This window comes from Pseudomonas sp. AU11447, assembly GCF_001672555.2.
In the GTDB taxonomy this organism is placed as follows: Bacteria; Pseudomonadota; Gammaproteobacteria; order Pseudomonadales; family Pseudomonadaceae; genus Pseudomonas; species Pseudomonas nitroreducens.
In genome coordinates, this window is the sequence record NZ_LZDG02000053.1 from 1 (window position 1) to 46,787 (window position 46,787).

Genomic DNA, 46,787 nt, shown 5'->3' on the forward strand with positions numbered 1-46,787 from the left:
ATCTTTCGGTCGGCTWCGGTGGTCGCCGCCCTCGCCGAAGCCGACCGAAGTGACGAAGGCCAGCTTGTCGACGAAGGTGCGGTGCGACTGTTTGAGGATGATCAGCACCTCCTTGGCGGAACCGGCAATCTCCGGCGCCCCGCCGGCGCCCGGCAGGCGCACCTTCGGCTTGTTGTAGTCGCCGATGACGGTGGTGTTGATATTGCCGAAGCGGTCGACCTGGGCCGCGCCGAGGAAGCCGACGTCGATGCGCCCGCCCTGCAGCCAGTAGCGGAAGATTTCGCCGGTGGGCACCACGGTGTCGGCGGTCTCGGCCAGTTCGCCGTCGCCGATGGACAGCGGCAGCACGCTGGGCTTGGCGCCGATGGGGCCGGATTCGTAGATCAGGACCACGTCAGGGGACGCGGTCAGGCGCGCGAGGTTGGCGGCCTTGGACGGCAGGCCGATGCCGACGAAGCAGACAGCGCCGTTCTTCAGGCGGCGGGCGGCGGCCACGGTCATCATTTCATTGGTGCTGTAGGCGCTCATTACTTGGCCTCCGCGAGCTTGGTCTGGAACTCGGCAAAATCCTTGGTGCCGCGGATGTAGGTATCGATCCAGGCGTTGAAGGTGTCGCGGTCACGGGCGATCGGGTCCCAGGCCTGGTAGAAGCGGTTGTCACGCTCGGAGTAGCCGTGGGCGTAGGACGGGTGCGAGCCGCCGGGCACGTGGCAGACGGCGGACAGTGCCCAGGTCGGCAATACGCAGGAGTTCATCGGCGCGTTCAGGTCGTCGACGATTTCTTCCACGGTGACAATGCAGCGCTTGGCGGCCAGGGCGGCTTCCTTCTGCACGCCGAGGATGCCCCACAGCAGCACGTTGCCCTTGCGGTCGGCCTTCTGCGCGTGGATCACGGTGACATCCGGGCGAACCGAAGGCACGGCGGCCAGTTGCTCGCCGGTGAACGGGCAGTTGATGAACTTGATGTTCGGGTTGACCTTCGGCAGGTCGGAACCGGCGTAAGCGCGCAGCACGGCGAACGGCAGGCCCGAGGCGCCGGCGACGTAGGAGTTGGCCAGATCAGCGTGGCTGTGCTCGTCGATCTCCAGCTCGCGCGGCCAGCCCTTCTCCACCGCGTCACGCAGGCGGTGCAGCGAACCGACGCCGGGGTTGCCACCCCAGGAGAAAGTCAGCTTGCGCACGCAGCCGGCGCCGATCAGCAGGTCGTAGACCAGGTCGGGCGTCATGCGTACCAGGTGCAGGTCTTTCTTGCCCTGGCGGATCAGCTCGTGGGAAGCGGCGGTCGGGATCAGGTGGGTGAAGCCTTCGAGCGCGACGGTATCACCGTCGTTGACGAAGCGCTCGACCGCTTCGCGGAGAGTCAGGAGTTCAGCCATGGTCGGTCTCGTTGTAAGGGTGGTGCGGGTGGGAAAAAGGTACCGCCGGGGGGATGGACGAACAATGCGATAATCGACTATTGGTGCGAATATCGAACACTTCTCTTAGGGGGCTAACGGCTGCTCTGGGAGTAAGGATTGCCACTTGAGCGAGTCTGCGGGAGGCGCGGTCTTTTGTAGGAGCGAGCTTGCTCGCGAACCCGCCCAGCGCTGGAGCGGCCGGGGAATCCGTTCGCGAGCAAGCTCGCTCCTACAGGTTTCAGGCTTGTTGCAGCGCGCGGGGGCGGTTGCTGCGATCTTCGGCATCGGCGGAAACCGCCKGCTGCAGCTGGAAATCGAACTCGATCTCGGCGAAGCGCCCTTCYACKCCGCGYGCCTTGGCRGCGGCTGCGTCCTCGACGAAACGCACCTCGCCGATCAGCCCRTCGCGRGTGGCRTAGGCGAAGTCGTCCCACAGGTACTGRTCRCCGGCSAGGTTGATCTGCGTGGTCAGGTGGCGATGCCCCGGCGCGGAGATGAAGAAGTGGATGTGCGCCGGGCGCTGGCCRTGGCGGCCSAGYTGRTTMAGCAGCTCCTGGGTCGGGCCGTCCGGCGGGCAGCCGTAGCCGCTGGGCACGATGCTGCGGGCTTGGTAGCGGCCTTCGGCGTCGGTGACGATGCGGCGGCGCAGGTTGTACTCGGACTGGGTGCTGTCGAAGTACGARTAGGTGCCGTTGGTGTTGGCGTGCCAGAGGTCGACCACGGCSCCGGCCAGCGGCTTGCCGTCGAGGTCGAACACGCGGCCGGAGAGGAACATCACGGTGCCGGCATCTTTTCCGTCATCCATCCGCGCTTCGCCTTCGGACAWCGGYGCACCGGCCACGTAGAGCGGGCCTTCGATGGTRCGCGGGGTSCCGCCTTCGATGCCGACRGCGGCGTCCTGSGCGTCCAGCAGCAGGTCGAGRTAATGCTCGATRCCCAGGCCKGCGACCACCAGGCCGGCTTCCTGGCGAGCGCCGAGGCGGTTGAGGTAGTCCACGGCTTTCCAGAAYTCGTCGGGGGTGACGYTCATGTCTTCGATGAGCTTCGCGGTGTCCTGCAGRATGCGCAGGACGAGGTTCTTCACGCGCGGGTTGCCGGCATCGTTCAGGGCGCCGCTGGCTTCTTCGAAGAAGGTCTGGATATCGGCAGTCTGGGAAATCTTCAGGGTCACGTTGATCACCTCGTTCTTGTTGTTTTCGGAGTCAGCAGGGAATCAGCTGGCGCAGCGCACGGCCTCGCGGTCGACACGGTGGAAGACCCGGTTGAAGTACACCAGGCTGTCCTGGCGCTCGCGCACGGCGACCTTTTCCAGTTCGACGAACATCACGGTGTGCGAGCCGACTTCCTTGCAGTCGCTGATACGTCCCTCCAGGCTGACCAGCGCCTGGCGCAGCACCGGCAGGCCGGCGTAGCCGTCGTCCCAGAGGTCCCAGGCGAAGCGCTCTTCCATGGACACCTTGGTCATCCCGGCGAAGTGCTTGGCCAGTTCCTCCTGCTCGCCACAGAGCACGTTGACGCACAGGTGGCCGTTGCTGCGGAACACATCGTGGGTGGCGCTGCCGCGATTGACGCAGACCAGCACCGTGGGCGGCGAGTCGGTGACCGAGCAGACCGCGCTGGCGGTGATGCCGCAGCGGCCTTCCGGGCCGTTGGTGGTGATGATGTTCACCGCCGCCGGCAGTTGCGCCATGGCGTTGCGGAAATCGATCTGGGTCTGGCTGAGGGTGTTGGCCATGTCTTCGCCCCTTGTGCTGGAGTGGCCGGCACGCCCGGCCTTTCTTGTATGGGGCCAGCGTAGGGCAGCGCCAGGGCGCGAAACATTCAGACGATTACCACGCCAGAGGGTGGTGGCCGCTAGTCATGTAGGTGGTTTCTTTATCGTCAGCATCGCCGACTATGGGTATGCTCCGGGGCATGCCATTGCGGCGACCGGGCCAAAGCCCGGCGTACGCGGCCTACGTGCAGCTCTACAACGATAAAAAAGAAAGTGGCAACGCCTGATGGATGCTAGAAAACCCGTGGTCTACATCGTCGACGACGACAAGGACCTGCGCACCTCCCTCGCCTGGCTGCTCGAATCGGTCAGCATCGAATCGCTGTGCTACGGCGGCGCCGAGGAGTTCCTGCGCGAATACGACCCCAAGCTCCCCGCCTGCCTGGTGCTCGACGTGCGTATGCCCGAGACCAGTGGGTTCCAGTTGCAGGAAATGCTCAACGACAAGGGCATCGCCCTGCCGACCATCTTCGTCACCGCCCATGGCGACATCCCCATGTCGGTGAAGGCGATGAAGAACGGCGCGCTGGATTTCGTCGAGAAACCCTACAACCCGCAGCAGATGCTCGATCGCATCCAGGCCGCACTGAAAAGCGCGGTACAGGTACACGCCGGGCAGGAGCAGAAGCAGGTCCTGCAGCACAAGCTCGACCTGCTGACCGGGCGGGAACGGGAAATCCTGATGATGGTGGTGGACGGCAAGGCCAGCAAGGTCATCGCCCGCGAGCTGAACATCAGCGTCAAGACCGTCGATGTGCACCGCACCAAGATCAAGGAAAAGATGGGCGTGAGCAGCATCGCCATGCTGGTGCGCGAAGTGCTCAACGTGCCGCTGGAAGAATCGCGCCCCTGACCGGGGCGCTCTCCCTTAATTCGTTTCGACGCGCTCGCCGCACAGGTCGAGGGCGAACAGGCGCTCCGTCTCGGCCGGCGCCAGGCCGCTGCCGATCAGGCTGAACAACTTGCCCAGCGCCGCTTCGCGGGTCATGCCTCCGCCGGAAACCAGCCCCGCATCGCGCAGGCGACTGCCCGCGGCATAGACATCGAACGCCACGTGCCCCTGCGGGCATTGGCTGATCGCAGCCAGCACCACGCCGCGAGCATGAGCCTCGCGCAATACCGCGAGCAGCTCCTCGTTATCCGACGGACCAGTACCGCTGCCGTAGCACTCCAGCAGCAACGCCTGTACCCCACTGCCGAGCAGCGCGCGCAGGTGCTCGGCACGCAGGCCGGGGAACAGCGGCAGCACGGCGAGGTTCACCGGTTGGCGCGGCTGGCGATAGCTCAGTTCGGCAGGAAGCGATTCCGCGCGTTCACCTTTGCGCTCACGCGGCAACACGGCAAAGGCATCGAACGCCTCGCTGCGCAGCTTGGTGACACGGGCGCCGTGCATCATCTCGCCATTGAAATACAACCAGACACCCGGCTCGACACCGGCTTCCAGTGCATTCAGCGCGCCCAGCAGGTTCGCCGGCGCATCGCTGCCCGGCGCGCCCATCGGCTGCATGGAGCCGGTAAACACCACGGGAACATCCAGCCCCAGGAGCAGGAAGGACAGTGCCGCAGCGCTGTAAGCCAGGGTGTCGGTGCCGTGCAGGACCAGCACGCCGTCATGGTCGCCCTGCTCCACCGCGCCGACGATGGCGTCGCGCATGGCCAGCCAGTTGGCCTGGGTCATGTTGGCGCTGTCGAGCAGCGGTTGCAGTTCGCTGAAGGACCAGTCGAGGTGAATCTCGCCGTGGCCTTGCAGTTGTTCGCGCATGCGCGCTTCGAAACCGCCAGCCGGCGCCAGGCCTTCGGCAGTCTGCAGCATGCCGATGGTGCCGCCGGTATAGAGGACGAAGAGGTTCTTCACGCAACGCATGCCAGTGCTCTTGTAGGAAAGTTCACAGGATAAACCGCAAGGCCGGGAGAAGTCCCGGCCTTGCGTATCAGACCAAAGTCAGCGGATCAGCCCTGGGCGGGCAGGCTGCCGTGGGCCGGAGCGGTCGAATTGATCTTGTGCGCGTCGCGCCAGGCGTCGTGGTCGATGTCCAGGTCGGAGAACTTGCTGGCATCGAACACAGGGCGCTCGATACCGGCGCGGCGCTGATCGTCGTAGTCACGCATCACGCGCAGGCCAGTCTTGATCAGCATCGCCAGGGCCACCAGGTTGACGAAGGCCAGGCAGGTCATGGTGATGTCGGCGAAGGCGAACACGGTGCCCAGGTTCTGCATCGAGCCCCAGAGGATCAGGCCCAGCACCAGCACACGGAAGGCGATCAGCGCGGTGCGACTGCGGCCGACGATGAACTGCAGGGCGTTTTCGCCGAGGTAGTAGTTGTAGGTGATGCAGGTGAACACGAACAGCGACAGCGCGACGCTGACGAAGATGCGGCCCCAGTCACCGACCACGGCGGCCAGCGAGTTCTGGGTCAGGGTGATGCCGTCGCCTTCGAAGCCCGGGGTGTAGAAGCCCGAGAGCAGGATCAGCAGCGCGGTGCAGGTGCAGATGACGAAGGTGTCGAGGAACACGCTGAACGCCTGGACCACACCCTGGGACGCCGGGTGGCGCACGGCGGCGACTGCGGCCACGTTCGGCGCACTGCCCAGGCCCGCTTCGTTGGCGAACACGCCACGCTTCACGCCCATCACGATGGCACTGCCCAGCAGGCCGGCGAAGGCCGGCTCCAGGCCGAAGGCGCTCTTGACGATGGTGGTCAGCATGCCCGGCACCAGTTCGATCTGGGTGGCGATCACGTACAGGGTCACGGCGATGTAGGCGAGGGTCTTGACCGGCACCAGCAGGTCGGAAACCGCGGCGATGCGCTGGATGCCGCCGAAGAACACGATGGCCAGCAGCACGGCCAGGGCGATGCCCGAGTACAGGACCGGGATGTCGAAGGCATTCTGCAGCGAGTGGGTCACGGTGAAGGCTTGCAGGCCGTTGAACGCGAAGCCGTAGGTCACCAGCAGCAGGACCGCGAAGGTCATGGCCATCCAGCGCAGCTTCAAGCCGTGCTGGATGTAGTAGGCCGGGCCGCCGCGGTACAGGCCATTGCCGTCGCTACGCTTGTAGACCTGGGCCAGGGTGCACTCGAAGAAGCTGCTGGACATGCCCACCAGCGCGGTGACCCACATCCAGAACACAGCGCCGGGGCCACCGAGGGTCACGGCGATGCCGACACCCGCGATATTGCCGGCACCCACGCGGCCGGCGAGGCTCAGCATCAGTGCCTGGAACGAGCTCAGCTGGCCGGATTGGCCCCGGATCGACTCCTTGAACACGCCGAACATGTGGCCGAAGTGGCGGAACTGGACGAAACGGGAGCGGATGGTGAAATACGCGCCGAGTCCTACGATGAGGACGATGAGGACTTTCCCGGAGAGGAAATCGTTGATCGCGTCGAGCATGTGCTGGGGCCTCGATTGTTATTGTGGGAGCACGGACCTGGGGCTGGTCCGCTCACTGGGGACGCATGGTTGCGCCCGAAGCTTTGCGAAACAATTTCGCGGCTTGCTACGAATTGATGCTACCTGACGCTATAATTGCGCCAGTCGCATCACCTGGACCTGGCACGAATGTCCGAAAACCTCGGCACCAATCTCAAGCTGCTTTGCGCGCACTACCGCTCTATTTCGGAGGTTTGCCGCAAGCTTTCGATCAACCGCGCACAGTTCAACAAGTACCTCGGCGGGCAGAGCCAGCCCACCGCGTACAACCTCAAGCGGATTGGCGACTTCTTCGGCGTCGAGGTCTACGAGCTGCAATTGCCGCCCGAGCAATTCGCCCGGCTGATTGGTGCGCGCGGCACCTCGCAGGCCAACGTGCAACGCGACGATCCATTGCTGGAAATGCTCCGCCCGCTGCGCGACCACGCGGGCAACCTGTCGCGCTACTGCGGCTACTACTTCGAATATTCCAACTGCATGTCGGTCCCCGGCTCGATCCTGCTCTCGCTGGTGCACCTGTACGAAGAGGACGGCAACTTCCTCTTCGAACGCCAGGAGCGCCAGGAGCGCTCCAGCAGCACCGACGTGCAGGCCGAGGACTGGGTGCGTTGCCGCTACCTGGGCGCAGCGTTCCAGCTGCAGGACCGGGTGTTCCTGATGGACTACGAGTCGCTCACCGTCAACGAAATGAGCCAGACCATCCTCATCCCCAGCTTCAAGAGCCGCATCACACGACTGAACGGCCTGAAGACCGGCGTCTCCAGCGGCGACCGGCGCACCCCGGCCTGCACTCGCGTGGTCTGGGAGTACCTGGGGCCGGAGATCAACCGCATCAGCGCCTATCGCCAGGTGAAGCTGTACCAGCCGGACGACCCGCGCATCGACGATGACGTGCGCCAGCGCCTGCAGGTCGGGCCGATCCGCCATGGGTTGTTCGAGATCGAGTAAGCCTGCTCGGCGCTATTGCTTTCTGTAGGAGCGAGCTTGCTCGCGAACGGATTCACCGGTTGCTCCGACGCTGGGCTGTTCGCGAGCAAGCTCGCTCCTACAGCAACGGTGTCGCCCTACCCCTTGCGGCTCTGTAGCCAGGCCGCCGCCAGCCCGCTGCCGCAGATCACCGCAATCCCCAGCAGCGCCGACGGCTCCGGCGTATGACCGAAGATCACGAACCCCAGCAACCCGGCGAAGACGATCTGGCAATAGCTGAACGGTGCCAGCAGAGCCGGCGCGGCATGCTTGAAAGCCTGGGTCAGGAACAGGTGCGCGGTCATCCCACAGGTACCCAGGGCCAGCATCATCAGTCCGTGGACCAGTCCCGGCCATTGCCAGAAGAACGGCACCAGTGCGCTGACGATCAGGGTGTTGCACAACCCGGCGAAGAAGTTGCTGGTGGTCGGGCTATCCACCTGGCTGAGCTTGCGGGTCAGCAACTGGTAGAAGCTGAAACACAGCGCCGAACCGAAGGGCAGCAGGACTGCCGGGGTAAACAGGTCGCCACCGGGGTGGACGATGACCAGCACGCCGGCGAAGCCCACCAGCACTGCGGCCCACTGGCCGAAACTGACCCGCTCGCCCAGCAGCGGTACCGACAATGCCGTCACCAGCAGCGGCGCGAGGAAGTTCACCGAAGTTGCCTCGGCCAGCGGGATGTACTGCAGCCCCGTGGTGAACAGGAAGCTGGTGCCCAGCAGGCACAGCGCCCGTAGCGTCTGCAGGAACGGATGGCGGGTCCGCAGCACCGCGAGGCCGGCGCGCGGCAGGAAGATGCCCGCCATCAGCAGCGTGTGCACCACATAGCGCGCCCACACCACCATGACGATGGGGTAGATGCTCGCCAGGTACTTGGACAACGCGTCGTGGCTGGAGAACAGGAAGGTCGCCAGGACGATGAGCAGGATGCCCTTGAAGGGCTGGTGGACGCCGGACAACGGCGATTGGCTGGTACTCATCGACTCACGGATTCAATAGGCAGATGCGGCCGGCACGGGGGCCAACATGGAGAGCAGGACAGCCTAGCAGGAGGCTCTGCAGAAAGAATCCGCCGCGCCGCTGCCCGAGCACCTCGCGGGTCCGCTGAAAGGCCGGGCGATACAAGTCCTGCTCGGCGTTGTGCCAGGCATCCTACGCGCAATGCCGGCGGAAGAATGTTCCATTTGGTTAATTCATGTTCGAACAGCGAACGCTTACGCCTCAGGCGAATTGCGGCGCGTCGCTGCGGAGCACCACTATGGACCCAGCCGCCGCCTCGATGCGGCGCCAACAACTATAAGAAAGGTCCGTTCACATGCTCATGTTCACCCTGGCACGCCTGCGCGCGTGCATCGCCCGTACCGCCCCTCCGCACATTCCTGTCGCGCCTGGCTGATCCGCGTCCTGACCGCCTTTGTCCTCCATCCGCCGCCCTCCGAAAGGGCCGCGCGGAGGTCTCTGCTCGCCTCAACAATGACAAGAATGCCGAGGGAATACCCCATGCTCCGCCACCTGCCGCATCTCACCATCAGCGTCTGCCTCTTACCCGCCCTGCCCGTCCTGGCCAGTGCCGAGGAAGGCGGCTTTCTCGATGACGCCAAGGCCAGCCTGCTGCTGCGCAACTTCTACATGAACCGCAATTACGTCGGCGAAGCCCGCCAGGACAAGGCGGAGGAATGGACCCAGAGCTTCATCCTCGACGCCCGCTCCGGCTACACCCAGGGCACCGTCGGGCTCGGCCTGGACGTGCTCGGGCTCTACAGCCTGAAGCTCGATGGCGGCAAGGGCACGGCCGGCACCCAGTTGCTACCGACCCACGACGATGGCCGCCCGGCCGACGATTTCGGTCGCCTGGCGGTGGCCGGCAAGGCCAAGGTGTCGAACACCGAACTCAAGGCCGGTGAATGGATGGTGGTGTTGCCGATCCTGCGCTCGGACGACGGCCGCTCGCTGCCGCAGACCTTCCAGGGCGCCCAGGTCACCTCGAAGGAAATCGACGGCCTGACGCTCTACGGCGGCCAGTTCCGCCAGAATAGCCCGCGCAACGACGCCAGCATGGAGGACATGTCACTGTTCAACCGCCCCGCCTACACCTCGGACCGCTTCAACTTCGCCGGTGGCGAATACCGCTTCAACGGCGACCGCACGCTGGTCGGCCTGTGGAATGCGCAACTGAAGGACATCTACCAGCAGCAATACCTGCAACTGCAGCACAGCCAGCCGCTGGGCAATTGGGTACTTGGTGCGAATATCGGCTACTTCTGGGGCAAGGAGGATGGGAGTGCCAAGGCCGGAGACCTCGACAACCGGACATTCTCCGGGATGTTCTCGGCCAAGTACGGTACAAGCACCTTCTACCTCGGTCTGCAGAAGGTCATGGGCGATGACGAATGGTTCCGCGTCAATGGCACCAGCGGTGGCACCCTCGCCAACGACAGCTACAACGCCAGCTACGAGAGCGCGAAGGAGCGATCCTGGCAACTGCGTCATGACTACGACTTCGCCGCCTTCGGCATTCCCGGCCTGACCCTGATGAACCGCTACATCCACGGCGACAACGTGCACAACGCCAGCACCACCGATGGCAGCGAATGGGGCCGCGAGAGTGAACTGGCGTACACGGTGCAAAGCGGCACCTTCAGGACGCTGAACGTGAAGTGGCGCAACTCGACCATGCGCCGGGACTGGGGCAGCACCAACAGCTTCGACGAGAATCGGCTGATCATCAGCTATCCGCTGTCGCTGCTCTGACACCGCGCTCAGCATTTCGCGTGGGAGCGGACTCCGGCCGCGATGGCTTGGCCCAGCAACTTGGTTGACCGTGCGGCGACGAGTCGATCGCGGATAGAGTCCGCCCCTGCTACAGCTCGAATTCAGGAGTGGAGAATCGGCGTCACGCGGGCCAATCCGCTCCTACAGATGAGCCCTTCTTATGAAAAAGCCCCGGCATGCCGGGGCTTTTTCTTCGTTCAGCTGGCGGTTTACTGCCCGGCCGGCTTCTCGGCGTCTTCCGCCTCGATCTCTTCCAGCGCCAGTTCCAGCCCCCAGCTCGAAGCCTCGACAGGCTGGGCGGCCGGCGGCGGAGCAACCGGCGCCGGGGCGGCTGGCTTGGCAGCCGCAGGTGTGGCAGTGCTGCCGACGCTGCCCGGGTTGTCCTTGTACAGTTTGAGCTTCAACCGCAGGTTGTTCGCCGAGTCGGCGTTCTTCACTGCCTCTTCCTCGGTGATCGCCCCTTCCACCGCCAGGTCGAACAGTGCCTGGTCGAAGGTCTGCATGCCCAGGGCACGGGACTTGTCCATGATCTCCTTGATCGAACTGAAGTCGCCACGCTTGATGATGTCGCTGATGGTCGCCGTGCCCAGCAGCACTTCCACTGCTGCACGGCGCTTGCCGTCCTGGGTGCGTACCAGGCGCTGGGAAACGAAGGCCTTGAGGTTGTTGCCCAGGTCGTTGAGCAACTGCGGCCGGCGCTCCTCGGGGAAGAAGTTGATGATGCGGTCCAGCGCCTGGTTGGCGTTGTTCGCGTGCAGCGTGGAGATCGCCAGGTGGCCGGTGTCGGCGAAGGCCAGGGCGTGCTCCATGGTCTCGCGGTCACGGATCTCGCCGATCAGGATCACGTCCGGCGCCTGGCGCAGGGTGTTCTTCAGTGCGGCATGGAAGCTGCGGGTGTCCACGCCCACTTCGCGCTGGTTGATGATCGACTTGCGGTGCCGGTGCACGTATTCGATGGGGTCTTCGATGGTGATGATGTGGCCGCCGCTGTTGCGGTTGCGGTGGTCGATCAGCGCCGCCAGGGAGGTGGACTTGCCCGAGCCGGTACCGCCGACGAAGAGCACCAGGCCGCGCTTCTCCATGACCACCTTGAGCAGCACTTCGGGCAGCTTCAAGTCGTCGAACAGCGGAATGTCCAGCTTGATGTTGCGCGCCACGATGGACACTTCATTGCGCTGCTTGAACAGGTTGATCCGGAAACGGCCTACACCGGGCACTGAAATCGCCAGGTTCATCTCCAGCTCGCGGTCGAACTCCGCACGCTGCTCCTCGTCCATCAGCCCATAGCCGATGCGGGCGACATCGCCTGCCTTCATCGGCTCGTTGGACAGGGGCTTGAGCACCCCGTTGAACTTGGCGCAGGGCGGCGCGCCGGTGGAGAGGTAAAGATCCGAACCATCCTGGGTGGCCAGGATCTTGAGCATCGCTTGGATATCCATTGAACTGCATCCGTACGCAAGGTGGCGGCGGACGCCGTCTGTAAGCGGCGCCCTATAAATAAGAATTTGCTTATTGACTCTATGGAGCGCCCCCAGGCCAGACAATGCAACCCATCGCGAAATGCGACCTGCATCACTGCTGCCGTACAATCGCGCCCAGACGCTTTCATTTAAGGACACGAAACAATGCCCGTCGCCATGGCCCGCCACATCCTGGTCAAGACCGCCGCCGAAGCCGAGCAGATCAAGCAGCGCCTGGCCAAGGGCGAGGATTTCGCCGCCCTGGCGCGCAAGCACTCCACCTGCGCTTCCGGCAAGCGCGGCGGTGATCTGGGCGAGGTTCGCCCCGGCCAGATGGTGAAGTCCATCGACCAGGTAATCTTCAAGAAGCCGGTCGGCGTGGTCCACGGCCCGGTGAAAAGCCAGTTCGGCTACCATCTGGTCGAGGTCTATTTCCGGGACTGAGGGAACCGAGTCATGACGCCGCAACAGATCGCCCGCTTCTGCCTGGAACTGCCCGGCGCCCGCGAAGACATCAAGTGGGGCAGCAACCGGGTGTTCTCGGTGGCGGGCAACAAGATGTTCGCCATCCTCGATTTCCTCGACAGCGGCAATGGCGGCCTGGCGTTCAAGGTCGGCCCGGAGCTGTTCCTGGGCTATGTCGACCGCCCCGGCATCCGCCCTGCGCCCTACCTGGCGCGGGCCTTCTGGATTTCCATGCAGCGCCCCTACCCCATGGGCGATGCCGAACTTCGCGAGGCCCTGACCCGTTCGCACCAACTGGTGGTCGCCCGCCTGCCCAAGCGGCAGCGCCTGGGCCTCGTGCTGGAGACGCCCTGATGCGCACGCTGAATTGGGAAGGCCTGTGGCACGCGCCGACTTCCAGCTGGGAGTCCCTGCAATTGGGCGACGGCCGCGCGGAAAGCCAACTGCGCGCCATCGACGAGGCTGGCGGGCCGCCCTATCAGTTGGAGTATCAACTGGAGTGGGACAGCCAATGGCGCCTGCGCGAGGCGCATTTCTCCGTCGAGAGCGAGCGCACTGCGCATCAGCTTCACCTGCTGACCGATGGCGAAGGCCATTGGCGAAGCGGCAGCGGCGAGTTGCTGAGCGAGCTGGAAGGATGCCTGGATATCGACATCTGGCCGTCGCCCTTCACCAATACCTTCCCGATCCGCCGCCTGCAACTGGCTGACGGCGATCGCCGCGAACTGGCGGTGGTGTATCTGGAAGCGCCGAAACTCAAGCCGGTGCGGATGCGCCAGGGTTATACACGCATCGACGCCTCTCACTACCTGTACGAAAACCTGGAAGGCACGGACTTTCAGGCGTTGCTGGCAGTGGATGCCGAAGGCCTGGTGATCGATTACCCGACACTCTTCCGCCGGGTGTGACAGGCATTACGGTAGGAGCGAGCTTGTTCCTGCGGATGACACCCCTGGCTGGCGCCTACGCAAAACCATATCCAGGTAGTTCGTTAGCTAGCTTTCCTACATGCCCACTGCGGTCCATCATGTAGCACCCACCTGCCGTACCGAACTGCTGCTCATGCCTGCCCAGACCCGCTCCACCGCGTCCACCCTGCAAGTGGTGTCCGTCGTCCTGTTCACCTTCATCGCCTACCTGACCATCGGCATCCCGCTGGCCGTGCTCCCCGGCTATGTGCACACCGACCTCGGCTTCGGTTCGGTCATGGCGGGCCTGGTCATCAGCATCCAGTACCTGGCTACCCTGCTGACGCGCCCTTACGCCGGCAAGGTCATCGATACTCTCGGCCCCAAGCGCGCCGTGCTCTACGGCATGCTCGGCTGCGCCGGCAGTGGCGCGCTGATGCTCGGTTCCTGGGCGATGCAGGGCCTGCCGTGGATCAGCCTCGGCCTGCTGATGGCTGCACGCCTGGTACTGGGCACCTCGGAAAGCCTGGTCGGCAGTGCCTCGATCGCCTGGGGCATCGACCGCGTCGGCGCGGCGAACACTGCCAAGGTGATTTCCTGGAATGGCATCGCCAGCTACGGCGCCCTGGCCATTGGCGCGCCGTTGGGCGTGCTGATGGTCGGCCAACTCGGGCTGGCCAGCCTGGGAGGCAGCGTAGTCCTGCTGGCGGCGCTCGGCTTCGCCCTGGCCTGGCCCAAGCGCGCCGCGGCATTGGTGCATGGCGAGCGCATGCCCTTCCACCACGTACTCGGCCGGGTATTCCCCCACGGCATGGGCCTGGCACTGGGCGGTATAGGTTTCGGCACCATCGCCACGTTCATCACGCTCTACTACGCCAGCCTCGGCTGGAAAGACGCCGTCTACTGCCTGACCGCCTTCGGTGGCTGCTTCATCGGCGCGCGGCTGCTGTTCGCCAACGCCATCAACCGCCACGGCGGTTTCCGCGTCGCCATTGCCTGCCTGTCGGTGGAAAGCCTCGGCCTGCTCCTGCTGTGGAGCGCTCCGACACCATGGATCGCCCTCGCCGGCGCGGCGCTGACCGGCTTCGGCTTCTCCCTGGTGTTCCCCGCGCTGGGCGTGGAAGCCGTCGGCCTGGTGCCTGCTTCCAATCGCGGCGCCGCGCTGGGCGCCTATTCGCTGTTCATCGACGTGTCGCTGGGGGTTACCGGGCCGCTGATGGGCGCCATCGCCAACGGCTTCGGCTTTGGCTCGATCTTCCTCTGCGCCGCGCTCGCAGCATTCAGCGGGCTGATGCTCAGTTTGTGGCTCTATCAACATTCCTATCAGCAGCCCTGATTGACACGGCGCAGCATTAGAACCGTAACAGCGCTGATTGCCTTCGAGCGCCCGTGATCCGGGAGCCATCACCGTTGATCAGGTCATCATGACATCCGCATGACAGAGCCTGGACGAAAAAGTTCGATCCTCTGTTATCATCCCGCGGCGCCGGGGCGACCACGCCCCGAATACAACCAAAAGAACATGCCAGCACAGGACTCCACCTACCCCGTTCACGCACTACGGGGCGGAGAGCTTTTTTCTTTCTGTTCGCTGGCGCTGCACCATTAAGGAAATCAAGATGCTGAACCACCGGATCAGTCTGCTCGCACTGGGGATCCTCGCGTCGACCGCCGCCATGGCCGAAGACCAGTCCACCGCCAAGGGCTTCGTCGAAGACAGCCACCTGGACCTGTTCTTCCGCAACGCCTACATGAATCGTGACTACAAGCACGGCCGCGACGACAAGGCCGAGTGGGGCCAGGCTGCTACCGCCACCTTCACCTCCGGCTTCACCCAGGGCACCGTGGGCTTCGGCGTTGACGCCTTCGGCATGTACGCCCTGCGTCTGGATGGCGGCCAAGGCAAGAGCGGCGCTGCCGGCATCGACTTCTTCAAGCAGGGCGACAGCGGCGAAGCCGCCAACGACCTGGCCCGCGCCGGTGGTGCGGTGAAGGCTCGCTTCTCCAACACCGTGATCAAGTACGGTGACCAGATGCCGGCCCTGCCGGTGCTGAGCTACGACAACTCCCGCCTGCTGCCGGAAAGCTTCACCGGCACCCTGATCACCTCCAAGGAGATCGAAGGCCTGGAACTGAACGTCGGCCGCTTCACCTCGGAAACCCGCAAGAGCGCCGAAGGGCGTGACAGCGGCGGCCTGAAGCGCATCGACGTGTTCGGCGGCAGCTACAAGTTCACCGACAACTTCAGCGGCTCGCTGTACGGCTACGAGAGCGAAGACGTCGCTCGCAAGCAGTACATGAACCTGAACTACGTCATCCCGGTGGCCGACAAGCAGTCCCTGACCCTGGACTTCAACGGCTATCGCACCCGCGTGAACGAAGACTTCGCTGCCGACCACGGCATCGACGGCACCAAGAACACCATCTGGAGCCTGTCGGCCGCCTACAACATCGGCGCCCACACCTTCATGGTCGCGCACCAGCGCAACAACGGCGACTCCGGCTACCAGTACGGCTGGTACCAGAACGAAGGCGGCCTGGGTGATGGCGGCACCACCATCTGGCTGGCCAACTCCTACTGGTCGGACTTCAACGGCGAGGACGAGCGCTCCTGGCAGGGCAGCTACAGCCTGGACCTCACCGAGTACGGCGTTCCGGGCCTGAGCTACACCGTGGCCTACGTCTACGGCGACAACATCAAGACCGCCGAGACCAGCAATGGCAAAGAGCGCGAAATCTTCAACCAGCTGAAATACGTCGTCCAGGACGGCCCGGCCAAGGACCTGTCGGTCAAGCTGCGCGGTTCCTGGCTGCGCGTGTCCAACGACGCCCGCTCCTACAACGACGACGGCAACGAAGTGCGCGTCTTCGTCGAGTACCCGGTCAACATCTTCTGATGATCTGATCAGGCTCGAAGTAAAACGCCCCGTGGCAGCGATGCCACGGGGCGTTTTTCATTCCGGCGTCTATTCCACGCCGCGCCGCCTTGGCAACCAGGGCATCGGCGGCAAGGCCATGCGCAGGATATGCAGGCACAGCAGCAGAATCAGCCCGCCAGCGCACAGCGAGCCGATTCGCTGGGCGGGCTCCAGGGTCTCGTTGAGCGTATTGAGGAATAGCATCGCGCTGCCGCCCAGCATGCAGGCGAGCAGGAATACCGACAGGATGTAGATCTTCAGCGTCAACAGCCGCCAGTGCCAGCGCATGCGCCGGCGAACGGGGACTTCATCGGGGGGAAGTTGCGGCATGATCCTTTGCCTCCTGACAGGTTTCTGACGGGCTCACGCAACAGCAGCATGCGACGTCGAGATACTGGCAGGATGCTAGTCCGCACGGCGGAAAATGCCAAGGCGCGCAGGGTTCTACCCGTCGATAGGCCGGCTGCGCGCCGATGAATGGCGAGGCGTCAGCGCACCACGCTGTTGATGTCGTGGCGATTGAGGGAAGTGCGCATTTCCTCGTACCAGTCCGGGATCACGTCCTTCAGGCGCTCCTTGGCGTCCTCCAGCTTGAACGGCTGGGTATAGCGCTTCTTGCGATAGGAGTAGATGAAGTAGGTGCCGTTGCGGTAGAGGATGCGGTCGAAGGTGTAGAAACCGATGTGCGTGCCATTGCAGCGCGCGGTCAGCACCATGTCGCCCTCTTCGTAGGGCAGTACACCCTCGGCGCATTCGTAGGTGAAGAACTCGCGCACGTCGTCCCAGTCCACGCCATCGCTGCTGGCGTGCAGGAAGGCCTCGGCCTGCTCCTCGGATTCGTCGGAGTGGTCGCTGTACCAGATGAACAGCGGGATGCTCTGGTTGGTCTCGTCACCCAGCCAGCTCTCGCCGTCCAGGTACTGCGCGCTGCGCGCCAGGCTCGCCTGCACGCGGCGATGGCTCTGGCGGTACTCTTCCAGCTGCTCGTCGAACGTGGGAATGTCTTCGCCCAGCACCACGCCATCCATGCCCTTGATCTCGGTCACGCGCGCCAGGTAATCGGCATACAGCGCCGCATCCTGGATCACGGTGCAGGTATCACGGGTCAGGCTCAGGCCGATCTCGGTGAAGTTGGCGCTGCCCAGGATCACCACGTCCGGCTCGATGAGCAGCAGCTTCCAGTGCACGCTGTTCTGCGCGCGAAAATCCACATGCAGGGTCACGCCCTTGCCGGCGTCGCGGACGCAGAAGTCGATGAAGTCCGGCGAGGTGAAGGAATTGATGGTGCCCACCAGCAGGTCCAGGCGATTGCCCTTCTCCACCAGGGTTTCGATCAGTCCCTCGGTTTCACTGGCGGAGGCCGAGACGACCGTGATCAGCTTGCCGCTGACCTGCTCCAGGTACTGCTTGAGCGAATGTTGAGCGTTTAGGATTTTCATACAGCCCCCACCAGAATTCTGAACACCGAATTCTGATGCAGGACAATGGGGGGTTTCAACTGTCGGATGCCGACCTATGCCCGCAAATCGGGCGCTGCAGCGGCAAAGCATGCAGCCCGTCCCTGGTCATGGCATAATGAGCGGCTTTGCCAGGCGCCTGTCGGTCTCGTTCGACGACCGCGCCTTCCCTGCCCGCCCGCGCCGTCAGCGCCCGGCGCGCACCATGTCCAGCCAAGGGTCAGTCAGTTGATTTCCACCGCCAATATCACCATGCAGTTTGGCGCCAAGCCGCTGTTCGAAAACGTTTCCGTCAAGTTCGGCAACGGCAACCGCTACGGCCTGATCGGCGCCAACGGTTGCGGCAAGTCCACCTTCATGAAGATCCTTGGCGGCGAACTGGAGCCCTCGGGTGGCCAGGTCATGCTGGAAAACGGCGTGCGCCTGGGCAAACTGCGCCAGGACCAGTTCGCCTATGAAGACTTCAGCGTGATCGACACCGTGATCATGGGCCACGAGGAACTGTGGAAGGTCAAGGCCGAGCGTGATCGCATCTACTCCCTGCCGGAGATGAGCGAGGAAGACGGCATGGCCGTGGCCGAGCTGGAAGTCCAGTTCGCCGAGTTCGACGGCTACACCGCCGAATCCCGCGCCGGCGAGCTGCTGCTGGGCCTGGGCATTCCGCTGGACCAGCACTTCGGCCCGATGAGCGCCGTCGCTCCGGGCTGGAAGCTGCGCGTGCTGCTGGCCCAGGCACTGTTCTCCGATCCGGACCTGCTGCTGCTCGACGAGCCGACCAACCACCTGGACATCAACACCATCCGCTGGCTGGAAAACATCATCACGGCGCGTAACAGCACCATGATCATCATTTCCCACGACCGTCACTTCCTCAACAGCGTCTGCACCCACATGGCGGACCTGGACTACGGCGAGCTGCGCCTGTTCCCGGGCAACTACGACGAGTACATGACCGCGGCCGAACAGGCCCGCGAGCGCCTGCTGTCGGACAACGCCAAGAAGAAAGCGCAGATCGCCGAGCTGCAGACCTTCGTCAGCCGCTTCTCGGCCAACGCCTCCAAGGCCAAGCAGGCCACCAGCCGTGCACGCCAGATCGACAAGATCCAGCTGGAAGAGGTCAAGCCGTCCAGCCGCGTCAGCCCGTTCATCCGCTTCGAGCAGCACAAGAAGCTGCACCGCCAGGCGGTCACGCTGGAAAAGGTCAGCCAGGGCTTCGACGGCACCGCGCTGTTCAAGAACCTGAGCATGCAGGTGGAAGCCGGCGAGCGCATCGCCATCATTGGCCCCAACGGTATCGGGAAGACCACCCTGCTGCGCACCCTGGTCGGCGAAATGGCGCCGACTGCCGGCGAAGTGAAGTGGACCGACAGCGCGGACGTGGGCTACTTCGCCCAGGACCACGCCGAGGACTTCGAGGACGATTACAACCTGTTCGACTGGATGGCCCAGTGGACCCAGGGCGGCGAGCAACTGGTGCGCGGCACCCTCGGCCGCATGCTGTTCTCCAACGACGACATCAAGAAGTCGGTGAAGGTCATCTCCGGTGGCGAACAGGGTCGCATGCTGTTCGGCAAGCTGATCCTCAAGCGCCCGAACGTGCTGGTGATGGACGAACCGACCAACCACCTGGACATGGAGTCCATCGAGTCGCTCAACCTGGCGCTGGAAAACTATCCGGGCACCCTGATCTTCGTCAGCCATGACCGCGAGTTCGTCTCCTCCCTGGCGACCCGCATCATCGAGCTGTCGGAAAACGGCGTGACCGACTTCAGCGGCACCTACGATGACTACCTGCGCAGCCAGGGTGTGATCGTCTGATCACGCCCCTGCCCAGATGAAAAAGCCCCGCTCTGTGCGGGGCTTTTTCTTGGGTGCCTTCTGGTCGGGATTCCTTGAATCAGCGTCCCGACGTCTGCATCGTTGCGCTACCCAGGCTGACGTCGAAGAACTCCGCCGCCGAAGCGGCCAGGTCACGGTGGATGGCCTGGCGGTCGACGCCCTGGGTGTCGGTGCACAGGTCCGGCGTGGCTTCCTTCTCTTCTTCCGAACAGGGCGACATGAAGACAAAGTGCCCTGCCCCATCCAGCACCCGCAGGTCCGCCTGCTGAGGCAGCTTGCGAGCCAGCGCGCCGGCATTCTTCTTCCAGTCGAGGATCTGGTCGTCGTTGCCGGTGTAGAGCAGGACGGGCACCTGCACGTCCTCCAGCTCATGGGCACCGTACATCAGACTCAGCGGCGCGAGCAGCAGCAAGGCGCCAACGCGTGGGTCGGCCATGGGCACCAGGTCGCTGCGGTCGGCGCGCACTTCCCCTTTCTCGCTGCAGGCATCACGGTCGTCCGGGTGCTGTTGGCAATACTTGATCAGCCGCTCCAGGCGCGGCTGGGCGCCGGCCAGGATCAGAGCGGTCTCACCGCCGGCGGAATAGCCGATCACACCGACCTTGCGCGGGTCGACGATGGCCGCGATCTGCGGATCGAGCAGCGCGGCGCTGATGGTTTCGGAAACCTGCAGCGGCCGCCCGTAGAGATTGCTCAGCGCGCCCAGGCGGCTGTGGTCATGCAGGTTGTCGCCGGGATGCAGCAGCGTCACCACCACGAAGCCCTTGCGCACCAGCGCCTCGATCAGGTCGCGATGGGCCAGCGGCGTGCCGTAGTTGCCGTGGGACATCACCAGCAGCGGGAAGCGCCCGTTGGCGGTCTTGCCTTCATAGGCGACGTCGAGGATGAAATTGCCCAGGTGCAAGGGCTGTTCGGCGGCACGCGTCGGGTAGAAGGCGATGGCCTTCATCGGCTGCTGATCCAGCGGGTCGCTCACCTGAAGGCGATGGAATCCGACGCCCCAACCGGAAGAGGCCCAGCTGGAGGTACTGACCGCGGTACCGAAAGTAACGAGCAGAAGAACCCAGAGCAGGCGCCTCGCCATGGTGCACACCGTCCTGAAACGTATCCAGATCAGGCGCCACGGGGCATATCGCAGGAAAAAAAGCCGCCGGGCACCGCCAAACGGAAATATCTGCATAGTACGCGCCAGTTTTCAGCGCCCTGAAACGGCAGACGGACGGCAAAAGAAAAAGCCCCGCAGTGCGGGGCTTTTTTCAGCGGCGTGACTCAGGCAGCGGCGAACTGGCTGGCAATGCTCGCCTGGGCGCCGGCAATGGCGTTGCGGCGCGGCTCGTCACCGTAGGCCAGTCCTTCGGCACGCACGACCTCGATGTCAGTGATGCCAAGGAAGTTCAGCACCAGCTCGAGGTAGTTTTCGTGGGCGACACCGCTCGGTTGGCCGGCATGGATGCCGCCGGCGGTGGAGACGATGATGACCTTCTTGCCGCCAGCCAGGCCTTCGGGGCCGCTCTCGGTGTAGCGGAAGGTCTTGCCGGCAACGGCGATGCGATCGATCCAGGCCTTCAGCTGGCTGGGGATCGAGAAGTTGTACATCGGCGCACCAATCACGATGGCGTCGGCAGCCAGGAACTCTTCGATGCTCTGCTCGCCCAGGGCGGCTTCGTGCTTCTGCGCGGCGTCGCGCAGTTCTGCCGGAGTACCGGCGGCAACCAGGCTGGCGGCAGATAGGTGGCTGATGGCGTCGGCAGCGAGGTCACGGTAGGTGACGTCGACACCCGGCTCGGCGGCGGCCCAGGCAGCGACCAGCTCGGCGCTCAGCTGGCGGGAGGTGGAGTTGTCGCCGAGGATGCTGGAATCGATGTGCAGCAGTTTCATGTCTTTCTCTCCGGGGAAGGTGGCCAGGGAGTCTGGCGGAGCAATTCGTCGTTGAAGGCAAGACTACGCATGTGGCCAATCTTCGATAAGTCCGCAAAAATGCAATGATTCGTCTCACCAGCAGGACAATCCCATGCAGGACCTCAATGACCTCTTCTATTTCGCCAAGGTGGTGGAGGCTGGTGGATTCGCCGCCGCCGGACGCCTGCTGGGCTTGCCGAAGTCGCGCCTGTCGCGACGAGTAGCAGAGCTGGAAGCGCGCTTGAATGTGCGGCTGCTGCAACGCACTACCCGCAAGCTGGCGCTCACCGACCTGGGCGAGCGCTATTACCGGCACTGCCAGGCGATGCTGGTGGAAGCCGAGATGGCGGACGAGGTGGCCGCACAACTGAGCGCAGAACCCCGCGGGCGGGTGAGGCTGTCGTGCCCGGTGGCGCTGGCGGAAACCTCGCTGAACGAGATGCTGCCGGGCTTTCTCGCCGCCTATCCGCAGGTGAACCTGGAGCTGATGCTGACCAACCGCCGCGTCGACCTGCTCAACGAAAGCATCGATGTCGCCCTGCGGGTACGGGCGCCGGGCGATGAGGACCTGTCGCTGATCTCGCGGCGCCTGCGCATGGCGAAGACCGCGCTGGTGGCTGCGCCTTCGCTGCTCAAAGGCGTCAAGCTGCGCGTGCCGGAAGACCTGGCCACCCTGCCCGTCCTCGGCGCCATCGACAACGACCGCCGCGTGCACATGAAGCTGACCGGCCCGCAGGGTGAAATCAAGGAAGTCGCGCTGGAGGCACGGCTGGCAGTGGAGGACTTCAACCTGCGCAAGAACGTGGCGCTGGCGGGGCTGGGAGTGACGTTACTGCCGCTGCATTACTGCACCGAGGAACTGGAGGACGGTCGCCTGGTGCGCGTACTGCCTGCCTGGAGCGAACCGGAGGCATACCTGCAGGCGGTATACCCGCACCGGCGAGGCATCCTGCCGGCGGTGCGGGCCTTGCTCGATTATCTCGAGGAGGGTTTCTCGAAGGACGATTGGCCGGTCTGAGCGGGGCGATTACGCCGGGTTCGTCCCGAGCCCCATCAGCGCGCCTATCCAGCCCAGCAACCGGCCGCCGCTGAGCCAGTCGATCCAGAACACCTGGTGCAGCACGACGATGGCCCAGAACACCGCCTGGAAGGACAGTTTGCGGGTCTTGTGGCGGAATACCTGCTGGGCCAGGAAGGCCCCCGGCCAACCACCCAGCAGCTCCAGCAGGTGCAGGCTCTGCTCGGGAGTGCGCCAGTCGTTGCGCTCGGCACTGCGCTTGTCGCGCCAGTAGGCGAGGAAGGCCAGCACGCTGAAGGCGGGATAGAGCAGCAGGAACCAGACGAAATAGCCGTCCTTCAGCCAGAGCAGCGAGCCGATGACGGGCAGCGCCAGCAGTGCTGCAAGAACCGCCAGTGCCCGCCCCAGCGAACGCTTCGGCGTGCTGGGGAATGCCACTTCGCGTCCGCTGCGTGCGCGCTCGCGGGTCGCTGCCGCGGCGGGCTTGCGGCGAATCGCCGGGGTATTGATGGCCAGCCCGGCAAGGCGGGCGTGATCGGCGCGGGGGCGGCCGTCCTTGCCTGCGCCTTCGATGTAACACACCTGGTCGCCCGCTTCCGGGCGGCGATCGCCACGGAAGTCGGAAATATGCAGGAAGACTTCCTTGCCGCCGGCCTGGGGACGGATGAAGCCGAAGCCCTTGTCATCGTCCCAGCGGCTGATGGTGCCGTTCTTTTCCACGTTCACTCGCTATCGGATCAGGGTTTGGCGCTGCTCCAGTCGATCAGGGCGAACTGCCAGGTTGCCAGGATCAGCAGGCCAAACACGATACGGTACCAGGCGAAAGCCGCATAGCTGTGGTTGGCGATGAACTTGAGCAGGGCGCGCACGGCGATCATCGCGAAGATGAACGAGGTGACGAAGCCTACGGCGAACACCGGCAGATCCGCCGGCTGGAAGACATCGCGGTACTTGTAGCCGGAGTAGACCGCGGCGCCGACCATGGTGGGCATGGCGAGGAAGAAGGAGAACTCGGTGGCGGCCTTGCGCGACAGGCCGAACAGCAGGCCGCCGATGATGGTGGCGCCGGAGCGCGAGGTGCCCGGGATCAGCGCCAGGCACTGGCAGCAACCGACCTTCAGGGCTTCCTTCCAGGTCATGTCGTCGACGGTTTCGGCGTGGATCACGTGCTGGCGCTTTTCTGCCCAGAGCATGATCACGCCGCCTATCACGAGCGCCACGGCCACGGTGATCGGGTTGAACAGGTAATGGTGGATGTAATCGGCGAATGCCACGCCCAGGACAACGGCCGGGAAGAAGGCAATCAGCAGGTTGACGGTGAAGCGTTGTGCCTTGGGCTGGCTGGGCAGGCCCATGACGATGTCGAGGATCTTGCGGCGGAACTCCCAGACCACGGCAAGGATGGCGGCGAGCTGGATGATGATGTTGAAGGCCTCGGCGCGTTCGCCGCCAAAGCCGATGAGGTCCGCCACGATGATCTGGTGGCCGGTGCTGGAGATCGGCAGGAACTCGGTAAGCCCCTCGACCACGCCAAGAATGAAGGCCTGAAAGGCGCTCCACAGATCCATACTACTTCCCCCGCGAGGCACGCTGGCTCGCACGTTTCTAATGGTTTTGTTCCGCTGCCTGCTCCAGGCGCGCAAGCGCCGCAACGGCGTCGCATGCTAATGCATTGGCCGTCGGGCGCTATGAAATTCACAAAAATTTCTCTTGCGCAGCTCCGGTAGAGGAAGCGTTGGCACTTTCGCAAGGAATCTCTTCCCACCGTTGCCAGGAAGATGCAGACAACCACGATCCGGGCCGGTTCGCGCCATCATGCAAAATGCCTAATTCATTGAAAAGACAGCAGTACTCAAGTACCAGAAAGCCTACAAATCAGCCCATTGTGTTAGCGCGCTGAAACACCGGAATTGCCGCAAACGCCTGCGGGCTACGCCTCGCCCCTCCCCACCCAAAGTTGTGTATCAACGCCGCAACACAATCCGCTTCATCGGTGATCAAGGCCCCGTTCCAAGGCCTCTGGAGGGCTTTGGTACGACGGTCCTGTATCAGCACCGAGACATTCGCCTCGCAACGGTTCATGGTGCTTTCGGCTATGTCATTGATTCTCAATGACAGATCAAAAGCGGCACGGCATCTGCTCCACCTTGGTACCGCTGGTTAGGGCTCAGCGCACCAAGAAGGAACCGCCATCATGGGGAACATCGACTCAAGGATCGTCGGTCTGTTTGTCACGCTCGCTTGCGGAGTGGCCAGCACTGCACTGTGCCCCACCGTCCAGGCTGGTGACGGCACCATCGTTCTGCAACGTACCGTGCAGCCACGCGTCGCGACACGTCCCACCGATATTCCCGATCCGAATCCGATCACCGTCAATCCCAACATCTCCAGCCAGGTCGTGCGCCAGACCGGTAATGCCGAACTGAGCGACAGCGATTTCGCCGGCGTCACCAGCGGCTCCACCCTGGAGCGCCACATCCTTCCCGGCGGCACGCTGGTAGGCATGGACAACGGCAGCAACCAGAGCCTCAACAACGGCACGCTCGGCGGAGGCATGGGCGCCGGGGGCGGCATCTCCAATTCGGTGAACCGCACAGTGCAGCAAGGCCTCTCACCGCTACGCATGCTGACGGGAGATCGCTGAGATGAAAGCCCGCCTGCTCGCCCTGCCCCTGCTCTTCTGCGCCGCCTCATCCTTCGCCGCCGATCCCTCGACGGTCAACAACGCCAACATCGACAGCGCCGTGCGCAATTACAACGGCGTGGCCAGCGTTAACCAGGCCGCCGGCGATGCGCAGCAACAAGCCAACGGCCGGAGCATTGCGATCGGCACCAACGGCCCCGCCACCACCCAGTTCCGGCAAACGGTCAACGCCTTCGTCGACCCCAGCCAGGCGGCGTCAGCCAGCATCACCGGCAACGCCTTCACCAACGGCAACGGCGCACTGGGCGTGAACCAGGCTGCTGGCGCCGCCAACCAGCAAGTGAACGCCATGCGGATCAGCGTCAGCGCCGTACCGCAGAGCGTCGATGACAGCGTGCTTTCCCAGCAGAACGTCGCGCTGCCAGTGAACTCAGGCCCAGCTAACTCCTCCGCGGGTAACCGGCAGGTCGTCACCAGCGACCAGGCCTTTGCCGGCAGTCGTGGCGTAGTTCAGGTGAGCCAGAGCGCCGGGGTCGGCAATCGCATTGCCAACACCCTGAGCATCCGGGTCGCGGATTGACCCAAGCCAACTCCTATAACACTAAACACGCCAAACAAAGCAAAGGAGATACACCATGAAACCCACAATGGCTCTCAAGCCCTTGGTATTCGCTGTCGCAGCGATCATGGCTGTAGCGGTGCAAGCGGATAACCGTAACAACAACGGGCACAACAATGGCCACAACAATGGTCATGAGCAGCATCAACCGCAGACCCCGTACGATCCCTACAAGGATCCGCGGATTCCGGCGGGCTCGAGCGCAACGGTCCAGGATACCCAGGAAAGCAGCGAAAACACCGTCGTCAACATGGGTACCAAGAACACCGCGACGGTCGACAGCTCCCTGGGGACCGCGTCGGGCAACGTGGGCGTCAACGTGGCTGCCGGCGACATGAACCAACAGGCCAACGCCGCCGCACTCGCCACCGCTGACGAGCACTTCATCTTCGGTAGCGCCTATGCGTCCACCGATGTGACCCAGAACAACACCGGCAACCAGGCCTGGAACTTCTCCACCACCAACAAGGCCTCGCTGAACAACTCCGGCAGCAACTCCTCGGGGAACATCGGCATCAACATCACCTCCGGCAACTACAACCAACAGAAAAACGACATGGCCGCCGCCGTGTCCGGTGGTCGTACTGCCGAGTCCAACAGTGGCGCCACCCAGACTTCCAGTGGCAATACCGTGGGTAACGTCGCCTTCCTGACCTACGACAAGGAAACCCTGAAGTCCGAGTTCAGCGCCAAGGGCACCTACAAGGGCGCTGGCACTGGCTACGTCGTGGACGAAAGCAGCCGTGGCGGCAAAGACGACCGTCACAGCAGCGGCGGCAGCAAGGAAGACAAGGACCCGCTGTTCTTCGTAGAAGCCGGCACGGTCGACCTGAAAGGCCAGGCCACCTATCAGGTGCTGGTGCCCACCGGCTGGAAGGACCCGGTCAAGAACGACGCCACCATCAGCAACTCGCTCAACAATGTGTCGGGCAACCTGGGTGCGAACGTTGCAGCTGGCGTAGGCAACCAGCAGAGCAACTCGCTGTCCATCGCCGCAGGTTGCAAAGCCTGCATGTAAGCGACACAGCGCTGTACCTGGAGGCTCCGGCAACGGAGCCTCCTTTCTCCTGAGCTGACCCCCAGGCGTCACGATCATGCGTACGTCCGCCCTGCTTTTGCTCGCCCTCTTCTCGCTCACGACGCAGGCCGCGCAACTCCCCTTCGCCATTCTTCCCGGCGGCTCCATGGCCTACAAACACGTCGAGAGCATCCGCGAGCGCAAGTTCAGCAACCTGGTCCAGCAGAAGACCGACTTCAGCTGCGGCGCCGCTGCGCTGGCGACGATCCTCCGCCAGGCCTATGCGCTGGACGTGGACGAGGAGTTCGTGATCAAGGGGATGCTGGTCCGGGCCGACCCGGACCTGGTGCGCACCCAGGGCTTCTCCATGCTCGACATGAAGACCTACCTGGAAGGCATCGGCATGCGGGCTCGCGGGTATCGAATCCCCGCTGCCTCGCTGGAGAAGCTGACGATCCCGGTGATAGTGCTGATGGATATCCGTGGCTACAAGCATTTCGTCGTGATGCAGCGGGCCTACAAGGGCTACGTCTACATCGGCGATCCGGTGCTGGGCCACAAGCGCTTCACTCAGGAAGATTTTCTCAAAGGCTGGAACGGCATCATCTTCGCCGTCATCGGTCCGGGCTACGAACAGGCCAACGCCCTGATGAGCCCACCGGACCCGCTGACAGCCAAGGACCGACTCAATGCCTTCCGCCCGGTCAAGGATGCCGAACTCATGGAATTCGGCTTCCTCCAGAGCGACTTCCTCTGACCGAACCAGAACGGAAGGCAGGAATCCTTCCGGGGAGAACAACATGAAACTGATCCCGCTGCTTGCCGCCACCTGTTTCGTGGCCTGCCTGCCGGTCCAGGCGGAGAGCGTATTCAAGCCGATCGAGCTGAAAGACCAGGAGCTGGCCCAACTTCGCGGCAAGTACGTGATGCCTGGCCGGGTCATCAGCTTTGGCATCGTCATGAGCAGTACCTGGAAGAATGCCGTGGGCGACAACATCGGCGCCAAGGTCAGCATGCAGATCCAGGAATCGACCATCAAACCGCAGTTCTACGTCTCCACCATCGATGAGAAAGGCAATGGTGCCGCACCGGCTACCGGTACGGGCAGCGTCACCGGTGGCGCCGGCCTCAACCAGACCCAGGGCGTCACCCAGAGCGTGCGCGCCGCAGGCGACTACAACACTGCCTCCAACAACGTCAGCATCGACGTGAAGGAAGCCAACCAGGCACCGGTCGTGGCCCAGGAAGGCACCCCGCTGAACAATTCGCCAATCAGCGCCAGCAACGGCGCCGGCACCGTCAGCGTGACACCGGGCAATGGCGGCATTCAGTTGGCAATCAATGCCAACGGACAAGGCGCCGCGATGCAGCAACTGGCCGCCGGTGGCCTGCTGCAGGCCGCGCAGATGGTCGGCGGAAATAACGCCGTCAACAACCTGGCACAGCTCAGCGTAGTGCTGAAAAACAACCTTCCGTCGTCTGGAGCGCTCGACTGCAATCTCGACCAACTCAAAGGGCTTCGCACTATGGGTATGTGATCTACGCTCCAGTGCGACTGTGAAGTCCAACCTAATAAGAAGGACAGCGCGCCATGCACCGATCGCTAACGCTAGGAACTGCAATCTGTGTATCCGCATTACTCCCCTCGACCTACGCCGCTGCAGCGACGGAAGCCGAGGTGGAGGCTTTGAAACAGGAACTTCTCGAACTCAAGCAACGCTATGAGGCTCAGCAGAAAGCCCTGATGGTGCTCGAGCAGCGGGTCAGGCAGGTGGAAGAAGCACCAGCCGCGCCGGCCCAGCCCAAGCGCCTGGTCACCTCTACCGGCAAGCCCACACCTCCCGGAACCGGCAACACCGTTGCCGCCAGCGGCAGCTCCTACGGCGAGTCGCTCAAGGATGACGCCAGCCCGCCCAAGAGCGTGGAAAACCTCTACGACGAAGCCAGTGGCTTCTTCGGCAATGGCGCGTTCAGCTTCGAGACGGGCCTGACCTATACCCACTACGACACCAAGCAGCTGATCCTCAACGGCTTCCTGGCGCTAGACACCATCTTCCTGGGCAACATCGGCGTGGACAACATCAACGCCGACAACTGGACCCTGGACCTCACTGGCCGCTACAACTGGAACAACCGTTGGCAGTTCGACATCAACGCCCCGGTGGTTTATCGCGAGAGCACCTATCAGTCGGCAGGCGCCGGCAACTCGACCGCGCAATCCACCGACGAGACAGTCACCCGCGACCCGACCCTGGGCGACGTCAACTTCGGCATCGCCTACAAGTTCATGGACGAAACCGAGTCGCGCCCCGACGCGGTGGTCAGCCTGCGGGTCAAGGCGCCCACCGGCAAGGACCCGTACGGCATCAAGCTCAAGCGCGCCTCGGACAACGACAACCTCAACGTGCCCGAGTCGCTGCCCACCGGCAACGGCGTCTGGTCGCTCACCCCCGGCATCTCGCTGGTCAAGACCGTGGACCCCGCCGTGCTGTTCGGCAGCCTCTCCTACACCTACAACCTCGAGGAATCGTTCGACGACATCAGCCCCACCGAGGGGGTGAAACAGAAAGGCAAGGTCGACCTCGGCGACTGGTTCCAGATCGGTGCGGGCGTGGCATTCGCCCTCAACGAGAAGACCAGCATGTCGTTCTCCTTCTCCGACCTGATCGCCCAGAAGAGCAAGATCAAGGCCGACGGCGGCGACTGGACCACCGTCACCGGCAGCGACGCCAACGCGGCGTACTTCAACTGGGGCCTGACCTACGCCTGGAGCCCCAACCTCACCATCGTGCCGAACCTGTCCATCGGCATCTCGCCGGATGCGCCGGATTTCAGCTTCAGCGTGAAATTCCCGTATTACTTCTGACGGCTCGGCAGTCCGAACGCAAAGGCCCCTTTTCGGGGCCTTTGTCTTTTCCAGAGATCGTCACCTGTACGTAGGAGCAACTGTCTTCTTCCGGTGAATCCGTGCCGATACTTTCCCCTCACCCCAAGCGCAGAAGCATCTCGTAGGAGCGGACTCCGTCCGCGATAGGCTGCAATTGCGCCGGACAGCATCGCGGACAGAGTCCGCTCCTACGCCAGCACGAAACGCCCTATCCGAGTCCACCGAATCGCGGCGGGCAACGGATCCGCGTCCGCTCCCGCCCCGACCGGTATCCCCGCCCTAGCGCAACTGGTGCTTGTGCAACAAGCGATAGAAGGTCGGCCGCGAGATGCCCAGCATCCGCGCCGCCACGCTGAGATTGTCGCCGTGCCTGGCCAGCGCATCGCACATGGCCTGGCGCTCGGCGCCGAGCTTGTATTCCTCCAGGGTCACCAGCGGCAGGTGCACCGAGCGTCCCTTCTCCCGCTCCAGGCCCAGGTCGCGGGCCTCGATCTGCCGCCCCTCGGCCAGTACCAGCCCACGCCGCACCCGGTTGGCCAGCTCACGCACGTTGCCCGGCCAGCCGTGCTCGGCCATCGCCGCCAGGGCATCATCGGAGAAGCGGCGCGGCCGCCGCCCGGTTTCGACGCTGTAGAGGTGGGCGAAGTGATTGGCCAGCAATGCCAGGTCACCGTTGCGCTCGCGCAGCGGCGAAGTCGACACCTGCAGGACATTGAGCCGGTAGTAGAGGTCCTCGCGGAACTGGCCGGCGCGGATCGCCTGCTCCAGGTCCACGTGGGTCGCTGCCAGCACCCGCACATCGACGTCGATCGGCTGGCTGCCACCGACCCTTTCGATCTGTTTCTCCTGCAGCACGCGCAACAGGTTGGCCTGCAGCTCCAGCGGCAGGTCGCCCACCTCGTCGAGGAACAGCGTGCCGCCGTTGGCCTGTTCGAAGCGGCCAATCTTGCGCTGGTGCGCGCCGGTGAACGACCCCTTCTCGTGGCCGAAGAGTTCCGACTGGATCAGGTTATCCGGCATCGCCCCGCAGTTGATCGCCACGAAGGGGCGGATCGCCCGCCGCGACTGACGATGCAGCGTGCGCGCCACCAGTTCCTTGCCGGTACCGCTTTCGCCGCGGATCAACACGGGAGACTCGGTCGGCGCGAATTTCGCCAACAGCTTGCGCAGCTCCCGGACATCACGGCTTTCGCCCAGCAGTTCGTGCTCATGCTCATCGCTGTGCACGCTGCCGCGCCCACGCAGGCGCGCCATGCCGAACGCACGGCCGAGGGTGACCTGCACGCGCGCCACATCGAAGGGCAAGGTATGGAAATCGAAGAACCACTCACTGACGAAATCGCCCACCTCATTCAGGGGCAGGACCTCCGGGCTGAGCACGGCTATCCACTCCGTGCCACTGCGGCTGATGAGTTCCTTGACGGACTCCCGGCGTTCAAGATGCCGGGGTTGCAGACGCAGCAGGCCGACGTCACAGCCGCGATTGCTGGCGCTATCCAGCTCGCAACTGTCTACCTCCCACCCTGCTGCCCGTAGTCCGGGTAATAACCTGCGGCAGTCGTCGCATGGATCGACCACCAGCAGGCGACGAGTATTCGCGGCTGCCTCGAGCATGCTCCCTTCCTTGGCGCCATTATTTTGAAAAACTTTAAAAAACAGTTGGTTGGCGCTCCAGTTTGTAAAGCTAGCAATATATTGACGCCGTCCATTGACCGTTTTCCTATAAGGTCAATGTCGAATCGATCTCACCAACCCTGCCCTCGCCGCTTGACTTCCAGGCGCCGCACGAACTCCTCCAGCACCAGCTTGTAGAGGTCGTCCCCCAGGTACACATCCTCCACCCCACAATCGATGTTCGGGTTGTCGTTCACCTCGATCACCACCACCCGCTCCCCGGACTGTTTCAGGTCCACGCCGTAGAGCCCGTCGCCGATCAGGTTCGCGGTTTTCACCGCCAGCTCCACCACTTTGCGCGGTGCCTCGTGCACGGCCATGGTGCGGAAATCGCCGCTCACTTCCTGCGCGCCAGGGCTGTGATCGTAGATCTGCCAGTGCCCCTTGGACATGAAGTACTGGCAGGCGAATATGGGCTTCTGGTTGAGGACGCCGATCCGCCAGTCGTATTCGGTATAAAAGAACTCCTGCGCCAGCAGCAGCACCGAGCGCTCGAACAATTCGGCGCTGGCCTTGAGCAGCTCCTCCTGGTTGCCCACCTTGATCACCCCGCGCGAGAAGCTGCCATCGGGAATCTTCAGCACCAGCGGGAAGCCCAGGCGCTCGCCGACTTTTTCCAGCTCCTGCGGGTTGTCCTTGTAGAGGATTTCGGTGGCCGGCATGCCCAGCTTGTGGCTGCGCAGCAGGTCGGCCAGGTAGACCTTGTTGGTGCAGCGCAGGATCGACACCGGGTCGTCCATCACCACCATCCCCTCGCTCTCGGCCTTCTTGGCGAAGCGATAGGTATGGTCGCTGACGCTGGTGGTCTCGCGAATCAGCAGCGCGTCGTATTCGGCCAGGCGCGAGTAGTCCTTCTTCTCGATCAGTTCGACGTCGATGCCCAGGGTCTTTCCGACGCGGATGAAATTCTTCAGCGCCTTGCGATCGGACGGCGGGAAGGCCTCCTCCGGATCGTGCAGGATCGCCAGGTCATAGCGGTACTGCTTGCGCGAGCGCGGTTTGCGCCATATCTGCCGGCTGAAGCCATCCAGCGCATTGGCGAATTGCTCCTCCTGGTCCTCGCGCAACTTGTGGATGTTCCCCGGCTTCACGCCTTCGATATGCCAGCCCCGGTTCTTGCGGAACTCCACCAGCAGCATCGGGCACGGCAGCGCCTCGAACAGCTGGCGCGCCAGGTCCTGCAGCGGCTCGATGTCGGTGCGGCCGAAGTACAGCGTCAGGGTGAAACCATCGGTGCTACCGTAGGGATGATCGGCCAGCGCCTTGTCGAGGGTTTTCTCCAGGTCTTCCAGGGCCAGGCTGTAGAGCGACTTCTTCGCCAGCTCGCTGATGCTGCGCACCGACGGAATCACCTTGTGCCCGCGCGCCTCGGCCAGCAGCGAGCAGTAATAGCCATGGCCCAGGTACTTGTAGTTGCGGCACAGGTTGATCACCTGCACACGTTTGCTGTTGTCGTCGTCGATGGGCATCTCCAGGTATTCCTGGGCGCTGACCACATCTTCACTGGGATAGTAGGAGGCCCAGTCTTCCTTGCGCTCCACGATGATGAACAGCTTGCTCACGACACCTCCGAAGTTGCCCCGCGCTTGCCGCGCCGATAGGCCAGGACAATACTGGTTGCTGCTTCGACCGCATTGAACCGCGCCCGTTCGCAGCCAGCACCGACACGGTGCGCCCCGCAGATTAACGAATGCTTACTCTATGAAACTCCAGTTCCGCGCCGCCTCCGCCGACGACCTGCACGCCCTGGTCGAGATGGAAAACCGTTGTTTCGAACACGACCGCCTGTCCCGCCGCAACTTCCAGTGGATGATCACCCGCGCCCACGCCAGCCTCACCGTCGCCGAATCTGACGGCGTTCTGCTCGGCTACGCGCTGGTGCTGTTCCACCAGGGCACGTCACTGGCACGCCTGTACTCCATTGCCGTGGACGAGCGTGCGCGCGGCATCGGCCTGGGCCAGAAGCTGCTGGACCGCGCCGAGGCCGAGGCGCTGGAGAACGACTGCGCCTACCTGCGCCTGGAAGTACGGCCGGACAACCGCGGTGCCATCGCTCTCTATGAGCGTAACGGCTACCGTCCGTTTGCCACGGTACGCGACTACTACGAAGACCACAGCGAAGCGCTGCGCTTCGAGAAGCGTATCCGCCAGATCAACGAGCGCACGCACCGTCATGTGCCCTACTACCGGCAAACCACCGAGTTCACGTGCGGCCCTTCGGCCCTGATGATGGCCATGGGCGCGCTGGAACCCCAGCGCCGCCTGGAGCGCACCGAGGAGCTGCGCCTGTGGCGCGAGGCGACCACCATCTACATGACCGCCGGCCACGGCGGCTGCAGCCCGCAGGGCCTGGCGCTGGCAGCGCACCGACGGGGATTCCGTGTGCAATTGCAGCTGTCAGAAGATGGCCCGTTGTTCCTCGATGGCGTGCGCAGCGAGGAAAAGCGCGAGGTGATGCGCCTGGTCCACGAGGACTTCGCCGCCGAACTGGCTCGCAGCGACGTGGAGCAACTGCTGCTCAACCAGTTGGATATCGACAGCGCGCTGGAGGCAGGCGGCCAGCCGATGGTGCTGATCAGCAGCTACCGCCTGACCCGCTCCAAGGCGCCGCACTGGGTGACGGTCACCGACTGCGACGAGGACTTCGTCTACCTGCACGACCCCGACGTCGACCACAGCCAGCACCGCGAGCCGCTGGACTGCCAGCACATCCCGGTGAGCCACGCGGAGTTCGAGCAGATGAGCCGCTTCGGCCGCAGCAAGCTGCGCGCGGCGGTGATCCTCTACCAGCGCTGACGCTAGCCGGCGATGGCTTCGCCACCGACCCGCAGCACGCCGGTATCGATCGCCAGGTGCACCAGTTCGGCGTGGGACACCACCTGCAGCTTCTGCTTGAGCAGGGTGACGTGGTTTGACACCGTCTTGGCGCTGATGCACAGGTGTTCCGCCACCTGCCGCACCGGCAGGCCGCGGGCGAGCATCACGAAGATCTCGAACTCGCGCTGGGTCATGCCCTGCAGGCGCGGGTCCTGGCCGTCGGCGCCCTGGGGCTGGCGCGCCAGCTGGGTGGCCAGCGGCTGTTCGATGTACGCATGCCCCGCCAATATCCGCCTGACCGCCTCCACCAGCACCGCCGGCGAGGCGCCCTTGGTGATATAGCCCGCCGCGCCCGCGTCCAGCGCCTGGCGTACCAGCGGCAGCTCGTCGTGCATGCTGAAGAACAGCACGCGCAGTTGTGGCAGGCGCTGGCGCAACCGCCGGGTGACTTCCAGGCCACTGATGCCGGGCAGGCCGATATCCAGGATCACCAGGCTCGGCACACTGCGCTGCACCGCCTCCAGGGCGGACTCGCCATCGATGGCCTCGCTCACCTCGACCTCGGGGATCAGCCCGCGCAGCAGTGCGGCGACGCCGTCGCGGACCACGAAATGATCATCCACCAGCAGAATCTTCACGCCCTTTCTCCTTCCACCACACCGACTGCCAACGGCATCCACAAGCGCAGGGCCAGGCCGCCACCCGGTCGGGAGCGCAGGTGCAGCTCGCCGCCCAGGCAACGGGCGCGCTCGCGCATGGAACGCATGCCGATGCCTGTCCGTGGCAGCCCGTTGCAGCCTCGCCCATCATCACGCACCCACAGGTAGAGTCGCCCACAATGGCGTCGCAGGATCACCCGAACCCGGCGGGCGCCGGCATGTCGCGCCACATTGGTCAGTGCCTCCTGCAGGAGACGGTACAGGTGCGCCTTGGCCACCGTCGACAGCGTCGGCAGTGGCTCCAGGTACAGGCTGCAGGCCACCCCCTGACTGGCCTGCCATTGCTCGACATGCAGGCGCAGCGCCTCTTCCAGGCTGACCCGCTCCAGCACCACCGGGTAAAGGTCGCGCACCAGCGCGCGAAAACTCTCGTTGAGGCCCTGGCAATGCTGTTCCAGCCGATCAAGGGTGACGAAGCCGATACCGTCCTGGCTTTCCAGGCTGCGCAGCAGGAATACCTGCGCGCGGATGCCGGCGAGGTACTGGCCGATGTCATCGTGCAGCGCCTGGGCCAGTTGCTGCCGCTCGCGCTCCTGCACCGCGAGCAGCGCGCGGGTCAGTTCGGCATTTTCCACGCAGGCACGTTCCAGCTCGCCGGCCATGCCGTTGAAGCCGCTGGCCAGGCGCTGCGCCTCGGGCAGGGAGTGGTCCGGCAGGCGTACCTGGAACTGGCCACGGGAGACATCCCCCAGGGCGTCATGCAGTTGCTCCACCACCCGCAAGCCCCCCTGCACGGCCCAGCGGATCGCCAGCAGGCTGGCCAGCAGCGATACACCGAACAGCACCAGCAGTTGCACCAGCGAATCGCGCACCTCGTCGATCTCGTCGCGCGGGTCCAGGCTCAATTGCACGCGTCGGCCATCGGCCAGCGTGAGCAGGGTCGGCGCCGGCAGGTCGGGATACAGGCGAGTTACCAGCCAGTCGTCCAGGCCGGTGTGCGGTGGGGGCGCACCCGCGTCCAGCCAGTGCACGCGTACATGGCGCAGGCCGGCGGTGAGGTCGGGGTCCAGGCTGGCCGGGTCGCGCTGCGCCGCTTCACGCAGGTACTCGAGCACGCCCCGCGCGGCATCCATCTCGCGGCGCACATCGTCGTTGCCCTGATGCACCAGCACCGCCAGGCAAACCGCCGCGAGCAACGCGAAGAACAACCCGACCAGCAGGTTGATCCGCCACAACGCAGACATCTAGTGCGCGCCGCGACAGGTCGTGATGCAGCCCACCGGCGCCATGGGCGCGCGCAGTTCCGCCGCCGGCAGGTAACCGTTGCGCGTGTAGAGGAAATCGAAACCGAACAGGCTGAGCATCAGCAGGATCGGCAGGACGAGAGTGACGGCGATACGCATGGCGACGCTCCTCTTCTGGTTCTTGTAGCGCCATCCTAGGTCGCGGGCGCCGCGCGCAACCTACTACCTTGGTACTGCCCCACCGGTACTTTCTGCATATTTGCCGCGCCGCGGGCGATTCCTATGCTGGCCGCACAACAACAAGCCGGCCCACCCAGGGAGTCGCCCATGCGTCAGTTCGTCCTTCATGGCGTCGCCTATCTGCTCGCGGTTGCCTGCGCCGCTGCCTTTAGCCTTGGGGCTCGTGCCGAGGAAGCCCCTGCACTGGAGATACGCATCGGCTACCTGGGCTACACGCCCGATCCGGGGCCACTGCTGTCCAACGTCATCCCCGAACCTACCGACGCCGGCCTGCGCGGCGCCGAGCTGGCGATCACCGACAGCAACAGCACCGGGCGCTTCCTCAAGCACCGCTACAGCCTGGAAGCCGCCAGTTCCGATACCCCGGACAAGCTGCTGGGCGAAGCCAGGCGCCTGCACGCCGCCGGCCTGCGCCTGTTCGTGGTCAACGCCCCGGCAGACACGCTGCTCCAACTGGCCGCCGCGCTGCCGGACAGCCTGCTGTTCAACGCCGGCGCTGCCGATGACGAACTGCGCGCCAGCCAGTGCGCGGCAAACGTGCTGCATACGCTACCCAGCCGGCTGATGCTGACCGACGCCCTCACCCAGTTCCTGGTGCTGCGCAAGTGGACGCGCTGGCTGTTGATCGTCGGCCAGCGCCCGGAAGACGCCCTGTACGCCAACGCTCTGCGCCGCTCGGCCAAGCGTTTCGGCGCGAAAATCGTCGAGGAGAAACCCTTCACCTTCGACAACGATCAGCGCCGCAGCGCCCAGGCCGACATGGCGCTGTTCACCCAGTCCAGCGAAGACTACGACGCCGTGCTGGTAGCCGACGAGCACGGCGACTTCGGCGAGTACGTGCCCTACAACACCTGGTTGCCACGGCCCGTCGCGGGCACCCAGGGGCTGGTCGCCACCGGCTGGCACAAGACCGTGGAAACCTACGGCGCCGCCCAGTTGCAGAAGCGCTTCGAGGAACACGCCGGGCGCTGGATGAACGACCGTGACTTTGCCGCCTGGATCGCCGTGCGCAGCATCGCCAGCGCGGTGACGAGGCTGCGCGATGCCGACCCCATGGCGATCCGCAAGCTGTCGCTCTCCCCTGACCTGCCGCTGGATGGTTTCAAAGGCTACAAGCTCGGCTTCCGCCCGTGGGACGGCCAGTTGCGCCAGCCGATCCCGCTGGTGCAGCCGCGCGCCCTGGTCAGTACCTCGCCGCAGGAAGGCTTCCTGCACCCCGCCAGCGAACTCGACAGCCTCGGCCTGGACGCACCGGAAAGCCAGTGCCATCTCGCCGACGCGAAGCCATAACAAGAACATTCCATGAGGACCCTGCCCATGCCCCGCCTGCTTGCCCTCTCCTGCCTGAGCCTCGCGCTCGGCCTGGTACCCACCGCCTTCGCCGCCACCGCCTACGTCTCCAACGAGAAGGACAACAACCTCAGCGTCATCGACCTGGATACCCTGGCCGTCACCGGCACCATCGACACCGGCAAGCGCCCGCGCGGACTGGCGCTGTCCCACGACAACAAGCTGCTGTACGTCTGCGCCAGCGATTCGGACACCGTGCAGGTGATCGACCTCGCCACCCGCAAGATCATCAAGCAACTGCCCTCGGGCGCCGACCCCGAGCAGTTCGCCCTGCACCCCAATGACCGCTGGCTGTACGTCTCCAACGAGGACGATGCGCTGGTCACGGTGGTCGATACCCAGACCGCCCAGGTGCTCGGGCAGATCGACGTCGGCGTCGAGCCCGAAGGCATGGCGGTGAGCCCGGATGGCAAGTGGGCGGTGAACACCAGCGAGACCACCAACATGCTGCACTGGATCGACACCGCGACCCAGAAGCTGGTGGACAGCACCCTGGTGGACCAGCGCCCGCGCCACGCCGAGTTCACCCACGACGGCTCGCAGGTCTGGGTCTCGGCGGAGATCGGCGGCACCGTCAGCGTGGTCGACACCGCCAGCCGCCAGATCCTCAAGACCCTGCGCTTCGCCATCCAGGGCGTGCACCCGGACAAGGTGCAGCCGGTGGGCGTGCAACTGACCCGCGATGGCAAGTACGCCTTCGTCGCCCTCGGCCCGGCCAACCATGTGGCGGTGGTGGATGCGAAGACCTTCGAAGTCCTCGACTACCTGCTGGTGGGCCGCCGCGTCTGGCACCTGGCGTTCACCCCGGACGAGAAGACCCTGCTGGCCACCAACGGCGTCAGCGGCGATGTCTCGGTGATCGATGTCGCCTCGCGCAAGGTCACCAAGTCGATCAAGGTGGGCCGCTATCCGTGGGGCGTGGTGGTGACGCCATGAATGCGCTGACGGTCCGCGACCTTGGCTTCTCCTACGGCCCGCGCCGCGCGCTCGACGGCTTGGAGTTCGAGCTCCCCGCCGGGCGCTTCACCGCCCTGCTGGGGCCCAACGGCGCCGGCAAGTCCACCCTGGTTGCTCTGCTCACCCGGCTCTACGACCTGCAGCAGGGCGAGATCGACGTGCTCGGCTACAGCCTGCGCCAGCAGCCGCGCCTGGCCCTGCGCCAGCTCGGCGTGGTGTTCCAGCAGAGCACCCTGGACCTGGACCTGAGCGTGGAGCAGAACCTGCGCTACCACGCGGCCCTGCATGGCCTGCCGCGCAGCGTGGCGAACGAACGGATCGACGCCGAACTGGCCCGCCAGCAGTTGCAGGAGCGCCGTCGCGACAAGGTCCGCGCGCTCAATGGCGGCCATCGCCGCCGCGTGGAGATCGCCCGCGCGCTGCTGCATCGGCCACGCCTGCTGCTGCTCGACGAGGCCAGCGTCGGGCTCGACCCGGCGGCGCGCCAGGCGCTCAACAACCATGTGCGCCGGCTGTGCCGCGAGGATGGCCTGGCGGTGCTCTGGACCACCCACCTGCTGGATGAGGTGCGCGACGAGGATGCGCTGCTGGTGCTCGATCGCGGCCGCCTGGTCGCCCGTGGCGAGACGCGGGACATCTGCGCGGCGGACGCCGGCAACCTGGAGCGCACCTTCCACCGCCTGACCCGCCTGGAGGCCTGCGCATGAGTGCCCTGGAGAACCCGCGGCTCGGCCCTGCCGCCTACTGGCAATGCCTGTGCGGCATCGTCATGCGCGAATGGCTGCGCTTCGTCCTGCAACGCTCGCGCTTCCTCAGCGCGCTGGTGCGGCCGCTGCTCTGGCTGCTGGTGTTCGCCGCCGGCTTCCGCGCCGCGCTGGGCATTTCGATCATCGAGCCGTACGACACCTACGTCACCTACGAGACGTACATAGTGCCGGGGCTGTGCTGCATGATCCTGCTGTTCAATGGCATGCAGGGCTCGCTGTCGATGGTCTATGACCGCGAGATGGGCAGCATGCGCGTGCTGCTGACCAGCCCGCTGCCGCGTGCCTTCCTGCTCGCCAGCAAGCTGTTGGCCACCGCGCTGGTGTCGCTGTTGCAGGTCTACGCCTTCCTGCTCATCGCCTGGCTGTATGGCGTGCAGCCGCCGCCGATGGGGCTGGTTGCCGCGCTACCGGCATTGCTGCTGGCAGCACTGCTGCTGGGCGCGCTGGGATTGCTGCTTTCCAACGGCATCCGCCAGCTGGAGAACTTTGCCGGGGTGATGAATTTCGTCATCTTCCCGCTGTTCTTCCTCTCCTCCGCGCTCTACCCGTTGTGGAAGATGCGCGAGGCCAGCCAGTGGCTGTACTGGCTGTGCGCGCTGAACCCGTTCAGCCACGCCGTGGAACTGGTGCGCTTCGCCCTGTACGAGCGCTTCAATCCGCTGGCCAGTGGCGTCTGCCTGGGCCTGACGCTGCTCTTCGCCGGCCTTGCCGTGCTGACCTTCAACCCGCAGCACGCCGCCCTGCGCAAGGGGTGAAATCTCCTACTTTGGTACTGGTTCGCCCCTCCGGACGTCGAATTTCCAAAGCTGCAGCGCCGGCATCTAATGGCCACTACAAGAAGAACTAATCAGAGATACCGCCATGCCTCGCCTTGCCACTGCCCTGTACGGCCACGTGAGCGGCTGCCTCGCCGCGTGCCTGCTCAGCCTGACGCTCCCGGCCGCGCAGGCCGACGACACGCCGCTGTTCTCCGCAGACGGCTATCGCCAGGCCCAGTACCGCAGCCCGACGCCGCCTTCCGCCGACCACGCCGTCACCCTCGACACCCCCGCCCTGCAGGCGCTGCTCAAGCGCGAGCCGAAGGCCCGGCTGGTGGACGTTTACCGCCGCACCTTCTTGAACGGCCAGTTCGTCGAAGACGAAAAGCACCGCAACCTGCCCGGCAGCCTGTGGCTGGCCAACGTCGGCACCGGCACCCTGGAGCCGCAGTGGCAGGCCTATTTCGAGCAGAATCTCTCCCGCCTCACCGAGGGCGATGCCAAACGCCCGCTGGTGTTCTACTGCCGCTCCGACTGCTGGATGAGCTGGAACGCCATCCGCCGCGCGCATGCGCTGGGCTATGCCAGCCTCTACTGGTACCGTGACGGTATCGATGCCTGGGAACAGGCAGGGCTGCCCCTGCAGGACGCCCAGCCGCAACCTGTGAAATAACTTTGCGATCACCGCCCATAACGACAACAACGAGGTGCAGGCCATGTACAAGATCCTGATCGCCGACGATCACCCGCTGTTCCGCGAGGCGATCCACAACGTCATCGCCGACGGCTTCCCCGGCAGCGAAGTGATGGAAACTGCCAACCTCGACAGCGCGCTGGGCCTGACCCAGGAACACGACGATCTCGACCTGATCCTGCTCGACCTGAACATGCCCGGCATGCATGGCCTGAACGGCCTGATGAGCCTGCGCAACGAGGCACCGACCATCCCGGTGGTGATCGTCTCCGCCGAGCAGGACAAGCAGGTCGTCCTTCAGGCCATCACCTACGGCGCCGTGGGTTTCATCACCAAGTCCTCGCCGCGCGTGCAGATGACCGAGGCCATCGAACAGATTCTCAACGGCAACGTCTACCTGCCGTCGGACATCATCCGCACCCAGAAGTCCTCGCCACGCCGCAGCGGTCAGGAAGACCACAGCATCCCACCGGAACTGCTGCAGGCGCTGACCCGCAAGCAGCTGCTGGTGCTGGAACGGATGACCAAGGGCGAGTCGAACAAGCAGATCGCCTACAACCTGGAAATTGCCGAGACCACGGTGAAGGCGCACGTCTCCGCCATCCTGCGCAAGCTGAAGGTGCACAACCGCGTGCAGGCGATTCTCTGCGCGGGCGACATCGACTTCGCCGCCTACCTGCGTCGCTGAAATTTTCATCATCGTGCCGCTGAGACCGCTACCGGGAACCACTCGATGCCCTCCACCCGCACCCTGAGCCTCACCGGGCTGGCGATGCTCGCCTTCGCCGGCAACTCCATCCTCTGTCGCCTGGCGCTCAAGGCCACCAGCATCGATGCGGTGAGCTTCACCGGCCTCCGCATCTTCTCGGGCGCGCTGATGCTCGCCGTGCTGCTCAGACTGCGCCGCCGCGCCGCCAGCGAAGGCGGTAACTGGCGCGCGGCAGCGGCGCTGTTCGTCTACGCCGCAGCCTTCTCCTACGCCTACGTGCAGCTGGATGCGGGTACCGGCGCCCTGCTGCTGTTCGGCGCGGTGCAGGTGACCATGATCCTGGTCGGCCTGCTGCGCGGCGAACGACTGCACGGCCAGGCGCTGCTCGGCTTCCTGCTGGCTCTCGGCGGGCTGCTCGCTCAGCTGCTGCCCAGCGCCAGCGCGCCGCCGTTGGCCGGCGCGCTGCTGATGCTGCTGTCGGGTGTGGCCTGGGGGCTGTATTCGTTGCTGGGTCGCAAGGGCAGCGATCCGCTGGCGATCACCACCGGCAACTTTGTCCGCGCCATTGCCTTTGCGGCCTTGCTGGCGGCGTTTTTCCACTCCGATCTACGGGTGGATGCGATGGGTGTCGTCTATGCCGTGCTGTCCGGCGCAGTGGCGTCGGGCATCGGCTACGCGATCTGGTACAGCGCACTACCGGGTCTGTCGGCGATCCAGGGCGCTTCGGTGCAGTTGAGCGTACCCATTCTCGCCGCCCTTTCCGGCGCCGTGCTGCTCGGCGAGGCGATCAGCCTGCGCCTGGCACTGGTGTCATTGGCGGTGCTCGGCGGGATCGCGCTGATCCTGCTGGCCAAGGTGCGCGCTCCAGCCGCCCAGCGGGCCTGATTCAATCTGTTTTTTGTAGGAGCGAGCTTGCTCGCGAACGATGTTTCCGCATAGGGCGGTTCGCGAGCAAGCTCGCTCCTACAATTCGTGGGCCTGGGAAGGTCCGTGCAAGCTATTACCCTCTCCCAGAGGATGGGGGCGTATGGTGCAGGATGTAACCACAACTTCAGCCGGTACGAACTGCCCCCTCTCCCCTTGGGAGAGGGCTGGGGTGAGGACCGAAACTACCCGCAGACTACGGCGCCCAAATCAGTGGGCGCTATCGATCAGATGGCACAGCGCGGTCTTCAGCTTCATCGGCCGCACCGGCTTGTGCATCAGCGTGTGCCCCAGCTCGCGGATCTGCTGCTTCAGCTCGTTGCTGTAGTTGGCGGTGATCATCAGCGCCGGTAGCGGCGTGCCGCGTCGGGCGTTGATCGAGGCGACGGCATCGACGCCGTTCAGCCCCTCGTCCAGGTGGTAATCGACGATCAACAGGTCCGACTCGGCGTGGAAATTATCGACCTGCCGCGCCAGGTCCTCCTCCGACAGCGCCGTCACCACCTGGCAACCCCAGGCTTCCAGCAGCGTGCGCATGCCGGCGCAGATCGCGGCATCGTTATCCAGCACCCAGACGCGCGACCCGCGCAGACGCTCCACCAGGTCGTCGGCGGTACGCTCCGGTTCCGGTTCGGTGCGCGCCACACGGCGAGCCAGGGGGACTTCGATGGAAAAACGCGACCCCTTGCCCGGCGCCGACTCCACCTGGATACGATGGCCCAGCATGCGCGCGATCTTCTCGACGATTGCCAGCCCCAGCCCCAGCCCGCGGTCCTGGTGAAAGCGCTGCGCGTCACCGCGCTTGAACTCCTGGAATATCTCGCCGAGCTTGTCCGCGGCGATGCCCACGCCGGTGTCCCAGACCTCGATCCACAGGCTGTGCCGGCGCCGCCGACAGCCCAGCAGCACGCGCCCGGAAGGCGTGTAGCGGATGGCGTTGGTCAGCAGGTTGCGCAGGATCCGCGCCAGCAGCTGGATATCGCTGCGCACCTGGGCGCCGCAGGGCACGAAGTCCAGCGCCAGGCCTTCGCTGGCGGCCACCTGGCGGTATTCGGCGGCGAGGTTGCCGAGCAGTTCGCTGACGTCGAACGAGGCGATGTCCGGCTTGATCACCCCGGCGTCCAGCTTGGAGATGTCCACCAGGGTGCCGAGCAGCGTTTCAACGTCCTCCAGCGACTGGCTGATGTTGCGCACCAGGGCTTCGCCGCTGCGCTCCTGCAGGGCACTCGTGAACAACCTCGCGGCGTTCAGCGGCTGCAGCAGGTCATGGCTGACGGCGGCGAGGAACTTGGTCTTCGACAGGTTGGCCTGCTCGGCCTCGCGCTTGGCCTCGCGCAGCCGGCCCTCGACCTGGCTGCGTTCGTCGATCTCGCGCTTGAGTTGGTCGTTGAGGCTGGTCAGCTCGGCGGTGCGTTCGCGTACCCGTTGCTCCAGGTTCTGGTAGGCCTGGTGCAACGCTTCGGCGGTGCGACGGCGCTCGGTGATGTCGCGGATCAGCACGAACAGCCCGCTCACCGTGCCATCGGCCTGGCGGTTGGGCACGTAGGAGCGTTGCATGTAGCGCTCCTGCCCGGCCAGGTTGGTCTCGGCAATTTCAAAGGTGACGCTTTCGCCCGACAGCGCGCGCTCGAAGTACGGCTCCAGGCGCTGGCAGTGTTCGGCGCTGTGCACCTCGCGCAGGTTGCGCCCGAGCATCGAGCCGCTGGGCCAGCGGTACCACTCCTCGTAGACCTTGTTGGTGAAGTCGTAGTCGAGGTCGGCGGTGAGGTAGGCGATCAGCGCCGGCACCTGGTCGGTGATCAGGCGAATCCAGCGCTCGCTCTCGCGCAGCGCTTCGGCGTGGCGGTAGCGCTCGGTAATGTCGGTGAAGGTATTGACGAAGCCACCGGTAGGCAGCGCGTGGGTGCGAATCTCGAGCATGCGGCCGTCGAACAGTCGCTGCTCGATCACCCCTTCCGCCTCGCCCTTACGCGGCCGGCTGCGTGGGGTCAGCAGCGGCAGTTCGCTGTCGGCCATGACCTCGGCGAAGGGCCGGTGAGCCTCGATCGGCGCCAGTCCGCAGAGTTCCAGGAAGCGCCGGTTCCACAGCTCCAGCGCACCGTCGGCACCAACCATGGCCACGCCCTGGGACAGGTTGTCCACGGCGCGTTGCAGCAGGTGCGACTTCTGCGCCACCGCCTGCTCACGGCGCGCCATCTCGCTCTGCTTGATCTCGGTGATGTCGCTGTAGAGCACTACCAGGCCGCCGTCGCGGGTGGGCCGCTCGGTCACCCGGACCCAACGGTCGTTACGCAGCCGATAGAGGGTGTGCTCGTCATCGCTGCTGCGCTGTTCCTCGACGATCAGCCCGCTGCTCTGAGCCAGTCGGCGCACTTCGGCGAGTCGCGTTCCCGTGCCGACGCGGGCGCGGGTCTGCGCCCAGAAGGCACGGAAGCGTTCGTTGTAGAGGACGATGCGCTGCTGCGGATCGAACAGCACGAAGGCGTCGGAAATGCTCTCCACGGCGTCCAGCAGGTGCTGGTGCGCGGTCTCGGCGCGCAGGCGGGCATCGCTGAGCAGCTGGTTGCTGGACTTCAGCTCGACCATCGCCTCGCTCAGCGCGTCGGTACGCTCGCGCACCTGCTCGGCCAGCACCACGGAATGCTGGAAGGCGCCGTAGGCGTTGTCGCCGCGGGACGTCGCGGACTCCACGCGCTCGATCAGCGCCGCGTTGATCCGCTGCAGCTTGTGGTTGTCGCGCTCCAGCTCGTCGATCCGCGCGCGCAGTTCAGCCTCCGGCGTTGCCCCGAGGACGGCCAATGGCGACACCGGTGAAGGTCTGGTTGATATGCATGCCATTGAATTGTTCCCCGTAGGTGTTGAAGCCGATCACCTGCTGGCTTCGGAGAAACTCGGCGGTGGGTTCGGTATCGCCGGCCACTTCCAGCTCCAGGCGGCGCAGGAAACAATCGCAGCCGATAGTCAGCAGCGGCGGCCCAAGGCGCTCATGCAGGCGCTGGAACTGTGCCTGCAGCCCCGGCAGCAACGGCCCGGTGCTCATGGCGGTGAGGACGATGCCGTTCTCCACCGCGCAGTAGAAAGTCAGGCTGAGGTCGTCGTTGACCTGCTGGATCGAGCGCACGTAGTACTGGTCGCGCACCCGCACCGCCAGCGGGTGCGCCGGGAACAGCGAGAAATCCAGCTGCTCCAGCGGCACACCGACCAGCCGCGCGAACTCCAGGGCGGCCGGTTCGGCGTTGAGCTCCAGCACCCGGCGGCTGTCGCTGTCGGCGCGGGTAACCACCAGTTTCTCCTCGCTGGGCAGCACGTGGTGGGTGGTGAACACCTCGAAGTCCAGCCAGGTATTGAACAGCACCACGACGGCCGCCCCTGTATGGAACTGGCCCTGGTAGTAAACGTGAGTGTGGGTCAGGTGGTTGTCGTCACCGGCCGAGCCACCGAAATGCGGAATGGCGCCGAGCGCCGCGCTCAGTGCGGCGAGCACCACTTCCTCGCGGCTGGACAGGCCATCGAGCAGGGTCAGGGCGAAACTGTGGTCCTTGATCGGCGCCAGCCCTGCGCAGCGACAGTCGGCCACCAGGGATTCGACCATCTGCTGGGCGTCGATCAGGCTGAAGCGTTCCATCTCATCCACCAGCGCGCAAGAGATGGCGAAGCTGCGCAGGTCGAAGCCCACGGCGGTGACGCAGCCACGGCCATAGCCCTGCGGGGTGATCTCGCCGGCGGTGGTGCAACCGGCCAGGTCGATGCCGCCGAAGTACTGCTCCAGCGCGGCGGCCAGCGCCGGCAGGTCGTATTCGGCGGAGCAGAAGAACAGCACGAAGCCCAGGTTCGGATGGATCAGCTGCCGCGCCAGGTCCTGGGCGACCGCCTCGACGTCGCGGGCATCGGACATGCCGCGAACGACTCCTTGTGTTTCGTGCATGGCGTGCGCCCAGTCAGGATATCGACGCTGGCATTCTACGAAGGGGCTGGAGTGGACCCCATGCTACTTGGGTCGCGGCGGGTCTATCCGAAAGTAGCGGGATGTCTGTAGGAGCGAGCCGCACCCGCGATCACGCGCTTGAGGCGTTCCCTCGAGTCAGCGTCGGGCTTTCCAATTGCGATGCCTGGAGCTTGGGTATTCCGGCGCCGCTTTTGCGTACGCGCGGGCTCAGTGTTTCGCCCCCTCGGGCGAGTTACTTTCTCAAACGCCAGAAAGTAACCAAAGGGCTCGCCCCTACATCCGGTTTTTCGCTTCGCGAAAAATACCCTCGGTTCCTCGGAGTTTCAGGGGCCCGCCACGAAGGGCCATCCCTGGCCCATCGTGGCTCTCGCGACATCCATGTCGCTCAACCCCTGAAACTCCGATCACCTTCGGCCTCCTGAAAGGGGCACTCCGGAGCGCGCGGATGTTTCTCTGGAAGACTTCATGAGCCAGAGCAATTGTAAGCGCGCGCCGTTTTTGGCACTGCCTTGCGCGATGCTTGGCACCGCCTTCCGCCGCTGAGTCCGCCCGATGTTTGCGCGACAATTGGC

The 46,787-nt window shown here is 64.6% G+C and carries 45 protein-coding genes; 24 read left to right on the forward strand and 21 right to left on the reverse strand.

The features are described from left to right. From A6723_RS20900 to hpaC, 4 genes are all read right to left on the reverse strand, one after another. On the reverse strand, nt 1-528 hold a 528-nt coding region (locus A6723_RS20900; protein ID WP_064979853.1), incomplete at its 3' end, for a CoA-transferase subunit beta. Continuing rightward, nucleotides 528-1,376, reverse strand: coding sequence for a CoA transferase subunit A (locus A6723_RS20905; protein ID WP_054907657.1), 849 nt, complete (start codon nt 1,374-1,376; stop codon nt 528-530). The genes A6723_RS20900 and A6723_RS20905, both read right to left, overlap by 1 nt. A gap of 259 nt (nt 1,377-1,635) precedes the next feature. Then, complete coding sequence (gene catA / locus A6723_RS20910; RefSeq protein WP_064979854.1) at nt 1,636-2,568, reverse strand: catechol 1,2-dioxygenase; 933 nt, start codon at nt 2,566-2,568, stop codon at nt 1,636-1,638. Between the two features lie 42 nt (nt 2,569-2,610). Then, complete coding sequence (gene hpaC, locus A6723_RS20915) at nt 2,611-3,132, reverse strand: 4-hydroxyphenylacetate 3-monooxygenase, reductase component (protein ID WP_024767261.1); 522 nt, start codon at nt 3,130-3,132, stop codon at nt 2,611-2,613. 265 nt (nt 3,133-3,397) lie between these two features. Here hpaC and A6723_RS20920 point away from each other — a divergent pair, with 265 nt between their 5' ends. After that, nucleotides 3,398-4,024 (forward strand): response regulator transcription factor, encoded by a 627-nt coding sequence (locus A6723_RS20920; protein WP_024767262.1) that lies wholly within the window; start codon nt 3,398-3,400, stop codon nt 4,022-4,024. A 15-nt stretch (nt 4,025-4,039) separates the two neighbouring features. Here A6723_RS20920 and A6723_RS20925 read toward each other — a convergent pair whose 3' ends face one another. Continuing rightward, nucleotides 4,040-5,035 (reverse strand): asparaginase, encoded by a 996-nt coding sequence (locus tag A6723_RS20925; RefSeq protein WP_054906927.1) that lies wholly within the window; start codon nt 5,033-5,035, stop codon nt 4,040-4,042. 86 nt (nt 5,036-5,121) lie between these two features. Continuing rightward, entirely contained in the window at nt 5,122-6,564 is a 1,443-nt protein-coding gene (locus tag A6723_RS20930; RefSeq protein WP_054906928.1) for a sodium:alanine symporter family protein, read from the reverse strand. Between the two features lie 168 nt (nt 6,565-6,732). Here A6723_RS20930 and A6723_RS20935 point away from each other — a divergent pair, with 168 nt between their 5' ends. Next, complete coding sequence (locus A6723_RS20935) at nt 6,733-7,551, forward strand: helix-turn-helix transcriptional regulator (RefSeq protein WP_054906929.1); 819 nt, start codon at nt 6,733-6,735, stop codon at nt 7,549-7,551. Between the two features lie 116 nt (nt 7,552-7,667). On the opposite strand, the gene A6723_RS20940 is transcribed toward A6723_RS20935, so the two are convergent. Further along, nucleotides 7,668-8,552 carry a DMT family transporter gene (locus A6723_RS20940; RefSeq protein WP_024767266.1) on the reverse strand — a complete coding sequence of 295 codons (885 nt, stop codon included), beginning with the start codon at nt 8,550-8,552 and terminating at the stop codon, nt 7,668-7,670. A gap of 520 nt (nt 8,553-9,072) precedes the next feature. Between A6723_RS20940 and A6723_RS20945 the strand changes: the two genes are divergently transcribed. Next, nucleotides 9,073-10,323 (forward strand): OprD family porin, encoded by a 1,251-nt coding sequence (locus tag A6723_RS20945; protein WP_054906930.1) that lies wholly within the window; start codon nt 9,073-9,075, stop codon nt 10,321-10,323. A 230-nt stretch (nt 10,324-10,553) separates the two neighbouring features. Here A6723_RS20945 and A6723_RS20950 read toward each other — a convergent pair whose 3' ends face one another. Further along, the gene (locus tag A6723_RS20950) at nt 10,554-11,783 is read right to left on the reverse strand and encodes a PilT/PilU family type 4a pilus ATPase (RefSeq protein ID WP_175405569.1); all 1,230 of its coding nucleotides are present in this window, start codon (nt 11,781-11,783) and stop codon (nt 10,554-10,556) included. Nucleotides 11,784-11,969: 186 nt separating this feature from the next. On the opposite strand from A6723_RS20950, the gene A6723_RS20955 reads away from it, so the two are divergent. The 5 genes from A6723_RS20955 to A6723_RS20975 all read left to right on the forward strand — a co-directional run bounded on the left by A6723_RS20955 (nt 11,970) and on the right by A6723_RS20975 (nt 16,074). Continuing rightward, the gene (locus tag A6723_RS20955) at nt 11,970-12,248 is read left to right on the forward strand and encodes a peptidylprolyl isomerase (RefSeq protein ID WP_024767268.1); all 279 of its coding nucleotides are present in this window, start codon (nt 11,970-11,972) and stop codon (nt 12,246-12,248) included. Nucleotides 12,249-12,260: 12 nt separating this feature from the next. Continuing rightward, nucleotides 12,261-12,623 carry an MmcQ/YjbR family DNA-binding protein gene (locus A6723_RS20960; protein ID WP_024767269.1) on the forward strand — a complete coding sequence of 121 codons (363 nt, stop codon included), beginning with the start codon at nt 12,261-12,263 and terminating at the stop codon, nt 12,621-12,623. Then, nucleotides 12,623-13,177 carry a putative glycolipid-binding domain-containing protein gene (locus A6723_RS20965; RefSeq protein ID WP_054906931.1) on the forward strand — a complete coding sequence of 185 codons (555 nt, stop codon included), beginning with the start codon at nt 12,623-12,625 and terminating at the stop codon, nt 13,175-13,177. The genes A6723_RS20960 and A6723_RS20965 overlap by 1 nt, the downstream gene beginning before the upstream one ends. A gap of 154 nt (nt 13,178-13,331) precedes the next feature. Continuing rightward, a complete protein-coding gene (locus tag A6723_RS20970; RefSeq protein WP_054906932.1) occupies nt 13,332-14,513 on the forward strand; it encodes an MFS transporter in 1,182 nt (393 codons plus the stop codon). A gap of 283 nt (nt 14,514-14,796) precedes the next feature. Beyond that, complete coding sequence (locus tag A6723_RS20975; protein WP_054906933.1) at nt 14,797-16,074, forward strand: OprD family porin; 1,278 nt, start codon at nt 14,797-14,799, stop codon at nt 16,072-16,074. A 69-nt stretch (nt 16,075-16,143) separates the two neighbouring features. Here A6723_RS20975 and A6723_RS20980 read toward each other — a convergent pair whose 3' ends face one another. Both A6723_RS20980 and A6723_RS20985 read right to left on the reverse strand, forming a co-directional pair. Further along, nucleotides 16,144-16,425 carry a hypothetical protein gene (locus A6723_RS20980; RefSeq protein ID WP_054906934.1) on the reverse strand — a complete coding sequence of 94 codons (282 nt, stop codon included), beginning with the start codon at nt 16,423-16,425 and terminating at the stop codon, nt 16,144-16,146. Between the two features lie 158 nt (nt 16,426-16,583). Next, nucleotides 16,584-17,534, reverse strand: coding sequence for a phospholipase D family protein (locus tag A6723_RS20985; protein ID WP_054906935.1), 951 nt, complete (start codon nt 17,532-17,534; stop codon nt 16,584-16,586). A gap of 246 nt (nt 17,535-17,780) precedes the next feature. Between A6723_RS20985 and A6723_RS20990 the strand changes: the two genes are divergently transcribed. Next, nucleotides 17,781-19,370, forward strand: a complete 1,590-nt coding sequence (locus A6723_RS20990) for an ABC-F family ATPase (RefSeq protein ID WP_045217481.1) — start codon at nt 17,781-17,783, stop codon at nt 19,368-19,370. Between the two features lie 79 nt (nt 19,371-19,449). Here the strand turns inward: A6723_RS20990 and A6723_RS20995 are convergent, their stop codons facing one another. Together A6723_RS20995 and A6723_RS21000 are read right to left on the reverse strand one after the other, a co-directional pair. Continuing rightward, the gene (locus A6723_RS20995; RefSeq protein WP_054906936.1) at nt 19,450-20,475 is read right to left on the reverse strand and encodes an alpha/beta fold hydrolase; all 1,026 of its coding nucleotides are present in this window, start codon (nt 20,473-20,475) and stop codon (nt 19,450-19,452) included. A 185-nt stretch (nt 20,476-20,660) separates the two neighbouring features. Continuing rightward, nucleotides 20,661-21,269, reverse strand: coding sequence for an FMN-dependent NADH-azoreductase (locus A6723_RS21000; RefSeq protein WP_054906937.1), 609 nt, complete (start codon nt 21,267-21,269; stop codon nt 20,661-20,663). A 133-nt stretch (nt 21,270-21,402) separates the two neighbouring features. On the opposite strand from A6723_RS21000, the gene A6723_RS21005 reads away from it, so the two are divergent. Continuing rightward, complete coding sequence (locus A6723_RS21005) at nt 21,403-22,308, forward strand: LysR substrate-binding domain-containing protein (protein ID WP_054906938.1); 906 nt, start codon at nt 21,403-21,405, stop codon at nt 22,306-22,308. A gap of 9 nt (nt 22,309-22,317) precedes the next feature. Here A6723_RS21005 and A6723_RS21010 read toward each other — a convergent pair whose 3' ends face one another. Beyond that, nucleotides 22,318-23,028: a DUF1294 domain-containing protein gene (locus A6723_RS21010; RefSeq protein WP_054907026.1), complete on the reverse strand. Its 711-nt coding sequence runs from the start codon at nt 23,026-23,028 to the stop codon at nt 22,318-22,320. A gap of 17 nt (nt 23,029-23,045) precedes the next feature. Further along, a complete protein-coding gene (locus A6723_RS21015; RefSeq protein ID WP_054906939.1) occupies nt 23,046-23,876 on the reverse strand; it encodes an undecaprenyl-diphosphate phosphatase in 831 nt (276 codons plus the stop codon). 626 nt (nt 23,877-24,502) lie between these two features. On the opposite strand from A6723_RS21015, the gene A6723_RS21020 reads away from it, so the two are divergent. From A6723_RS21020 to A6723_RS21045, 6 genes are all read left to right on the forward strand, one after another. Further along, the gene (locus A6723_RS21020; RefSeq protein ID WP_054906940.1) at nt 24,503-24,952 is read left to right on the forward strand and encodes a hypothetical protein; all 450 of its coding nucleotides are present in this window, start codon (nt 24,503-24,505) and stop codon (nt 24,950-24,952) included. A 1-nt stretch (nt 24,953) separates the two neighbouring features. After that, nucleotides 24,954-25,532, forward strand: coding sequence for a hypothetical protein (locus A6723_RS21025; protein ID WP_054906941.1), 579 nt, complete (start codon nt 24,954-24,956; stop codon nt 25,530-25,532). Nucleotides 25,533-25,587: 55 nt separating this feature from the next. Beyond that, nucleotides 25,588-26,589 carry a hypothetical protein gene (locus A6723_RS21030; RefSeq protein ID WP_054906942.1) on the forward strand — a complete coding sequence of 334 codons (1,002 nt, stop codon included), beginning with the start codon at nt 25,588-25,590 and terminating at the stop codon, nt 26,587-26,589. 76 nt (nt 26,590-26,665) lie between these two features. Then, nucleotides 26,666-27,346 carry a C39 family peptidase gene (locus tag A6723_RS21035; protein WP_054906943.1) on the forward strand — a complete coding sequence of 227 codons (681 nt, stop codon included), beginning with the start codon at nt 26,666-26,668 and terminating at the stop codon, nt 27,344-27,346. A gap of 43 nt (nt 27,347-27,389) precedes the next feature. Continuing rightward, entirely contained in the window at nt 27,390-28,127 is a 738-nt protein-coding gene (locus tag A6723_RS21040; protein ID WP_054906944.1) for a hypothetical protein, read from the forward strand. A 53-nt stretch (nt 28,128-28,180) separates the two neighbouring features. Next, complete coding sequence (locus tag A6723_RS21045; RefSeq protein ID WP_054906945.1) at nt 28,181-29,455, forward strand: hypothetical protein; 1,275 nt, start codon at nt 28,181-28,183, stop codon at nt 29,453-29,455. Between the two features lie 300 nt (nt 29,456-29,755). Here A6723_RS21045 and A6723_RS21050 read toward each other — a convergent pair whose 3' ends face one another. Then, a complete protein-coding gene (locus A6723_RS21050) occupies nt 29,756-31,090 on the reverse strand; it encodes a sigma-54 dependent transcriptional regulator (RefSeq protein ID WP_054906946.1) in 1,335 nt (444 codons plus the stop codon). A 131-nt stretch (nt 31,091-31,221) separates the two neighbouring features. Further along, entirely contained in the window at nt 31,222-32,712 is a 1,491-nt protein-coding gene (locus tag A6723_RS21055; protein WP_054906947.1) for a RimK family protein, read from the reverse strand. A 139-nt stretch (nt 32,713-32,851) separates the two neighbouring features. On the opposite strand from A6723_RS21055, the gene A6723_RS21060 reads away from it, so the two are divergent. Then, nucleotides 32,852-33,946 carry a GNAT family N-acetyltransferase/peptidase C39 family protein gene (locus A6723_RS21060; RefSeq protein WP_054906948.1) on the forward strand — a complete coding sequence of 365 codons (1,095 nt, stop codon included), beginning with the start codon at nt 32,852-32,854 and terminating at the stop codon, nt 33,944-33,946. Nucleotides 33,947-33,948: 2 nt separating this feature from the next. On the opposite strand, the gene A6723_RS21065 is transcribed toward A6723_RS21060, so the two are convergent. The 3 genes from A6723_RS21065 to A6723_RS32180 are packed head-to-tail and all read right to left on the reverse strand — an operon-like array spanning nt 33,949 to nt 36,029. Continuing rightward, entirely contained in the window at nt 33,949-34,605 is a 657-nt protein-coding gene (locus A6723_RS21065) for a response regulator transcription factor (protein WP_054906949.1), read from the reverse strand. Continuing rightward, nucleotides 34,602-35,870 (reverse strand): ATP-binding protein, encoded by a 1,269-nt coding sequence (locus A6723_RS21070; RefSeq protein WP_054906950.1) that lies wholly within the window; start codon nt 35,868-35,870, stop codon nt 34,602-34,604. Before A6723_RS21070 ends, A6723_RS21065 begins: the two co-directional genes overlap by 4 nt. Beyond that, nucleotides 35,871-36,029 (reverse strand): hypothetical protein, encoded by a 159-nt coding sequence (locus A6723_RS32180; RefSeq protein WP_175405570.1) that lies wholly within the window; start codon nt 36,027-36,029, stop codon nt 35,871-35,873. Nucleotides 36,030-36,197: 168 nt separating this feature from the next. Here A6723_RS32180 and A6723_RS21075 point away from each other — a divergent pair, with 168 nt between their 5' ends. The 7 genes from A6723_RS21075 (at nt 36,198) to A6723_RS21105 (ending at nt 42,230) form a co-directional block, all read left to right on the forward strand. After that, nucleotides 36,198-37,400, forward strand: coding sequence for an ABC transporter substrate-binding protein (locus tag A6723_RS21075; protein WP_054906951.1), 1,203 nt, complete (start codon nt 36,198-36,200; stop codon nt 37,398-37,400). Between the two features lie 27 nt (nt 37,401-37,427). Continuing rightward, nucleotides 37,428-38,396: a YVTN family beta-propeller repeat protein gene (locus A6723_RS21080; RefSeq protein WP_024764458.1), complete on the forward strand. Its 969-nt coding sequence runs from the start codon at nt 37,428-37,430 to the stop codon at nt 38,394-38,396. Beyond that, nucleotides 38,393-39,124, forward strand: a complete 732-nt coding sequence (locus A6723_RS21085; RefSeq protein WP_054906952.1) for an ABC transporter ATP-binding protein — start codon at nt 38,393-38,395, stop codon at nt 39,122-39,124. The genes A6723_RS21080 and A6723_RS21085 overlap by 4 nt, the downstream gene beginning before the upstream one ends. Further along, nucleotides 39,121-39,939 carry an ABC transporter permease gene (locus A6723_RS21090; RefSeq protein ID WP_054906953.1) on the forward strand — a complete coding sequence of 273 codons (819 nt, stop codon included), beginning with the start codon at nt 39,121-39,123 and terminating at the stop codon, nt 39,937-39,939. The genes A6723_RS21085 and A6723_RS21090 overlap by 4 nt, the downstream gene beginning before the upstream one ends. A gap of 106 nt (nt 39,940-40,045) precedes the next feature. Then, entirely contained in the window at nt 40,046-40,615 is a 570-nt protein-coding gene (locus A6723_RS21095; protein WP_082450473.1) for a PQQ-dependent catabolism-associated CXXCW motif protein, read from the forward strand. Between the two features lie 43 nt (nt 40,616-40,658). Beyond that, nucleotides 40,659-41,324 (forward strand): response regulator AgmR, encoded by a 666-nt coding sequence (agmR, locus tag A6723_RS21100; RefSeq protein WP_054906954.1) that lies wholly within the window; start codon nt 40,659-40,661, stop codon nt 41,322-41,324. A 45-nt stretch (nt 41,325-41,369) separates the two neighbouring features. Further along, complete coding sequence (locus A6723_RS21105; RefSeq protein ID WP_054906955.1) at nt 41,370-42,230, forward strand: DMT family transporter; 861 nt, start codon at nt 41,370-41,372, stop codon at nt 42,228-42,230. 249 nt (nt 42,231-42,479) lie between these two features. Here A6723_RS21105 and nahK read toward each other — a convergent pair whose 3' ends face one another. Both nahK and nosP read right to left on the reverse strand, forming a co-directional pair. Then, entirely contained in the window at nt 42,480-45,107 is a 2,628-nt protein-coding gene (gene nahK / locus A6723_RS21110; RefSeq protein ID WP_082450475.1) for a hybrid sensor histidine kinase/response regulator NahK/ErcS', read from the reverse strand. Further along, nucleotides 45,037-46,194 carry a nitric oxide-sensing protein NosP gene (gene nosP / locus A6723_RS21115; RefSeq protein WP_054906957.1) on the reverse strand — a complete coding sequence of 386 codons (1,158 nt, stop codon included), beginning with the start codon at nt 46,192-46,194 and terminating at the stop codon, nt 45,037-45,039. Before nosP ends, nahK begins: the two co-directional genes overlap by 71 nt. Between the last annotated feature and the right edge of the window lie 593 nt (nt 46,195-46,787).

Excerpts from the sequence above, each read along its gene's own strand:
- A6723_RS20905 (WP_054907657.1), bottom strand. The coding sequence starts at position 1,376 with ATGGCTGAACTCCTGACTCTCCGCGAAGCGGTCGAGCGCTTCGTCAAC.
- hpaC (WP_024767261.1), bottom strand. The coding sequence starts at position 3,132 with ATGGCCAACACCCTCAGCCAGACCCAGATCGATTTCCGCAACGCCATG.
- A6723_RS20920 (WP_024767262.1), top strand. The coding sequence starts at position 3,398 with ATGGATGCTAGAAAACCCGTGGTCTACATCGTCGACGACGACAAGGAC.
- A6723_RS20925 (WP_054906927.1), bottom strand. The coding sequence starts at position 5,035 with ATGCGTTGCGTGAAGAACCTCTTCGTCCTCTATACCGGCGGCACCATC.
- A6723_RS20930 (WP_054906928.1), bottom strand. The coding sequence starts at position 6,564 with ATGCTCGACGCGATCAACGATTTCCTCTCCGGGAAAGTCCTCATCGTC.
- A6723_RS20935 (WP_054906929.1), top strand. The coding sequence starts at position 6,733 with ATGTCCGAAAACCTCGGCACCAATCTCAAGCTGCTTTGCGCGCACTAC.
- A6723_RS20940 (WP_024767266.1), bottom strand. The coding sequence starts at position 8,552 with ATGAGTACCAGCCAATCGCCGTTGTCCGGCGTCCACCAGCCCTTCAAG.
- A6723_RS20945 (WP_054906930.1), top strand. The coding sequence starts at position 9,073 with ATGCTCCGCCACCTGCCGCATCTCACCATCAGCGTCTGCCTCTTACCC.
- A6723_RS20950 (WP_175405569.1), bottom strand. The coding sequence starts at position 11,783 with ATGGATATCCAAGCGATGCTCAAGATCCTGGCCACCCAGGATGGTTCG.
- A6723_RS20955 (WP_024767268.1), top strand. The coding sequence starts at position 11,970 with ATGCCCGTCGCCATGGCCCGCCACATCCTGGTCAAGACCGCCGCCGAA.
- A6723_RS20960 (WP_024767269.1), top strand. The coding sequence starts at position 12,261 with ATGACGCCGCAACAGATCGCCCGCTTCTGCCTGGAACTGCCCGGCGCC.
- A6723_RS20965 (WP_054906931.1), top strand. The coding sequence starts at position 12,623 with ATGCGCACGCTGAATTGGGAAGGCCTGTGGCACGCGCCGACTTCCAGC.
- A6723_RS20970 (WP_054906932.1), top strand. The coding sequence starts at position 13,332 with ATGCCTGCCCAGACCCGCTCCACCGCGTCCACCCTGCAAGTGGTGTCC.
- A6723_RS20975 (WP_054906933.1), top strand. The coding sequence starts at position 14,797 with ATGCTGAACCACCGGATCAGTCTGCTCGCACTGGGGATCCTCGCGTCG.
- A6723_RS20980 (WP_054906934.1), bottom strand. The coding sequence starts at position 16,425 with ATGCCGCAACTTCCCCCCGATGAAGTCCCCGTTCGCCGGCGCATGCGC.
- A6723_RS20985 (WP_054906935.1), bottom strand. The coding sequence starts at position 17,534 with ATGAAAATCCTAAACGCTCAACATTCGCTCAAGCAGTACCTGGAGCAG.
- A6723_RS20995 (WP_054906936.1), bottom strand. The coding sequence starts at position 20,475 with ATGGCGAGGCGCCTGCTCTGGGTTCTTCTGCTCGTTACTTTCGGTACC.
- A6723_RS21000 (WP_054906937.1), bottom strand. The coding sequence starts at position 21,269 with ATGAAACTGCTGCACATCGATTCCAGCATCCTCGGCGACAACTCCACC.
- A6723_RS21005 (WP_054906938.1), top strand. The coding sequence starts at position 21,403 with ATGCAGGACCTCAATGACCTCTTCTATTTCGCCAAGGTGGTGGAGGCT.
- A6723_RS21015 (WP_054906939.1), bottom strand. The coding sequence starts at position 23,876 with ATGGATCTGTGGAGCGCCTTTCAGGCCTTCATTCTTGGCGTGGTCGAG.
- A6723_RS21020 (WP_054906940.1), top strand. The coding sequence starts at position 24,503 with ATGGGGAACATCGACTCAAGGATCGTCGGTCTGTTTGTCACGCTCGCT.
- A6723_RS21025 (WP_054906941.1), top strand. The coding sequence starts at position 24,954 with ATGAAAGCCCGCCTGCTCGCCCTGCCCCTGCTCTTCTGCGCCGCCTCA.
- A6723_RS21030 (WP_054906942.1), top strand. The coding sequence starts at position 25,588 with ATGAAACCCACAATGGCTCTCAAGCCCTTGGTATTCGCTGTCGCAGCG.
- A6723_RS21035 (WP_054906943.1), top strand. The coding sequence starts at position 26,666 with ATGCGTACGTCCGCCCTGCTTTTGCTCGCCCTCTTCTCGCTCACGACG.
- A6723_RS21040 (WP_054906944.1), top strand. The coding sequence starts at position 27,390 with ATGAAACTGATCCCGCTGCTTGCCGCCACCTGTTTCGTGGCCTGCCTG.
- A6723_RS21045 (WP_054906945.1), top strand. The coding sequence starts at position 28,181 with ATGCACCGATCGCTAACGCTAGGAACTGCAATCTGTGTATCCGCATTA.
- A6723_RS21050 (WP_054906946.1), bottom strand. The coding sequence starts at position 31,090 with ATGCTCGAGGCAGCCGCGAATACTCGTCGCCTGCTGGTGGTCGATCCA.
- A6723_RS21060 (WP_054906948.1), top strand. The coding sequence starts at position 32,852 with ATGAAACTCCAGTTCCGCGCCGCCTCCGCCGACGACCTGCACGCCCTG.
- A6723_RS21070 (WP_054906950.1), bottom strand. The coding sequence starts at position 35,870 with ATGTCTGCGTTGTGGCGGATCAACCTGCTGGTCGGGTTGTTCTTCGCG.
- A6723_RS32180 (WP_175405570.1), bottom strand. The coding sequence starts at position 36,029 with ATGCGTATCGCCGTCACTCTCGTCCTGCCGATCCTGCTGATGCTCAGC.
- A6723_RS21075 (WP_054906951.1), top strand. The coding sequence starts at position 36,198 with ATGCGTCAGTTCGTCCTTCATGGCGTCGCCTATCTGCTCGCGGTTGCC.
- A6723_RS21080 (WP_024764458.1), top strand. The coding sequence starts at position 37,428 with ATGCCCCGCCTGCTTGCCCTCTCCTGCCTGAGCCTCGCGCTCGGCCTG.
- A6723_RS21085 (WP_054906952.1), top strand. The coding sequence starts at position 38,393 with ATGAATGCGCTGACGGTCCGCGACCTTGGCTTCTCCTACGGCCCGCGC.
- A6723_RS21090 (WP_054906953.1), top strand. The coding sequence starts at position 39,121 with ATGAGTGCCCTGGAGAACCCGCGGCTCGGCCCTGCCGCCTACTGGCAA.
- A6723_RS21095 (WP_082450473.1), top strand. The coding sequence starts at position 40,046 with ATGCCTCGCCTTGCCACTGCCCTGTACGGCCACGTGAGCGGCTGCCTC.
- agmR (WP_054906954.1), top strand. The coding sequence starts at position 40,659 with ATGTACAAGATCCTGATCGCCGACGATCACCCGCTGTTCCGCGAGGCG.
- A6723_RS21105 (WP_054906955.1), top strand. The coding sequence starts at position 41,370 with ATGCCCTCCACCCGCACCCTGAGCCTCACCGGGCTGGCGATGCTCGCC.
- nahK (WP_082450475.1), bottom strand. The coding sequence starts at position 45,107 with ATGGCATGCATATCAACCAGACCTTCACCGGTGTCGCCATTGGCCGTC.
- nosP (WP_054906957.1), bottom strand. The coding sequence starts at position 46,194 with ATGCACGAAACACAAGGAGTCGTTCGCGGCATGTCCGATGCCCGCGAC.